Genomic DNA, 57,671 nt, shown 5'->3' with positions numbered 1-57,671 from the left:
CCAGTCGAGTTTGTGAAGATGCTTGAACTCGCTGAACAGCTTTGTTTTAAGTATGGTTATAGTCGGATAGATTTTTTATTAACGAAAGATACTGTATATTTTAGTGAAATTACCTTAACACCGAATGCGGGTCGTATGGTGATTGAACCAAAACAGTGGGATGAAACGTTAGGGCTACTTTGGTAAATAAGTAGCAATTTGATTTATTTATATCAGCACCTTAAGTTCGATTGAGCTTAAAGTGCTTGAAATATAATTAACCCTGATAGAAATCGCGATACCAGTCAACAAATTGTTTTACGCCATCTTCAACAGAAACAGAAGGTTTATAACCTACACTTTGTTCTAGTGCTGAGCTATCCGCGAAAGTATCTGGTACATCACCGGGTTGTAGTGGCAGTAAGTCCAGAATGGCTTCTTTGCCGACTGCTTTTTCAATGGCATGGATATATTCAATCAGTTTGACTGGCGAATTATTGCCGATGTTAAAGATCCGGAACGGGGCATTGCTGGTGGATGGATCAGGATTGTTGCTATCCCAGTCTGGATTTGGTGCAGCAATCTGGTCACTGGAACGGATCACGCCTTCAGCAATATCTGCAACAAAGGTGAAATCACGGGTATGGTTGCCGTGGTTAAAAACCGGAATAGATTTGCCTTCAATAATGTTCTTGGTGAACTTAAAGAGAGCCATATCCGGACGCCCCCAAGGACCATAGACAGTAAAGAAGCGCAAGCCTGTGGTTGGCAGTTTGAAGAGGTGGCTATAGCTATGTGCCATCAATTCATTGGCACGCTTTGTTGCTGCATAGAACTGGATCGGATGGTCGACACCATGCTTTTCACTAAAAGGCATGGTAGTGTTGGCACCATACACGCTACTGGTACTGGCATAAGTCAGATGTGGTGTTTTGGCATAGCGACAGGCTTCAATGATATTGGTAAAACCGACAATATTGCTTTCCACATAACTCATCGGATTTTCAAGCGAATAACGTACGCCTGCCTGTGCAGCAAGATGAATCACGCGATCAAATTGATGTTCCTGAAAACACTTGTCAACTGCGGCTTTATCTGCAAGGTTGGCATGATAAAAGTCGAACTGCCCCGACTGCTGTTCCGCTGTTTGAGTTAGCAGATCTACACGTGCCTGTTTTAAAGCTGGATCGTAGTAGTCATTCATGTTGTCAAAACCGACCACATCATCACCACGTTCTAAAAGCTTTTTGGAAACATGGAATCCAATAAAACCTGCTGCACCTGTTACCAGAATTTTCATTCATCGCCTCCAAAAATATCACGGGTATACACTTTATCTTTAACGTCACTCAGATCTTTGGATTGACGATTGGTGATAATCACATCTGCCCGCTGTTTAAAGGCTTCTAAATCAGTAATCACTTCAGATTTAAAGAACTCGGTTTCTTTTAATGCCGGTTCATAAACAATGACTTCAACTCCCTTGGCTTTAAGGCGTTTCATTACCCCCTGAATGGCAGAGGCACGGAAATTATCTGAGCCACTTTTCATAACCAGTCGATAAATCCCGACCACCGACGGATTCCTTGCCAAAATAGAATCGGCAATAAAGTCTTTACGGGTACGGTTAGAATCCACAATAGCTTGAATCAGATTGCTAGGTACCTGACTATAGTTCGCCAATAGCTGCTTGGTATCTTTTGGCAGGCAGTAACCGCCATAACCAAAGGAAGGGTTGTTATAGTGATTGCCAATTCGTTGGTCCAGACAGACACCTTCAATAATTTGCTGAGTATCTAAACCAAACGTTTGTGCATAGGTATCCAGTTCATTGAAGAAAGCTACGCGCATAGCCAGATAGGTATTGGCAAATAACTTGATTGCTTCTGCTTCGGTTGAGTCAGTGAACAGAACAGGACTGTCTTTTTTTATTGCACCTTCAATCAGCATATCTGCGAATTGTTGAGCACGCGCTGACTTCTCTCCAACAATAATACGTGATGGATAAAGGTTGTCATGTAAAGCTTTACCTTCACGCAAGAATTCTGGAGAGAAAATAATATTTTCTGTATGAAATTTCTCTTTAACTGTTTTGGTGAAGCCTACCGGAACTGTAGATTTAATAATCATGACCGCTTGAGGGTTAATCTCGGTCACATCACGAATAACGCTTTCGACGCTTTGGGTATTAAAATAATTGGTTTTGGTATCATAATCCGTCGGTGTCGCAATAATGACAAAATCAGCATTCTGATAAGCTTCATATTTGTCAGTTGTTGCACGGAAGTTTAGTGGCTTTTCACTTAAAAAAGTTGAAATGTCAGGATCCTGAATCGGAGAAATCTTCTGATTTAACATTTCAACTTTATTGTCAATAATATCTAATGCCACGACTTCATGATGTTGTGAGAAGATCATGGCATTGGAAAGGCCGACGTAACCGGTGCCTGCAACTGCTATTTTCATATCAACCTGATTATGTATTTTTAATAGGGGAGCCAGAGCCCAAGCCAATAGTGGTGTTCTCAAGGCGGTTTCATATCATACCATAAAGTATTTTGAGTATTATGAAGGTGTTGAAAAGCGGGGGAGTAACTTTGCTTTAGAGATGGTATGATATGGCGCAGAATGCTGGTGGAAGATGAATACATGCAGGAAAACGTAAACGACTCACTGTCAGGTCAGGCTCATACACAGTCTGAACAGAATATTGTGCTATGCATGAAGTGGGGCACCAAATATGGGGCAGAGTACGTCAATCGTTTATACAACATGGTCAAGCGTCATACTACGGTTGACTTTAAAATGGTGTGTCTGACAGACCGTACCGAGGGCATTGATCCTGCTGTTGAATGTTTTCCTATTCCGCCGTTGGCCTTGCCAGCAGGTAGTCCTGAACGTGGCTGGAATAAGTTATCGACCTTTGAACCTGATTTATATGGTTTAAAAGGAAATGCACTTTTCCTCGATTTAGATGTTGTGATTGTCGATAATATCGACAGTTTCTTTACCCATCCAGGTGATTTCCTGATTATTCATGACTGGAAACGTCCATGGCGTATTACTGGAAATAGCTCGGTTTATCGTTTCAAGCTGGGAGCTTTTCCTGGTTTGATGCCATATTTCCGTGAACATTTTGATGAAATCCGTCAGAAGTTTCGTAATGAGCAGGCTTATTTATCCTGGTATGTTGATCAGGAAAAGAAACTGAGTTACTGGCCAGATTCCTGGTGCAAGAGCTATAAATATCACTGCCTGCAAAAAATTCCAATGGCTTATTTCAAGCCGCCTGTGAAGCCGGAAGGCGTCAAAATTATTATTTTCCATGGTGAAATTAATCCACCTGACGCAATTAACGGCGGCGGTGGTAAATGGTACCGTTATGTTCTGCCATCGCAATGGATCAAGGATGCGTGGCAATAATTATTAAGTGTAGTAATTAAGCAATTCGGTACCTATTTTAAAGTGATGAAGTAAATGCAGCAGCAAATTGATATTGTAATTGCCTGGGTGGATGGCAATGATCTGGAATTAAAAAAGAAACGGCATACATATCTGACTGGTGAAGATGCATCAGATGCAGTCAGTGATACCCGCTTCGCCAGTAATAATGAAATCTACTACAACATTGCTTCAATCCTGAAATATGTACCTTTTTGCCGCAATATTTTTGTAGTGACCGATAACCAGCGCCCAGAATTTATTGATGAATTTGCTGCACAAGGCCTGTGTACTGCCGATAAAATTCGTGTAGTGGATCATCGGGAAATTTTTAGAGGTTATGAGCAGCATTTGCCCACTTTTAATACCCGATCCATTGAAAGTATGCTCTGGAACATTGAAGGATTATCAGACTACTTTATTTATTTGAATGATGACTTTTTCTTTAATTCAACTGCGCAGCCAGAAGATTTTCTAAACGGTAATCATTTGGTGATCTATGGCCACTGGCAAAGCAGTTTTGCGTTGAAAACAAAGTTAAAATATCGCCAATTTTTGCAGCGTCAATTTGGTACGCCGATTCAGCCGAAGCACATGATTGCACAAATGTTAGGGGCGGATATTCTGGGTTTCAAAAAGTTCTTTGAAATTCATCATTATCCGCATATTGTCGATCGTCATGCTTTGAAAGATTATTTGCTGGCACATCCACAGTTGCTGGAAACCCAGATTAAATACAAGTTCCGCAGTGTAGAGCAGCTTAATCCCATTTCACTGATGAATCATATCAAGATTCAAAAGCAGCAAGCTGGGCTGAAGCCGGATATTGAACTGGCTTATCTAAAAAATGAAGATAGCCTCGACAGTTTCGTTTCAGCTTTAGATAATCCCGCAATAAAATATGGTTGTATCCAGAGTCTGGATCAATTGAAGCCAGCAGATGCAAAGCAGATCGGTAATGCTATGCAGCAAAAACTGGCTGACTATTTGCCAAATTCAATTTTAGCTTAGAGGTTCATGATGAAAGTAATTACTTATCTGATTAATCTGGATGGTAGTCATGAACGACTTGAACGGGCGACTCAGCAATTAGATGCAGTGCACTGGCCTTTTGAGCGTTTCTCCGCAGTCGATGGCCGCGGCAAGGCTTTAACTGAATTTGCCAACTATGATGATCAAGGTGCGCAACAGATTTTAGGTCGTAGCCTGATGAACTCCGAACTTGGTTGTTATCTAAGTCATTATGGTTGCGTAGAGAAGTTTCTGAATACTGATGCAGATTATCTGGTTGTGCTTGAAGATGATATGAAAATTAATCCAGACTTTAAAACAAAGCTGGATGGTGTATTAAAATATCTAGACCAGCATAAAGATTTAGATTGGTACTTAATCAATATTGCAGCCAAAAAGAAAAAGCTGGCGAAAGATATTACCCAGATTGAAGATATGAGCATATGGCATGCTTTTTATTTTCCAATTCGCGGGTTAGGTTTGATCTGGTCACGCCAAGGTGCTCAAGCATTTTTAGAAGCAGCTAAGCACATAAATATGCCTGTCGATATTTTCTTCCAGACATGGTTGAGTAAAAATGGAAAGGGGTTAGGTGTGTGGCCAGCCTTGGTTCGACCTGCAGGTTTAGATAGTGATATTTTAGGGACAGTCGCTTCTCAGGGTGTATCACGTAAACAAAAAGAAAATCGTGGGTTGTCCCATGGTTTGAAGAAGCAGAAGCGGATGTGGCGTGATCGCTATTATGCGCTTAAGCACTTGATGGTTTCAAAGTAAGTAAATCTGTATGAAAAATATTGTAATTAGCCTTAAAACAGCAGATGCCCGTCGTGAGCATATTCAGAAAGAATTTGGTAAACAGAATATCGGTTTTGAATTCTTTGATGCATTGACACCGGATTTAGCAAAACCGCTTGCTGAAAAAATGGTACTAAAAGTGCACGAAGATTTTCTGACTTCTGGCGAGTTAGCCTGTTTTATGAGTCATGTATCGATCTGGCAAAAAATAGTTGATGAGCAGATACCATATTTGGCTGTATTTGAAGATGATGTGTATTTGGGAGAGAATGCTGCTGATTTATTAAATGATTCAGATTGGATTCATGCAAGTTGGGACATCATTAAAACAGAAGCCTTTGCTGATAAAGTTTTTTTAAGTGGTAATAAGGCTGATATTGCTCATGGAGCACGTCAGATTGTCCGTTTAAAAGGAAAAAATTTGGGTACAGCAGGCTATATTTTAAGTCTGAAGGGTGCACAAAAATATTTGGACTATGTGCATCAGATTCAGTTAATTCCTCTGGATCAAGTCATGTTTGATGAATTTATCCGAGATGAAGTTCATCCTGTTTACCAGATGACACCAGCATTATGTATTCAGGAAATGATGCTTTTTCCTGAAAAGAAAACTGTTCTCTCTAGTGATTTGCTTGCTGAACGTAAAGCACGTATGCGTAAGCAAAAGAAAAAAGGCTGGGCGAAAATTCAGTTGGAAATTATGCGTGTGCTGAAGCAAGTGAAATATGCTTTGGTTGGACAGAATGTTGGTTTTAAATAAAGTATATGGATGAAAATGAAGAAAGTTATTACATTTGGTACTTTTGATTTATTTCATATAGGTCATTTGAATATCTTAAAAAGAGCGGCTGAATTAGGTGATTATCTTATCGTTGGAGTTTCAACAGATAAGTTGAATTATAGTAAAAAAGGGCGTAATCCTATTTATTGTCAGAAATCTAGAGCTGAAATTATTAGTTCTATGGCTTGCGTCGATGCAGTTTTTTTTGAGGAATCATTAGAGAAAAAGCGTGAATATATACTTTTTCATAATGCAGATATTTTAGTAATGGGTGATGACTGGGTTGGAAAATTTGATGAATTTAACGACATTTGTGAAGTTGTCTACTTAGAGAGGACTCCTTCTATTTCTACGACTGAAATTATCGAAATTATTAAAGAGTAAAACTCCGTGTTAGATAAATTGTTTAAGCAAGCAATATTTTTTTTCTCAGGCTGGATAAAACGGGATAAAAAAAAATGGGTTTTTGCTAGTCATACAAATTTTGGTGATAACGCACGTTATTTTTTTGAAGATGCATATAATCCAAATAACATTAGAAAAATATGGATTGCTAAAAATAAAGATGAATTTAATTTGGTCAAATCCTTCGGGTATGAGTGTTATTTAAAGGGTAGTTGTCAAGCTAAGTATCATGCATTAACTGCAAAAAACTATATATATACTTGCTATGTTTCAGATATTGGTTATCAATATAGTCGTGGCGCAAATTGTATTAATCTTTGGCATGGTCTTCCATTGAAAAAAATTGAGTTTGATATACATTCAGGACCACTTGCAAAAAAATTTAATGGAACGATAAAAAGTCGAATTAAACATCCAGAAATATATCGTAGACATGATTATGTTTTATGCCCATCAGAATATGTTTATAAATATGCTTTTAAAACGGCTTTTAGATTAAATGATAATCAAATTTTAGAATTTGCTTATCCACGGTCCATTTTTTTAAAGCACATGCAGAAAAAAATGGAAAAATTTGAATTTTTATATGTTCCTACTTGGCGAGATCATTTGCCTAATTTTATTACAAATGATGTTCTAAACTTAGAAGAAATTAATAGATTTTGTATAAATAATGATTGTATTTTTAAGATTAAACTTCATCCTAATACAAAAATTAATCTTGATCTATCGGCATATGCTTATATTAAGATTGTAAATCCTAAAGATGATCCTAATATGCATTTAGTTAATGCAGATTGTTTGATTACTGATTATTCCTCTATATTTTTTGATTATTTAGTTTTTGATAAACCAATATTATTTTATGTTTTTGATGAGAGTGATTACAAATCAAAAAGTCGAGATATGTATCCTGAGGCTGAAAAAATTAATTGTGGTAAAAAAATTAATATTCAAAAGGATCTATTATTGGCTATGCAAGGAGTTTTAGAGGGATATGATGATTATGCCATGCAGCGGTCTAAGGTAATTCAAGATTTTGGTTTGGATATTAAAGATCAAGATAATAGAAAATTGTATAATAAACTGACGATGATTTAGCGATATATTTATGAATAGTTATAAAGTCTCAATTTTTGCTATTAAAATTCTATCATTTTTTGTTCTTGGGAAAAAGTATAGAAAGACTTTTAGGAATGCATTAAATAAAAAATTTAAAATTGAATATAGAAAGAACCTTAAGCTTCAAGAATACTTGAAAAAATATACAGTTATTCAGTACCAGGAACAAACTCATGAATTTATACAGGTAAATGAGCTACCAATCTGGCAATTATGGTTGCAGGGAGAAAATCAAGCCCCAGAAATTGTAAAACGTTGTCTTGAGAGTGTTAAGAAATATGCAGGGGGGAGAAAAGTATTTGTATTAACACAAGACAATATTTCTGATTATATTGATATTCCAGAATTTATTTGGGAAAAGAAAAAGCAAGGGATTATTTCTAATACACATTTTTCTGATATTCTGCGAATATGCTTATTGGAAAAATATGGTGGTACTTGGATAGATGCAACAGTTTATTTAACTGATGAAATTTCTCATGACATTCTAGAGCAGGATTTTTTTGCATTTTCAGTACCTGAAAATCATATTAATTATGGGGTTCATTTATTTTCAAGTTGGTTCATTCATGCGCAGCCAGGGCATATTTTTTCTAAATGTATAAAAAAATCAATTTTTTCTTATTGGGAAAATGAGAATCAGTTGGTAGACTATTTTACTTTTCATTTGTTAGCATATAATGTAATAAAGTTTAATTCTAAATTGAACTGTATATGGGATAAGGGGTTAGATGTTGAAAATATTTTACCTCATAAATTACAATTTATTCTAAAAGATAATTATAGTGTCGAAAGACTTATTGAAATTAAGAAAGAGATGTCAGTACATAAGTTAACTTATAAAATTAAAAATGATGTTCCTGGTACTTTTTTAGATGTTTTTTTGAAAAAAGGGTTTTAAATAAAGAGCCATTTTAATGGCTCTTTTTTATCTTGTGTAAAATGATAAAGATAATACTGCGAACAATTTTTTTTGAAAAAATCTTTCCAAACTTTCTTTTTGGTAGCTCTATTGGGGGATTTATTAATTTAAAATAATGCATCCAAAGCTTATAAAATTTAATCTTTTCTCTTGGGTAGTATAAAAAGGCAAAGTAATAAGTCCAAGGTTTGAATTTAGTTGTATAGTGAATAATATGAGGTGATTTTTCCGCTAAATTTAATTCCTCTTGAGTATAAGTGCCATTTTTGATACTAGTGTTGGTTGAAAAAGTATAATTATAAGATACTGGGAAGAATGTGCATTTACCTAAGAAGACACGATTCAAAGCATCTTGATCTCCCCAGTAAGCTGATTTTTGATTTATTTGATTATGATGAAAATATTCAGAAGCATTTATAAGTTGATCATATCCATTTTTTTCTCTTAATATTTTTAAATTGAATAAAATAAAGCCAGAGTTAAATTGTTTTCCTACATAGTCTTGTGGATTTTCATATAGCCATTTTCGATTTGGATCAAGTACGCTTGTTTGAGCATTACGGACTACTCCAGCATAGTTATCTCCTAAATCTATTTGCAGGATATTGCTTAAATCAGTAAGACAAATAATATCTCCATCAAGATATAAACATTGATCATATTCTAGAAGTAACGGTATAATTTCATAAATAAGAAAAACAGCGGGATCCCAACCACATTTATATTTAGCATATTTAGTTTTATCAACTTCTATAAATTTAACAGAGCATGCATTATTTGAATTGATAATGCTTTCAAGTTTTTTCTTATTTTCATTATTTAAGTTATTTGAGAGAATGATAAATTGGTAAGTAGTATGAGTGTCTTTATTATGGAGGATTGAGGTGATACAGGTTGCCGTTGGAATAAAATAATTATCATCTAATATCAGGACAATCGGTGTGTTCATGATTCTGAATTACACAAAAAATAATTATTAAAATAATATCATTTTTTTTTTTAAACAGCATTGATTTTTAAATGGAATCATTCCTTTTCCGGATTCCCCTTCAACACCATATAGATTAATCCTACAAAAATCAGGAAAGCACCGATAATGCTGCTCAAGCAGAAATAAACAATACGGTCATTCGTATCCAACGAGAACAGGTTATTCGCAAGAATATAGCGCATAAACAACCATTGAACGACTGAAAACACAATCAACATGATGGCACGGTTACGAACAGCAGGACGCATAGCCATGGGAGATAATCCACATCTTAAAAGAACATTAAGATTATGCCATTTTTAGGGCGGAATCTCAATTTAATCTATTTTCCAGAATTAAGAGTTAGCTAGCAAATGCTTATGAAATTTAATCTAAGCTTTATAGGGATTACAATTGCCAAAACAGTTTCTAAAGCGTTTGTATGACCAAATATACTGTGCTGGTACTACTGCAATCATCTGTTCCATATGTTCATTCAGGCAGAGTACGCTAGTTTGTATATCTTTAGACATAATATCCCTCGGTACAGAACTGCAGTGAATATCAAAATGGCCAGCACGCTTGGTTCGAAGGCAGCTTACACCTACCACATTGCATTGTGTTTTTTGAGCTAGCTTAGGAACAATTGTTCCTGAGAGAACATTTTGCTCAAAAAAATCTGCATAGATGCCACCCGAAGGCTTCGGAAGGTGATCTGGCAAAATAACAGTAAGGCCACCTTGTTTTAAATGTTTAAATATTGCTCTTATACCAGTTTCATCTGCAGGGACTAAAATAGCATTCGTTTTCTGGCGAGCCTGCAAAATATAGCGATTGATGTCTTTATTTCTATTCGGCTTATACATAATCATAGGTTGTGTTTGTGAGCAAAGCCACGCATTTAGTAATTCCCAGCTTCCCATATGCGGAACTACGACAATCACACCTTTTTTCTTATTAATGACATGGTTGAAATGTTCAATGCCATAAATTTGATTGACACGTGAAAGGTTGTAATCAGCAGACATTCCCCAAAATTTGATACATTCCAAATAACTTAAACATTGGCTTTGAATACTTTTTCTAATGATATTTTTTTGTTGTTTATCATTTAGTTCAGGATAAGCTAGTTGAATATTAATCTGCGTGATACGGTGAATAGATGAATTGGTTCGATATAAAAACCAAGCAATGATGTACCCGAACAATTGTAAAATGCGTAAAGGCAATATAGCTAAAAAAGTTAGTAGAAAATACATATTTTAAAAAAGACTCTTTAATAGGCGGGTTTAATCTTGAAAATTATATAAGTGCCTAAAAATCTAAGAGATTATCAAAAATAGCAAAGCAACTTATTAGTTAATATAAAATATTGTGAAAAATAGCTTAAAAAAGTTTATCTATATTTTCATGCTGAAAGATAAGATTTTTTATACTCAAAGCCCTAGTTAAAAATATAAAAAATGAGTCGCTAACATTGTGATAAAAAAGCCCTGCACAGAGCAGGGCTTTATTTACTTAAATCTTCAAGAATTATTCTTGAGATTCAGCTTTTGGTTTTTCACGTAAGCGAATACCTAAGTCACGTAGCTGAGTTGATTCAACTGGTGCTGGAGCTTGTGTCAATGGACATTCAGCTGTCTTGGTTTTCGGGAATGCAATCACGTCACGAATAGATGATGCACCTGTCATAAGCATCACTAAACGGTCAAGACCAAATGCCAAACCACCGTGAGGAGGCGCACCGAATTTTAACGCGTTTAACAAGAAGCTGAATTTCTCTTCTGCTTCTTCTTCAGAAATACCAAGCGCTTCAAAGATCGCTTTTTGCATTTCTAGGTTGTAAATACGTAGTGAACCACCACCGATTTCAGTACCGTTCAATACCATATCGTACGCAACTGAAAGTGCAGCACCCGGGTTGTTCTTCACTTCTTCTACGCTAGATTTTGGCAGCGTGAATGGGTGGTGCACAGACGTCCATTTACCATCATCAGTTTCTTCGAACATTGGGAAATCAACCACCCAAAGTGGCGCCCACTCACAAGTTGAAAGTTTCATGTCATGACCAATTTTCACACGAAGTGCACCCATGGCATCGTTTACAACTTTCGCTTTATCTGCACCGAAGAATACGATGTCGCCATTTTCAGCGCCAACACGTTTCAATAGATCCAGCACGATTGGCTCGATGAATTTCACGATTGGAGATTGAAGACCTTCGATGCCTTTTTCAAGTTCGTTGACTTTGATATACGCCAAACCTTTCGCGCCATAGATGCCGACAAATTTAGTGTATTCATCAATTGCACTACGTGGTAATGAACCTGCACCCGGTACGCGAAGCGCAACGATACGGCCTTTAGGATCTTTAGCAGGACCTGCGAATACTTTGAACTCAACGTCTTGCATGAGGTCTGCAACGTCAACCAGTTTCAAAGGAATACGTAAGTCTGGCTTATCAGATGCATAGTCACGCATTGCATCTGCGTAGGTCATACGTGGGAATTTTTCGAATTGAACGTCTAGAAGTTCTTTGAACATCTTGATCGTCAATGTTTCCATCAAATCCATAATGTCATCGTCACTCATGAACGATGTTTCAACGTCGATTTGGGTGAATTCAGGCTGACGGTCAGCACGCAAGTCTTCATCACGGAAACATTTTGCGATTTGGTAATAACGATCGATACCGCCCACCATCAACAACTGTTTGAACAGCTGTGGAGATTGTGGAAGCGCATAGAAGCTACCGTTAGAAACACGACTTGGTACTAGATAGTCACGTGCACCTTCAGGCGTAGCACGGGTGAGAATCGGAGTTTCAACGTCAAGAAAACCATTGTCTTCGAAGTAGTTACGAATCAGGTTGGTCAACTTAGAACGGAAACGTAGGCGATCCAGCATTTCTGGACGACGGATGTCCAAGAAACGGTACTTTAAACGTACTTCTTCAGAAATGTTGGTATTTTCGTCATTCAATGGGAATGGCGGAGTTTCTGACGCAGCAAGAACTTCAATTTCTTTACCAAGAACTTCGATTTGACCGCTGGTGATATTTGCGTTTTCAGTCCCTGCATAACGACGACGTACGCGGCCTGTAATTTTTAATACAAATTCTGAACGTGATTTGTCGGCAGTTGCGAATGCTTCAGGAGTATCTGGGTCAATAACCACTTGAACAAGACCGTCACGGTCACGCATGTCAAGGAAGATTACACCACCGTGGTCACGGCGACGGTGAACCCAACCGCATAATGTTACGGTTTGGTCAATTTGAGCTTCGGTTAATGAACCGCAGTAATGAGTTCGCATCATAGCGTTAAAAATCCAACTATATGGTTTGAGGTCAGCGAATACGTAAACAGCGTACCGCTTTTAAGTAAAGGTAGGATTATGCCTCTTTGGGCATGTAGTCACAAGAACCTGGGTCAAAAACAATATCATTTTAAAGTGAATGAGATAAAAGCTAGCTGTTTGATTAACCCATGCGACGGTCGCGATCTAAAAATAAAAACAGTACACATCCCAGACTAAAGGTGATGAGAAAGCCCTGACTAAATTCATTAATAGATCGTCCAGTAAAATAGTACAGATCGGATTGCCAGACCTCTATAGAGATATAACGTGCATAATCCCAAACAGAAAACAGGCCGGTCAATACAGAAAACAGGACTAAGTTCCACGCAAACACTTTGATTTTTCGGCTGACTGCCAGATATTGCTGATGCTTTTTATAGTAGTGCACACTCATCCACAGCATAAACGGCAAAACAATCACGGACGTGCCAATCTGTAAAATCCGGTGCAGCGGATAACTTTGTCCAAACAACTGAAACTGTTGTGCTAAAACTTCATGGAAGGCAAAAGTCCGAAAATCGACGTGGGTCAGACCATCCCAGATTAAATGAGTGGCTGTGCCGATGATCAGTGCCAGACACATCGCCAAGATAAATCTTATAACTGAAAGTATATTGTGAATCTTTAAATCATGCTGAATGCCGATGAAACGGTAAATTACTGGCCGGTAAACCAGATACCAGATGCTACAGAAAGCCAGCCCAATCCAGAGGTCTGGATGAATCAGCGAAGACCATAAATGCGTGATATTTGAATTGCTCGAAGTAAAGAGTCGATGTAAATCGGGCACCATACAGCCAATCGCTAACGCAGCAACAGGTAGCCTATTACCGCTTAAACGTGAAATAGGTGGAGCAAGCACAGCATGCGATAAGGTAAAGGGCATAAAGATAATGTTTTAATGTAATAAAAAAATATTCAAAGAGCATTCTAATAAAATATATCACTGGTTATCGTAAACGATTGCAAAAATAATGAAATGTTATATTATAACATTATTCTATTTTAGTCATTTTGAGCTTGGGTCATGTCTTTTCATAAGAATTTAATAACACTCTCTATTTTTGCGGTTATTACACCATCAGCATTCGCACAACAAGAAGAAGCGACAGTAGCTGTACAAACGCTGGAAACCATCCAGGTTCAGGCCCATCCATTGATACAAACCGCAGCAGATTTTGCGGTTGCGGATCATGTGGTGGATCAAAAAGCATTATCTGAGCGTGCGACGACTATTGGTGATGCACTGGCAGATGAATTGGGTGTCTATTCAAATCAGTTTGGTACAGGTGCAAGTCGTCCGGTCATTCGAGGTCAGGATGGCCCACGTGTGAAAGTGTTGCAGCATGCTTCAGAAACTGCTGATGTTTCGACCTTGTCTCCGGATCATGCTGTCACCGTTGATCCGATTCTGGCGAAACAGGTCGAAGTGATTCGCGGTCCATCTACATTACTTTACGGTGCCGGTACAGTCGGTGGGTTGGTGAATGTCACCGATCAAAAAATTCCGACCCAGATGCCTGAAGATGGTCTGGAAGGTACAGTCGGCCTGCGTTATAACTCAGGTAGTGACGAAAAACTGGCAAGTGCTGGTGTGACAGCAGGTATTGGTGAAAACTTTGCTCTACGTGTAGAAGGTTCAAAACGTAAAGCCAATGATTATATTGCGCCGGATTATGTGGTCGAAGAGCCGCATGGAGATCACTCCCACTTTCATAAAGAACGCCGTGTAGATAATACTTTTGCAGAAGGACAAACAGTCAATATTGGCGGATCATGGATTCATGATCGTGGTTTTGTTGGTCTATCTTATAGTAACCGTCAGGATCAGTATGGCTTGCCCGGTCATAGTCATGAATATCATGACTGTCATCCACATGGTAATGAATTGCATTGTGGCGGACATGGCCCAGCACCACAACCGGATCCAAATGCAGTTGAAGAAGAACACGCACATGGTGGTCCATGGGTTGATCTGGAATCACATCGTTATGATATGCGCACTGAGTTAAATAACCCATTTGCCGGTTTTGACAAGTTGCGTGCCCATGCCAGCTTCACTGATTATGAACATGATGAACTGGAAGAAAATGAAGTCATCAGTAATTTTAAAAGTAAAGGCTATGATGCACGTTTAGAACTGGTACACGTTCCAGTTGCGGGTTGGGAAGGGGTCATTGGTACTCAATATAGCCAGCAAAAAATTAATCTTGCCGGAGGTGCAGATGAACATGAGGGGCATTCCCATAGCAGTGTTCTGATGGCAGATACCAAAACTGAAAAATATAGTTTATTTGGTCTTGAGCACAAACAGATCGGGGATGTGCATGTTGAACTCGGTGCACGAGTAGAACATCAAAAAATTGATGTGGATTCAACTCAAAAAAATTACTCAGATACCGGTGTTTCGGGTTCAGCAGCAGCCAATTGGGAATTTGCGCCAAACTATAAGCTTTCTGTGGTTGGCTCGCATCAGCAACGTTTGCCTTTGGCGCAAGAACTTTATGCAGATGGGGTTCACTTTGCCACCAATACCTATGAGCGTGGGAATCAGGATTTAGATGTTGAGAAATCAAATAATCTTGAATTAGGTCTGCATTATGAAGGCGATAAGCTGGACTATCATGTGCATGTCTATCACAACTGGTTTGATAACTATATTTACGGTGCAACCACTGATGATGATGGTGCTTTCCGCTTAATCGACTATACACAAGATAAAGCTCGATTTTATGGGACTGAGGCACAAGCTGGTTATCAGATCAATGACATGTATAAGCTCAGTGTCTTTGGTGACTATGTGCGCGGTAAAATCGAAGGTAAAAATGCACCACGTGTACCTGCAGGTCGCTTAGGGACCAAAGTCGAAGCAGACTTTGCCGATGGCTGGTCAGGTCTGGCTGAGTATTATCATGTCTTTAATCAGGACAAGATAGCCAGCTATGAAGATGAAACCCAAGGCTACAATATGGTGAATGTTGGCCTGAGCTATGCCAATAGCCTTGCAGATAATAATGCGTATCGCGTGTATTTCAAAGCCAATAACCTGCTGGATGATCAGGTGTATTCCCATACCTCATTCCTGTCCAATATCCCGCAGGTTGGGCGTAACTTCACTGTTGGCGTACAGTATGATTTCTAATAAGTTAGATGAAGTAATTGACGAAATCAAATAGATGTCACTGAAATCTACTTGAAAAATCATAAGATTAAACCTAGCCTGAGCCTATTGGGTTAGGTTTTTTCTTATGCGTATCTTTCAACGAATTCACAATAAATTGAACTGGTCGAATCGCCGTTATGCGGCTTTGATCATTAGTATGCTGGCCGTGGGTTATCTGGCTTCAGCGATCTACCACACGTATAAGCCGTTGCCGGAAGGTCTGAATTACACAGGCAAAATGCGTCATGCCGAAGTCAAATTTCTGGCTGATCAGACTTATCTGGATGCCGAAGGAAAACAGCATCTAGATCATCGCATTTTTAATGAAATGCTGCATATGATTGAAGAAGCCAAATCGCTGATCGTGCTGGATATGTTTTTATTTAATCAGCAAACCGGTGCATCTACGCAGGAACATCAGGCATTAAGTCAACAACTGACGGATGCTTTAATCAGTAAACGTCTGTTGCAACCTGAAGTCGAAATCAAGTTTATTACCGATCCGATTAATTCGGTCTATGGCGGAATTCGATCCGAGCAGTATCGAGCCCTACGTCAGCACGGTGTTGATGTGATTGAAACCAATCTGACGCCATTGCGGGCTTCCAATCCAAGCTGGTCCGGCTTCTGGTATATCTGTTGCCAAGGCATTGGCAATAATCCGGAAAAGGGCTGGTTGCCGAATCCATTTGGAACAGAAAAAATTACCCTGCGCAGTTATTTTGAGCTGTTTAACTTTAAAGCCAATCATCGTAAAACCATGGTGGTAGATACCGATCAGGGCTGGAAAGCACTGGTCACGTCCATGAATCCGCATGATGGCAGTTCGCGGCATTCCAATATTGGTTTATTGGTCTGGGGTAGCACCGCTGTGGATATCCTGAAAACCGAGCAATCTGTCGGCATGATGTCACAAGCCAATATGCCTGCCATTGTCGCCGGGGATTTTCAGGCAGACAGCAGCCGGCCACAAGTTCAGGTGCTGACTGAAAAAGCTATTTATGATGCGATTCTGAATCTCATTCAGACAGCCAAAGCCAATGAGCAGATTGATCTGGCGATGTTTTATCTGTCTGAACGCAAAATTATTAAAAGCCTGATCGCGGCACATGAACGTGGTGTCAAAGTCCGGGTTTTACTCGATCCGAATAAAGATGCTTTTGGCCGTGAGAAAAACGGGATTCCAAACCGGCAAGTGGCTTGGGAGCTGCATAAAGCAGGTATTGATGTGCGCTGGTGCCGTACTCAGGGTGAGCAATGTCATAGCAAAATACTGATGAAGCGCAATGCTCAGCAAGCTGAAATGATTTTAGGCTCGGCTAATTTTACCGTACGGAATCTGAAAAACTATAATCTGGAAACCAATATGCGCGTGCTGGGGCAGCCTCAGGCCGAAGTGTTCAAGGATGCCCAGCAATATTTTGACGGTGCATGGTCAAATCTGAATGGTCGTTCCATGAGCGTGGACTATACGCAATATGCAGAAGATTCGTTCTTTAAATACTGGCTATACCGTTTTATGGAATGGAGTGGCTGGTCGACGTTCTAGATGAGAAATCAAAAGGAAGTCGAGATGACATCCTTTTTTATCGCATAACAATGGATTAGCTAAACTCACCAGTTGAGCGTTCTTTGGCCCATTCACGCAGGACAAATTTTTGCAACTTGCCAGTCGAAGTTTTTGGAATCTCAGTAATCACCACATCTTTTGGCACTTTGAAACGCGCCAAATGTTCACGGCAGAATTCAATAATTTCTTCTGGTGTAACTTCGAAGCCCTGTTTGAGTTCAATAAAGGCACACGGCACTTCCTGCCAGCGTGGATCTGGTTTGGCGACTACCGCTGCAGTCAGAATCGCAGGGTGCTGATACAGCACTTCCTCTACTTCTAGCGAAGAAATATTTTCACCACCTGAAATGATGACATCTTTGGAGCGGTCAGTGATTTTGGCATAACCGTCTGGCTGGCAAACAGCGAGGTCACCGGTATGGAACCAGCCACCGGCAAAGGCTTCTGCCGTAGCTTCCGGATTTTTCAGATAACCCTTCATGACGATGTTACCGCGGAACATGATCTCGCCCAGCGTTTTACCATCATGTGGCACTTCCTGCATGGTTTCAGGATCAAGTACTTTCATACCATCCTGCAATGGATATGGTACACCTTGACGTGAGTGTAACTGGGCCTGTTCCTGGATGGTGAGATCGGACCAGCCAGCTTGAGATGCACATAGGGCAGAAGGACCATACGTCTCGGTTAAACCATAAACGTGCGTTACATTGATACCAATATTGCGCATACCTTCAATGATGGCTGCTGGAGGCGCAGCACCTGCCACCATGACTTCTACACGGTGATCAAATTTGGTTCTTTTCTCTTCCGGGGTATTGATGAGCATCGACAGGACAATTGGTGCACCACAGAAATAATCGACTTTATGTGTGGCAATCAGCTGAAAGATCAGTTCAGGATCAACTTTGCGTAAGCAGACATTGGTTCCGCCGTTGGCCGCCATGGTCCAGGCAAAACACCAGCCATTACAGTGGAATAATGGCAGGGTCCAGAGATAGGTTGCACGTGGCATCATGCCACAGGCAATGATGTTACTGGCTGCGTTGATATACGCGCCGCGATGATGATAAACCACGCCTTTCGGGTTGCCAGTTGTACCTGAAGTATAGTTCAGGCTGATTGCGTCCCATTCATCTTGTGGCAGGTGCCATTCAAAATTGGCATCGCCTTGAGCCAGCCAGCTTTCATATTCAATCTGACCAATACGATCAGCAGCTTCTTCATAGTTCTCATCTGCTACATCGATGATATAAATATCCTGCTTGATCAGTGCCAGCGCTTCCTGCGCCACAGCAGTAAATTCAGGATCGACGAGCAGAACTTTAGTTTCCGCGTGTTCTAGCATAAAAGCCAAAGTCTTGGCATCTAAACGGGTATTTAAGGTATTCAGTACAGCACCTGCCATCGGAACAGCGAAGTGCGCCTCGATCATGGCTGGGACGTTAGGTAAAAGGACAGATATGGTATCATTTTTGCCTACACCAAGCTGTTGCAACTGGTGAGCGAACCGACGACAGCGCTGATAAGTGTCACGCCAGGTAATTTCACGCTGGCCATGAATAATGGCATTCTGGTTGGGATAGATATAGGCCGCACGTTCTAGATAGCGTAAAGGTGAAAGCGCTACAAAGTTTGCTGGTGTGCGTGGTAATTCATCATATGCACTGACCATTATTCTACTCCATGAATAAATAATTATTGTGTAATTACTCTAAATCTAGCAATTTTTAGTGATTGTGACATTTATGCTTTAGTCGAGCGTGAATGAAAGATCGAGCTTTTAATATCTAAATTTTTGTTTTTACTAAACTTTAATGGATAAAATGAACTGTTACTTTCCATGTCTGTCACCATAATAAACAGAATAAAGTTGGCTCAAATAGAATCCGGTGTGCAATTTAGCTTCAAAGACCAGTGCAAATAGATAAAATGACTGGCTTTTATTTTTGTGGATTAGTGACTGATAAAATCAAATTATTTTGCAAGTATTTATAAAAAAACGAGTTTTACAAATTTACATAGACTTTAAAATTGACTTGTTTCTCTAAATGGCTGCATGATGATTTCTAAATAAAAAGATATTCATAACAACAAAAATAAGAGCAATTATGTCCGGGTTTTATTGACTTAAAACCGGGTAAAAGGAAGCCGCTATGGAGATAGCACGTGCAGAGATGTGGGCCAACTGGTCAGGTTCCCAGCGATCCAGTCCCAGTATTTTTCATCCTTACAGCATTGAGATGCTGCAGGGGCTTTTGCGTGTCTATCCAAAATTACGTGTTGTGGGTGCAGGCCATTCCTTTAGTGCCTTGGCAAAAACCAGCGACGTGCTGGTTTGCCTAGATCAGCTTAAAGGGATGTGTGACTATGATCGAGAACAGTGTCGCAGTACTTTTTGGGCGGGGACCCGTTTGTATGATGTGGGCGAGAAGTTGGCCACCATTGATCAGGCATTGGCAAATCAGGGGGATATTGACCGGCAAAGTCTGGCAGGCGCTATTGCTACAGGTACGCATGGAACAGGGGTGGAATTACCTTGTCTTTCTGCTCTGGTTTCTGAATTTGAATTGCTGACTGCGGACGGTAATTTGCTACGCTGTAACTCTGAGCAGAATGCAGATATCTTTGCTGCAGGACGGGTTGCATGTGGCAGTATGGGTATTATGACCCGTATCCAGCTACAAAACCGGCCTATGTACCGGTTGCAGGAGCAGATTCGACTTTGCTCACTCACAGACCTATATGCAAACATCGACAAATGGAAGCATCAGCACCGGCATATAGAGTTTTGGGCCTTTACCCATAGCGATAATGTCATTCTAAAAAGTCTGGATGAAACTCAGGAAGAAGCACAGGCAAGACCGGATGGGTGGCTGGATGAAGACTTCATGTTGAACATGTGCTGTGAGCTGAATCGAATTTGGCCAGGACTGAATCCCTGGTTACAGCGTCTGTTAAATATAGCGATCCGACCATCGAAAGCAGTGGACTGGTCTAGCCGTATTTTTCCTAGTGTACGTAATACCCGTTTTAATGAAATGGAATACCAGCTGCCGGTGAAACAGGGACTGGCCTGTTTTGAGGAAGTCATGGAAGTACTACAGCAACAGAAAGCGCCGGTATTTTTTCCAATTGAATTTCGTTATGTACGTGGGGACGATATCTGGCTAAGTCCATTTTATCAGCAAGATTCAGTTTCGATCTCGGTACATCAATTTTACAAACAGGATTATCAGGTGATTTTTGATCTGGTAGAACCGATTTTCAGAAAATACGGAGGACGCCCGCACTGGGGCAAGCTGCATTCGCTGGAAGCCCGACAGCTTTGTGAACTCTATCCGAAATGGGATGAGTTTATGCAGTTACGAAAATCCCTTGATCCACAGGATAAATGGCTCAATCCTTATCTGGAGCGCCTGTTCATTCCATCTTGAATGAGCTGAGGAGGAATACAGTATGCTATATCTTGACTACTTTCAGGAACTCCAGAAAACTCTGCATGAGCAAGGAAATGGACAACCTCAATTGATTCTGGATCTGTCTAAGCTAGAACAGAATGTTGACTGGTTGCAGTATAAGATGCCGATCCATCTGAAACCGCGTCTGGTGGTGAAATCATTAGCGAATTCAATGTTGCTAAAACGAATTGCTAAAGCCTTTAATACCCAGTCTTTTATGGTGTTCCATCTTCCGCATGCGGTCCATATCCTGCAAGCCTATACACAGGCAGATATTCTGATGGGTAAGCCAGTGCCTTTGCAATGCCTGAAAAGCTTTACCGAAGATCAGGCTGAGCATCTGCCGAAAGTGCAGTGGCTGATTGATTCAGCTGATCGTCTGAAAAATTATCTGGCATATGCAAAGGAGCGAAATTTACAGCTGCGGATCAATCTGGAAATTGATATTGGCCTGCATCGCGGTGGGCTGTCAGATCTAGAGCAGTTTATGCACTGTCTGGCGATTATCAAAAGCCATTCGGAATATCTGAGTTTAAGTGGTCTGATGGGTTACGATGCTCATGTTTCTAAGTTGCCTAGTGCATTATTTCCTCCCATCCAGAGCTATCAGAAATCTCAACAGTGTTATATGAACTTCATTAATGTCATGTGCCAGATGCTGCCTGAGCTGGATCTGTCTGCTCTTTGTCTGAATGGAGCGGGAAGTGGCACCTTGCATCACCACTTTATCCAGACGGTCTGTAATGATGTGTCCTTCGGTTCGATGCTGCTCAAGCCAACTGATTTTGATCTGGAAGGCCTAGAGCCCATGCAACCGGCTTTATGGATTGCTGCACCAGTATTGAAAGTGCTGGAGCAAATTCAGTTACCTGGATTAGAGCGATTAAAGCGATTTCAACCACGGCAACGGGCGGTATGTATCTATGGTGGCTACTGGCGCGGGAAATGCATCTATCCACCAGGTACGAAACCGCATTTACTGTATGGGCGTAGTAGTAATCAGGAATTGTTGCAGATTCCATCTAGTTGCCAGATTCAGGTCGATGATTATGTATTTTTCCGACCAGCCCAAAGTGAATCGATTCTGCCACAATTTGCTTCGCTGTATGCTTATGAGCAGGGACAATATCAAAAGTGGGAGAATTTTAGGGAATAACAGGATAGATCATGGTGGTTATCTCCCAAGTCATCCTGAACATACTGCAAAGGATTGGCAGCAAAGCATGTTTTCAGCCGAGAAAAAAGGATTAACGGTTTATTAAATGGCCCGAGACGTGTAAAATTCTAGGCGATTTTTTATTTATCCACCGTTTTTATCTTTTGAGGTTCTCCTCGATCATAATCTCGCGGTGACATGCTCCATTGTACGGGGCATCACTCCTTAAGGATTTCATATGCCAATTATCACTTTGCCAAATGGCGATCAAAAACAGTTTGATCAAGCCGTATCTGTGATGGAAGTTGCTCAAAGCATCGGTCCTGGTCTAGCAAAAAATACTGTTGCAGGTCGTGTGAACGATCGTTTAGTAGACGCTTGTGATCTTATTACTGAAGATGCAACCTTACAGATCATTACGCCTAAAGACGAAGATGGTGTTCATATCATTCGTCACTCTTGCGCACACCTAGTGGGTCATGCTGTTAAGCAATTGTTCCCAGAAGCAAAAATGGTAATTGGTCCAGTCATTGAAGAAGGTTTCTACTATGACATCTGGATGCCACGTCCATTTACTCTAGACGACATGGCAGCGATTGAAGAGCGTATGAAAAAGCTCATCGACCAAGACTACGATGTCATCAAAAAAATGACACCACGTGATGAAGTGATCAAAGAATTTACTGCACGTGGCGAAGAATACAAACTCCGTCTGATCGAAGACATGCCTGAAGAAACGCAAATGGGCCTGTACTACCATCAAGACTATCTGGATATGTGCCGTGGTCCGCACGTTCCAAATACTAAATTCTTAAAATCGTTCAAGCTGACTAAAATCTCGGGTGCTTACTGGCGCGGTGATGCTAAAAATGAACAGCTGCAACGTATTTACGGTACAGCCTGGGCAGACAAGAAGCAGTTAGCGGCTTATATCAAACGTATTGAAGAAGCAGAAAAACGTGATCACCGTAAAATCGGTAAAGCGCTAGACTTGTTCCATATGCAGGAAGAAGCACCGGGTATGGTGTTCTGGCATCCGAATGGCTGGACCATTTACCAGGTTCTTGAACAGTACATGCGTAAAGTTCAGCAGGACAATGGCTACGAAGAAATCCGCACACCACAGGTGGTTGATTTCACGTTATGGGAAAAATCAGGCCATGCTGCCAACTATGCAGACAACATGTTCACGACGCATTCTGAAAACCGTAACTATGCGGTGAAGCCAATGAACTGTCCTTGTCACGTACAAGTGTTCAACCAGGGCTTGAAGTCATATCGTGATCTTCCGGTACGTCTGGCAGAATTCGGTTCATGTCATCGTAATGAACCATCAGGTTCTTTACATGGGATTATGCGTGTTCGCGGCTTTACTCAGGATGATGCGCATATTTTCTGTACCAAAGAACAAATTGGTACTGAAGTTGCAGACTTTATCAAATTGACACTCGATGTATACAAAGACTTTGGCTTCGAAGAAGTACAAATGAAGTTGTCAACTCGTCCTGAAAAACGTGTTGGTGATGATACACTTTGGGATATGGCAGAAAAATCTTTGGCGGATGCCTTAGATGCTGCTGGTCTGGAGTGGGAATTGCAGCCAGGTGAGGGTGCGTTCTACGGTCCGAAGATTGAATTCTCATTGAAAGACTGCTTGGGCCGTGTATGGCAATGCGGTACCATTCAATGTGACTTCAACCTTCCAGAACGTCTAGATGCATCTTACGTGACCGAAGACAACGATCGTGATCAGCCAGTAATGTTGCACCGTGCAATTCTTGGCAGTTTCGAGCGTTTTATTGGTATACTTATTGAACACTACGCAGGCTTTATGCCACCTTGGTTATCACCAATTCAGGCGTGTGTCATGAATATTACCGATTCTCAAGCTGAGGCTTGTGAGTCAGTCGTCGCAAAACTTAAAGAAAGCGGTATCCGCGCGATTTCCGACTTGAGAAATGAGAAAATCGGCTTTAAGATTCGTGAACGTACTTTAGAGCGTATTCCTTACTTACTGGTACTTGGGGGCCGTGAAGTAGAGGAAGGTACGGTAAATGTCCGTACCCGCTCAGGAACAAATTTGGGTACCATGTCAATCGATGCTTTCGTTGATCTGGTAAAAACAGCCGTTGCCGAACGCGGCCGGTACATTGTGGAGTAACAGCGATTAAACAGCCTGACCGTAATCAACAGGGCGGTAACAAATCAAACCGTCCTGCGTTGAATGATGAAATTCGTGCAAAAGAAGTCCGTCTTGTAGACGAAAATGGTGAGCAAAAAGGTATCGTAAGCTTAACTGAAGCTTTACGTGCAGCAGAAAGCGTAGAGCTTGATCTTGTAGAGATCGTAGCAAATGCTGAGCCACCTGTTTGTAAAATCATGGACTTTAACAAGCATTTGTTTGATCTTAAACAAAAGCAGAAAGAAGCGAAGAAAAAACAACATCAAGTACAGGTGAAAGAAATCAAGCTACGCCCTGGTACTGATGTAGGTGATTACAACGTAAAACTGCGTGCAATTATCAAGTTCCTTGAAGAAGGCAACAAGGTAAAAATCACGCTTCGTTTCCGTGGTCGTGAGATGGCTCACCAACAGTTGGGTCTGGCTCAATTACAAAAAATTGAAGCTGATGTAGCGGAAATTGGTGTAGTTGAACAGTCTCCAAAAATGGAAGGCCGTCAAATGGGTATGCTGCTTGGTCCTAAAAAGAAAAAGTAAGCACTCATTGAGCGAAAAAAGCCCTGCACTTGCAGGGCTTTTTTATTTTATAGCCATAAAATAGACAATCTAGTTTCTGCTATCAGTTTAAAGCTTAAAAAATAACTCAACTATGATGCACATTAGTTGTGCCGAAATAATTTTGATCAGGATTACAGTGATAAACATCACAAATATGAGTGAATACGAGTGGAGAAGAGATATATTTTTTAAACTTGGTATAAATTGCTGGATAACTGGCTTATGGCTTTTTTAAATAATCGCGTTGTACCGTATCAACTGGTCATTTTTGATATAGATGGTACTCTGGTTGATTCCTTTGAACAGTTTATCGAATTGCTGAATTGCTTTGCCGGTAAATATCGCTATGCATTGATGCATAAAGATCAGGTCGAGCATTTAAGAGCCTTACCACCACGACAGATCCATCAGGCACTCAACCTGTCAATATTTCAGACCTTTCGCTTAATGTATGACTGTAAACGGGAAATGCGTCGTAGTGGCAAGACTCCAGAATTATTTGAAGGCATTGCGGATCTACTTCACCATCTCAAACAGCAGGGAGTTCGCCTGGCAATTGTCACCTCCAATACTCCGAATAATTGCCGAAAGTATCTAGGTGCGGAACTGTTTCAGCTATTTGAGTGGGTCGAAAGCAATGCTTCAATTTATAGCAAAGCCAAACAGATTAGAAAAATTGTGCAGCAATCCAAATCGCATCCAGAACAGGTCATCTATATTGGTGACCAGATCATTGATATAGAATCAGCTCATCAGAATGGAATTGCTGTCGCTACGGTGACTTGGGGTTTTAATAGTGAATCTGCATTGGTGGCTCATCAGCCACATTACCTGATTCATAGCGTTCAGCAGTTAAAAAGTCTGTTATTAACCCCGCAATCCAGACTGGCCTAAAAATAAAAAAAGGCCCCGAAGGGCCTTTTTAGAACATTTTATATATGCTTATTCCGCATTGACGGTTTTTTCAGTGACTTCTTCCGGATTTTCCAGCAACAACTTTTTGCCAATCGGAATTTGTCTTGGCAGTTTTTCTTCCGGAATTACACGCTGCAGGTCAATCACGAGTAGACCGTTAGCATAATCTGCCTGCTGTACTTCAATGTGTTCGTCTAAACGCAGTGATAGTTTGAAGGCACGACGGGCTATACCTTTGTGTAGATACTCAGTACCTTCAACCTGAACAGCTTCAGGTTTTCCAGAAATTGTCAGCAAGCGATTTTCAAGAGAAATACTCAACTCTTCCTGGTTAAAACCGGCGGTGGCTACGACAATTCGGTAACGGTTTTCACCATGTTTTTCGATATTGTATGGCGGATAATTTGGCGCATCGCTTTGCATGGCATAATCAATGAAATCATTGAGGCGATCAAAGCCAATGCTGCGGCGGAATAATGGATGAAGATTGATATTACTCATTATTAGAACCTCCTGAGGTCAGCAAAGTTTTAAAAATAAGAAAACACCGCTGTCATGATGATCATCGACAGGGCAAAAGATGCATGGACCATCCTTATGCAGAAATAAATATGTGTTCAGGCCAGGAATTTTCAAGAAAATTCAGTGAAATTTTTTTAAAAAATTAATTAATTTATTGAAATTACATTAAAAAATTATTTTATTAAGCATTGCTTGTTGTTTTTGACCAGATCCATTATTTTGTTGGAACACCATAATAAAGGTGTATGGAGTATAGGCACGAATGATTGATTTATATTACTGGGGTACACCCAACGGTCATAAGATTACAATCGCATTAGAAGAAATGGGGCTATCTTATCAGATCCTTCCAGTCAATATTCTGGAAAATGACCAGTTTCAGCCAGACTTTCTGGCAATCTCACCGAACAATAAAATTCCAGCTATTGTCGATCAGGATGGACCAGATCATCGGTCGATTTCAATCTTTGAATCGGGTGCCATCTTGCAGTATTTGGGACGTAAAACCGGACTGTTTTATCCGACCGATGAAATTAAGCGGATTCAGGTGGAACAATGGCTGATGTGGCAAATGGGTGGACTAGGCCCGATGCTGGGACAGAACCATCATTTTAGTCGTTTTGCGCCAGAACGGATTCCTTATGCGACCGAACGCTATGTGAATGAGACCAAGCGCTTATATGGTGTACTGGATAAACAGCTGGTTGGTCAGGACTATGTCACTGGCGAATATTCAATTGCCGATATGGCGATTTTCCCCTGGTTACTTCGTTATGAATGGCAAGGTATTGATCTGGCGGATTATCCTGAAATCAGTCGTTATATTGAGCGTATGCAGGCACGTCCTGCTGTGCAAAAAGCATTAGCGATTCAGGTCAGTTAATCTGCGATTGTTATGTTAAGATGTACAAAAGTTATTAAAACCACCGATTCAGGTGGTTTTTTATTGGATATGAGCATGAAAGCATTTTTCCTAAACTTCACTCGAATTGTGGAAACTAATCCACGAATTTACTGGAGCATTATCTTTGGTCTAGCTGCCTGTTTAGCCTTGTTTGTGGCTGAGATTGTGCATATTCAGTTGGTTATTAATGAGCTGAATACCAAGGATCAAAATGTATTGGCTGAGGCAATTTTGCCCTTGGCAACCAAATATAAATGGTCTCGTATTTTTGCAATCATACTCGCTCTTTTCTGGTCAAATATGGAATATCTGAAAGCTAAAAGACAATTAAGACTGACACGCTAAACAGTCGGATCACTTAGATGGCATTACTGATTCTGTTTCTGTCTGCCTTTGGCGCGGCAACTTTATTGCCTTTGCAGTCAGAAGCGGTATTGTTAGGATTACTGGTCAATAGTAGCTATTCAGCATTTACTTTGATCGCTGTTGCCAGTGTAGGGAACATTCTCGGCTCTTGCGTGAATTGGTATTTAGGTCTAAGAATTGAGCAGTATAAAGACCGGAAGTGGTTTCCAGTCTCTGAACAGCAGATGCAAAAAGCACAAAGGAGCTACCAGAAATACGGTTATTGGTCCTTGTTGCTGAGTTGGGTGCCCATGATTGGTGATCCAATTACCTTAATTGCAGGATTGCTTAAGGAAAACTTTGCTCGATTCTTACTGATCGTGAGTATTGCGAAAATCGGACGTTATCTGTTTATTTACATGGCTTATAGCATGATTTAAAAAAGAGGCTTGAAGCCTCTTTGGGTTTATTTGCATTCATTCAGTTTAAACTGAATTTCATCCTTAAAGCTGGATGGTTTATACAACCATAGGGTACTTGCGCGGCGTTTAGTACTGATTTGTGTACCTTTTAATGCACTTGTTACTTGCTGATCTAATTGATAAATGCCTGAACCTTTTTTGATATTGACCTTTTTAATCCCGCCTTTGCGATTGGCTTTAATTTGGAATTCTACTTTACGGTCATGTTCATTCAGTAAATCTGTATCAACGTTTAGCTCAGGTTGGTTTAGATACTGGAATTTAGTTTTTTGCTGCTGCTGTTGTGCTTGCCAATTTTTAGAGTTGAAACTGTATTCACAAAATTCCTGATCCTGGTCAGTCAGTTTCAGGTTAAACACCTGATAGCCAATGATCGGTAGTGCTGTTTTATTTTCAATATGTGGTCTAACTTCAGCAGATTTCACGGCATTAAGTAGTAGCTGATCCAGCTGCTGGTAACCGGTACTGTCCTGAATGGCAGCCTGTTTGATGTGTCCCTGCTCATTGGCATAGATACGTACCACAGCAGAACGGTCCTGACCTTTTAAATCTTCATTGCTATATTTTGGTTTGGGAAACTTGGTCCACTCAATGCGTGTCGTCAAATGTGTTGGCTGCACATCAATGGTCTGTGTGGGCAATTGCGGTGCTTTTTTTGTTGATGCGCTATAGCTTGCTGTAAAAGGGAAGCTCAACAACAGGGTCATACACAGAATACGTTTCATAAGTTTCGGTCTTGAATCAAGCAAAGAGGATGTTCAATTTTGAAGCGCAGTATTTCCTGAATTGGCAATACTGGCAAGTATCTCATTCAAAATAATTTATTTTTCTGCCTTGTGAGTCTTGAAGGTGATAATTAAAAAATCATAATGAAGCCAAGCTATACATGTATTGCTGCAGGAGTCAGAAGTTTTTTTGTGAGAAAGATTCGTGGATTATAAAAACTTGGATTAGTCAGCTTGATATTTCATCGCGCAATATTTATGGGAAATAGGATTAAGTGCCTGTCATCTATCTTTTACTTTTAATACTGCTTTTGTTTTAAACAAAGATGCTTTAGAATATCGGCTCCCTTACCTGCAGGGCGTCTTTGCAATGGTGCAGACGTGCCGAACAGGTGTTCAAAAGAGGTTGTTATGCCTAAGATGAAAACTCGCCGTGGTGCAGCTAAACGCTTCAAAGCGACTGCTAACGGTTTTAAGCGTAAACAAGCGTTCAAACGCCACATTTTGACCAAAAAATCTGCTAAGCGTATTCGTCAATTGCGCGGCTGTGTAATGGTTCACGTAAGTGACGTTGCTTCAGTTCGTCGTATGTGCCCGTACATCTAAGGAGATTATAAATGGCTCGTGTAAAACGTGGTGTACAGGCTCATCGCCGTCACAAAAAAATTCTTGCTCGCGCTAAAGGTTACTATGGTGCTCGTTCACGCGTTTACCGCGTAGCGTTCCAGGCGGTAATCAAAGCTGGTCAATATGCTTACCGTGACCGTCGTCAGAAGAAACGTCAATTCCGTGCTCTATGGATTGCGCGTATCAACGCTGGTGCTCGTCAAAATGGTTTGTCGTACAGCCGTATGATCGCTGGCTTGAAAAAAGCTCAAGTGATTATCGACCGTCGCGTACTTGCTGACATCGCTATGCATGACGCAGTTGCGTTCACAGCTCTAGCTTCTAAAGCTAAAGATGCATTGGCCGCATAAGTCTTTATGACTTAGAAAAAAGATCGCTTTTAGCGGTCTTTTTTTTGTCTGATGAAAAAGTATAAGCTATCTAAAATATGACAAATGACTTAGTGCTGATGAATGAGAAAGGTAAAGTACGAGATTTTCGTAGAATAAATGTGGTCGGCACCTCTGCCTCGGGAAAATCTACTTTTGCTCGCGCTTTAGCGACAAAATTGGGCCTCAGTGATATCGAGCTGGATAATTTATTCTGGCTGGATAACTGGCAGGAAACTGTGGATCGAGAGTTCTTTGATAAAATTCAAGCGGCCATCGATCAGGCCAAAGATGGCTATGTGATTGATGGTAATTATACCCGTAGTATTCCCGTCAAATGGGCTGAGATCGACAGTGTGATCTGGATTGATTTACCGTTCCATCTCAATCTATATCGTTCCATAAAAAGAGCCATACAGCGGGTAATTAGCAAACAACCGCTTTGGCCAAACTCGAATAATACAGAAAGTTTCAGCCAGATGTTGAGTCGTGATTCCATCATCTGGTGGATGATTAAAACCCACCAGAAAAATCGTCAGCATTATTTAAAGTTGATGCATGCGCCTGAATATCAGCATATCCACTGGATCAGATTAAGATCGCCCCGAGAAATTGACGCTTTTCTGGCACAGCATTAAAGTCCAAAATAATAACCAATCAAACAGATAATTACCGTAATAATAATCAGGGTAATAACGTTACCTGAATTGGATTTGGCAGCATCGTGAGGCTTATGTGCTTTAGATGGTTTGGTCACATGCTCGTCGGTAGTCATTCCTGCAAATGGATCAGCGCTGATTTTCGGACTCAGTTTTGCAGTCTTGTAGTGATTCGCGATTTTGACAATAAACTTCGCTTTCAGATCGTCAATTTTCTGCACAAAATGGCGTAGGTCAAGCTGTTGGTCCGGTGTCAGCACTTCACCGTTTTCATGATAAGGATGCTGGATTTTAGCTTCGATTAGTTCTTCCAGCGCATCCAGACGGTACAGCATGTCATGGGCAAAGTCAGCTGTATAATCGGTTGGCAATAATGCCAGTCTATTACCGATAGCTGTATCCGCAGTAGAAGACACCCCATAATAAGGTTGTCCAAGCTGGGCAGGTTGAACAAAACCTTGCGCAAATCTGGTATCAAATAATTCATGATCCATAAAGACTTGAATGTCGTCCCAGTTTGGCTGATCCAGATCTGCCAGTACACGTCTGGCCAGTTTGTTGTTGAGTTCGTATTGCCAGAAGGTTTCATGACGTAGAGAAGATCGCTGTGTAACAGGTGCTTCATAATCATTGTCTGCGGTATACCATTCTGGTAATTCTTTGCCAATAATCCAGGCATTTTTTTTCTGGGCTTCATGACTGACAATGAAATATTCAAATGGTAGCAGCTCAACATTTACATTGGGATTTTGCTCATCTTCAAGCAGGGTGGAGCGGTGCAGACTCAGACGTTGTACGCCCTGTTTTTTCAAACCTTCCAGCCATACCTGAAAATGCTGCGCTAAAAGATGCTGTGAAATCAGATCACGAAAGGCAAATTGATGCTGATTAAAGATGGAATGCTGAAGCCAGCGATTGAAACTTAAGTCCTGAGACAGGTACTCATTTCCATAAGTTACTAAAGTAAGTTGCTGTTTCCAAATTTGATCGATTGCCATAATGATTTGATCTAATTGATATCATGTTTATTTTATACTTTTTATTTTTACATCTGCCAATCTAATTTTCATTACATGCCATCTTCATCAACGTGCCTAAAAACTGTTAGAATACGGGGTTTTTTAAAAATATTTCTAACCTGTTGCTTTGAGAGTTACTATGTCACTGGAAGCCCTGACCACTGAAGCGCTCGCTGCGATTGCAGCAGCTCAAGACCTTGCTGCACTTGATCAAGTACGAGTGCAATTTACGGGGAAAAAAAGCCAGCTCGCGGAACAATCTAAGTCGCTGGGTAAAATGGATCCGGAACAACGTAAAGAATTCGGTGCAAAAATCCATGCTGTGCGTGAAGCGATTACAGCTGCACTGACAGCACGTCAGGCAGAACTGCATAAAGCTGCGCTGGAGCAGAAGCTTGCCAGCGAAACTATTGATATTACATTACCCGGTCGTGGCCAGCAGGTGGGCAGTATCCACCCAGTGACCCAAGTACAGGAACGTATCTGCCAGTTCTTTACCAAAGCAGGTTTTACAGTGGCAACTGGCCCGGAAGTTGAAGATGACTATCACAACTTTGAAGCCTTAAATATTCCAGGCCATCACCCTGCACGTGCCATGCACGACACGTTCTATTTTGATGTAAACCATTTGCTGCGTACGCATACCTCTGGTGTGCAGATCCGTACTATGGAAACGCAACAACCACCAATCCGTATCGTGTGTCCAGGCCGTGTATACCGTTGTGATTCGGATCAAACCCACTCACCAATGTTCCACCAGATTGAAGGTTTATACGTTGCTGAAAATACCAGCTTCGCTGAACTGAAAGGTTTGTTGGTCAACTTGCTGAATGAATTCTTTGAAAAAGACTTAAAAGTACGTTTCCGTCCATCTTATTTCCCATTCACAGAGCCAAGTGCAGAAGTGGATATTATGGATGAGCGTGGCAAATGGTTGGAAGTTCTGGGTTGCGGTATGGTGCATCCGAATGTATTACGTTCTGCTGGTATTGATCCTGACAAATACAAAGGCTTTGCATTTGGTCTAGGGGTAGAACGTTTTGCAATGTTGCGTTATGGCATTAACGACTTGCGTATGTTCTACCAAAACGATGTGCGTTTCTTACGCCAGTTTGCTTAAAACTTTTTATTAAATCCTCTCCTAACCTCTCCTTTAAAAAAGGAGAGGGACTCCACGAAATCAGTTGGGGTTCTCCGCCTTTCTTAAAGGGGGAGTTAGAGGGGGATTCTAGAGATTTGAATTACAGGTTTTATATCAATGAAAATTAGCGAAAATTGGCTACGCACATGGGTTAACCCAGCCATCGACAGCGAGAAACTTTCTGATCAACTGACCATGCTTGGTCTAGAAGTTGATGACTTATCTCCAGCAGCAAAACCATTTACAGGTGTTGTTGTAGGTGAAGTTCTGACTGTTGAACAGCACCCGGATGCAGACCGTTTACGTGTAACTACCGTGAATATCGGTTCAGGTGAACCACTCCAAATCGTGTGTGGTGCGCCAAACGTACGTGCAGGTATGAAAGCGCCAGTTGCTACCATTGGCGCGGTTTTGCCGGGCGATTTCAAAATCAAGAAGGGCAAACTTCGTGGGATCGAATCCCAAGGTATGCTGTGTGGTGCGTCTGAAATTGATTTAGAAGACAAAATTGATGGTCTTTTAGAATTACCAAACGATGCACCTGTAGGCGTGAATATTCGTGAATATTTAGACTTAGATGACAACGTGATTGACATCAGCATCACACCAAACCGTGGTGACTGTTTCAGCATTCGTGGTATTGCACGTGAAATTGGTGTGATTAACCAATTGCCAGTGACTGCGCCAGAAATTCAAGAAGTGGCTGCAACTATTGCTGATGAAAAGAAAGTGGTGGTGTCGACTGAAGGCTGTCCACGTTACTTGGGTCGTGTGATCAAAAACGTCAATACCAAAGCGCCAACCCCGGAATGGATGGAGCGTGCGCTTGCTCGTTCGGGTATCCGTCAACACAGCATTTTGGTCGACATTACCAACTATGTATTGATCGAGCTAGGTCAACCGTTGCATGCATTTGATGGTGGCAAGGTTCAAGGTGCAGTTCACGTTCGTCAAGCAACAGCCGGTGAAAAGCTGGTGCTATTAAATGAACAGGAAGTTGAACTGAACGAAAAAGTGATGGTGATTGCTGATGATGAAAAAGCATTGGCAATTGCAGGCATCATGGGTGGTCTGTCTTCATCTGTAACGGATGCAACCACTGAGATCTTCCTGGAGTCTGCATTCTTTGCACCTTTACACATTGCAGGTCGTGCGCGTAGCTTCGGTTTACATACGGATGCTTCTCAGCGTTATGAGCGTGGTGTGGACTTTGAATTGCCAGTGATGGCAATGCACCGTGCGTCTCAGCTGATTGCTGAACTTGCAGGCGGTGAGTTTGGTCCAATTACAGTTGCAGAAAATCCAGCAGTATTGCCTAGACGTGAAGCAATTGAACTTGAACAGGCACAAGTAGATCAACTTCTGGGTTATAAAGTTGAATCAGACTTCATTACCGATGCGTTAACGCGTTTGGACTGTGAAGTGACTGTGAAAGCAGAAGGTCAATGGTCTGTGGTACCACCGTCACACCGTTATGATATGGCAATCTACCAGGACTTGATCGAAGAAGTTGCACGTATTCATGGTTATGACAATATTCAAATCAGTTTGCCTGTGATTGATGTCAAACTTGCAAAATACCAGGATCAGTTCGAAGTGGCTCAGCTTCGTCAGACTGCGGTGACTTTGGGTTATCAAGAAGCGATCAGTTTTAGCTTTGCTGACTTGAAACTGGAAAAACAGCTCAACCCTGCAGTAAATCCATTAGCATTGGCAAACCCGATTTCAAGTGATTTAGCGGTAATGCGTTCAACCCTGTTATCAAGTTTGATTCCATGTGTGCAATATAACGTCAATCGTCAGCAAAACCGCGTACGTTTCTTTGAGCTAGGTCTGCGTTTCGATTATCAGGATGCTGCATCGATTCATGACCTGAAACAGATTCCAACTTTTGCCCTGATTGCGACTGGTTCACGTACCAATGAATCATGGCATGGTAAGCCACAGCCAATGGACTTCTTTGACTTTAAAGGTGATGTGGAAGAAATTCTGGCAGCAGCTCGTCTGAATGTTGAATATGTTCGTTCAGAGCGTGCATGGTTGCATTCTGGTCAATCTGCTGAAATTATGGTTAATGGTCAGTCGATTGGTTATTTAGGTCGTTTACATCCATCACTTGAAGATGAGCTGGATTTGGCAACCATTTGGGTCGCTGAACTCGATCAAAAAGCCGTTTTGCAAACTTATGTATCTAATTTTACAGAATTATCACGTTTTCCGTCGGTTCGACGTGATATTGCGCTTTTAATTAGTGATAAGATTAATGTTAGCGAAATTCAGAGACTTATCGAAAAGACTGGTGGTGAGCTCCTGGAGTCAACCTGGTTGTTCGATGTGTACACTGGACAAGGGGTAGAAGAAGGCAAGCGTTCTCTAGCATTTGCTCTTCTCTGGCAGCATCCAACCCGCACCCTGGAAGATGCTGAAATTAAATCAGGCATGGATAATATCCTGCAAGTGTTAGAAAACACTTATCAAGCGACATTGAGGGCTTCATGACAGCACTAACTAAAGCAGAGATGGCTGATCATTTAAGTGAGCTCACGAGTTTAAACCGTCGTGAAGCAAAACAAATGGTCGAATTGTTCTTTGATGAGATTAGCCAAGCGCTAATTTCAGGTGAGCAAGTCAAACTATCAGGTTTCGGTAATTTTGAGTTGCGTGACAAGCGTCAACGTCCAGGCCGTAATCCGAAGACTGGTGAAGAAATTCCGATTTCTGCACGCCGGGTCGTAACCTTCCGTGCGGGACAGAAGTTCCGTCAACGTGTGGGAACTGAGCAGGTCAATTGATCTGCTTTTTTTCTTGATAGAGATTGTCTGTAGAAATTTCGATTTTTATAGGCATAAAAAAAGAGAGCCATTGGCTCTCTTTTTCGTACTGAATAATCGTTAGATTATTGAGCAGCAGCTTCAGAAGCAGCAGTAGCGTCAGCAGCAGCGTCAGTAGCAACTGCAGCAGCAGCGTTAGCTTCAGCAACAGCAGCAGCATCAGAAGCAGCAACTTCAGAAGTAGCTTCTACAGCAGCAGCGTCAGCAGCAGCTTCAGCTTCAGAAGCAGCTTCTACAGCTTCAGAAGCAGCTTGGTTAGCGTCAGCAGCAGCATCTTCAGTTTTTTTAGCACAACCAACGAAAGCTAAAGTAGTAGCAACTGCAGCAGCAATAGCGATTTTTTTGAATAACATGGCATCACTCTCTAAAAATTGAGATTAAAAAAAACCGACGTTAGCCTGTTATGTGCTTTTATTATTCCTAATTTTGTTAGGTACTAACAACGCAGGAGCAGTCTAACTGGTCTGCAAATATGCTATCACTGCGCATTTTTAATTGCTACAGGGCAAGTTCAAAAAAGTGCAAAAAACGCATGAAATTCATGGTTTTTTTAACAGAAAATAACAATTAAAGGAAAGACTTATATGGGGTAAAGGCGATTTAAGCCCCTAAAACTTATACAATTTTTCTTACCATTATTTTATTAATCATGAACTTGCAAATAAGTTTACAAATTATCGTGGACTTTGTTTCTTTGTGTAATCAATGTCAACCCGAATAAAAAAGGTCATCGTTTTAGATGACCTTTCTATAATTTTTGAGGACTTAGTTAGATGCCTTGCGCTTCATCTGATCGAAGAAGTCATCATTGGTCTTGGTTTCTTTCATGCGATCAAGCAAGAATTCCATTGCCGCCAGTTCGTCCTGGGTATGTAAAAGCTTACGCAGAATCCAGACTTTACGCAGATTATCTTCTGACATCAGACGTTCTTCACGACGAGTGCCTGATTTCTTGATGTTCATTGCAGGGAATACGCGTTTCTCAGCAATGCGACGGTCAAGCGTGATTTCCTGGTTACCTGTACCTTTGAATTCTTCGTAGATCACTTCATCCATTTTACTGCCGGTTTCAATCAATGCAGTAGAAATAATGGTCAGTGAGCCGCCTTCTTCGATATTACGAGCCGCACCGAAGAAACGTTTTGGACGTTCAAGTGCATGTGCATCCACACCACCTGTCAATACCTTACCAGATGAAGGAATTACAGTGTTGTAAGCACGTGCCAGACGGGTAATTGAGTCAAGCAGAATCACCACGTCTTTTTTATGTTCAACCAGACGTTTGGCTTTTTCAATTACCATTTCAGCCACTTGTACGTGACGCGCCGGAGATTCATCAAAGGTTGAAGCGATAACTTCACCACGAACCGTACGTTCCATTTCCGTTACTTCTTCAGGACGTTCGTCAATCAGCAGTACAATCAGGAAACATTCAGGGTTGTTACGAACAATCGACTGTGCAATGTTTTGCAGCAACATGGTTTTACCCGCTTTCGGTGGTGCAACGATAATAGAACGCTGACCTTTACCGATTGGGGCAACCAGATCGACTACACGCGCTGTCAAATCTTCAGTGGTACCATTACCCAATTCCATGACCAATTGCTCAGTTGGGAATAACGGGGTTAAGTTTTCAAACAGAATCTTGTTGCGAGAGTTCTCAGGCGTGTCGTAGTTAATCTGGTTCACTTTTAAAAGTGCAAAATAACGTTCACCTTCTTTCGGTGGGCGAATGGTACCAGTAATAGTATCGCCTGTACGAAGGTTAAAACGACGGATCTGGGAAGGGCTGACATAGATGTCATCAGGACCTGCCAGATAAGAGCCTGCCGCAGAGCGTAAGAAGCCAAAACCATCTGACAGAATTTCCAAAACGCCATCACCAAAAATCTCTTCACCATTCATCGCATGGCGCTTTAAGATGGCAAAAATAATGTCTTGCTTGCGGTTACGGGCCATGCCTTCTAGGCCCATAAACTCGGCAATCTTGATGAGTTCGCCAATCGGTTTTTTCTTGAGTTCGGTTAAATTCATAGGTGGTCGGATAGAATCAAAGTTCTGAGGTACAGGTTAGAAAGGGAGTAACATTCGGCCGCATACAAGCATTCAAACGACAGCAATTGAATTTGTACAAGAACAATTCAGAGGTTTGTTTGATTGTTTCAAAGAGAAATGTGAAAAAACAATTTCTATTGCCGAGCGGCATCTTATGTATTGTGTCTTGTAAGAAATTGACAGGATTTAGTATTCCTGATCTCTTGAATGAGCAATATAAGAGAGAAACAGGCGTTTGTCAATTTATTCTAGGCGAAAAAAATACGCGATATCTGATCACGTATTTTTATCTTTAAAACAGCGTTGATTAAATATTTTCTTCAATGAACGCTGTTAATTTAGATTTAGGTGCTGCACCAACTTGAGTCGCAACCACTTCACCATTTTTGAACATCAATAAAGCTGGGATATTACGAATGCTATAGTTCACTGCAGTGGCTTCGCAAGAAGTCACATCAACTTTTACGATTTTTACTTTACCTTGGTATTCGTCAGCAAGTACTTCCAGTACAGGAGCAATTGCTTTACATGGCGCACACCAGCCAGCCCAGAAGTCAACCAATACAGGAACGTCTGATTGAAGAACGTCTGCTTCGAAGTTTGCGTCAGTAGTATTTACGATGTTGCCAGACATGGAATGCTCCAGAAAATAATTTTTTAAAGATGGCTATAATTCTTAGTATTACATAGCCTTCTTCAACAATGTAGGGGAATATGCAAATTTTCAACCTATATTGTCAATTTGTCTAATGGATGATCACGATAGAGATAATCGTGTAACACAATTGTCACATAGAAAGAAAAAATTAAAAGGGAGTAAATTGTCGATACAAATGGCTTTTAAATTGCATGGTTGTGAATTACTCTAAGCACAATTCGTTAAAGGTTTATTTCTGGAATGTCTGACTTTTTGATTGATGAAGAATTACTTGCCGCCATCGATATGGGATCAAACAGCTTTCATTTGGCCATTGCTCGAGTGGACCACGGCGAAGTCAAAAAAGTGGCATCAATGTCAGAAAAAGTTCAGCTTGCAGCAGGTCTGGACGAAAATAAGAATTTGACTGAAGCTGCGCAGCAACGTGGTCTAGCCTGTCTGGCGCGTTTTGTGGGGCGGTTGGGTTCGGTTCAGCCCAACCGTTTACGTATCGTGGCGACCAATGCCTTGCGTCAGGCAAAAAATGGCCATGAATTTATTCAAAAGGCAGCAGAAATTTTACCGAAACCCATCGAAATTATTGCCGGTCGAGAAGAAGCCCGTCTGATTTATCTGGGGGTGTCGCATACCATGGCCAATAGTGGCCGTCGTCTGGTGGTAGACATCGGTGGGGGCTCGACCGAGCTGATTATTGGTGAGGAATTTGAACCGATTCATACCGAATCCGTGCAGATGGGTTGTGTTGCCTTTACCAAAGCTTATTTTGAAGATGGCGATATTAATCAAAAGGCCTTTGATAAAGCTGTCACGGCGGCACGTAAAGAAATTTCCGGTATTGCCAATACCTATAAAGCAGCAGGTTGGGATGCTGTGGTTGGTTCGAGTGGCACCATCAAAGCCTGTCGCCAGATCTGTGTCAATATGGGCTGGAGTAACGAGCGCGAGGAGTTGACGCGTGAAGGCCTGGAAAAAATCAAAGATAAATTGCTCAAATATAAACATGTCACGGACATGGAGTTTGAAGGCCTTAAAGAAGACCGCCGTGCGGTGTTGCCAGCAGGAATTGCCATTCTGTATGCCGTCTTTGATGTTCTGAATATTGATTACCTGACCTATTCTGACGGGGCATTACGTGAAGGCGTGATGTATGACCTGCTCGGGCGTTTCCAGCACGAGGATATTCGTGACCGTTCTGTGCATGCCTTGATGGGGCGTTATAATGCCGACACCAAACAGGCAGAACGTGTGGTAAAAACCGCGCAAAAACTGTTTGATGATGTGAAACAACCTTTAGCTTTAAATAGCGAAGACAGTGATCTGTTACGTCGTGCAGCTTATCTGCATGAAATTGGTCTGGCGATCAGTCATAGTGGTTATCATCGTCATGGGGCTTATTTGTTACAGCACTCGGACATTGCCGGTTTCTCGCAAGTCGACCAAAATCATCTGTCACATTTGGTCGCACATCATCGTCGTAAATTGCGCGCTGATGCCAGGATAGATGTCAACAAAGTCGGTGGTTCTCGACTTTTGTACCTGTGTTTACTGCTTCGTCTGGCGGTTTTGGTCAATCACAGTCGTAGCGATGAGATGCTTCCTGCCATTGAACTGAAGGTGAAGAATGCGCAACAATGGCAACTCAGCGTAGCCGGTGATGCCCGACAATGGCCTTTACTGGTGGCTGAACTGCATGATGAACAGGTGCAGTTTAGGAATTGGGAAATTGATCTCGAAATTCAGTCTGAACAATTTGTTGATTAACACCTTTATAGGGATGAAAACGGTTAACCTATGAAAAATAAAGCGACTCCATCAAAAGCATGGAAGACCGTGCAAATTGCACGTCATCCTGAACGTCCACAATTCCTGGACTACGTGGGTGAAATATTCACTGAATTTGATGCTTTACATGGTGACCGTCTCTATGGTGATGATGGTGCTATGATTGGTGGTCTGGCGCGTTTTGACGGTCAGCCTGTGATGATTGTTGGCCAGCACCGTGGCCGTAGTACCCGTGAAAAATTACAGCATAACTTCGGGATGGCGAATCCTGAAGGTTACCGTAAGGCACAACGCCTGCTCGATATGGCAGAGCGTTTTAATCTGCCTGTATTTACCTTTATTGACACGATGGGCGCTTATCCAGGCGTAGGTGCAGAAGAGCGTGGTCAGGCTGAAGCGATTGCTACAAGTCTGGCACAGTTGTCTAACCTGAAAGTACCGGTAATTGCGACTGTACTGGGTGAAGGTGGTTCTGGTGGTGCACTGGGTATTGGGGTGGCAGACCGTGTAGTGATGCTATCTCATAGTATCTATTCTGTGATTTCACCAGAAGGCTGTGCATCGATCCTGTGGAAAACTGCGGACAAAGCTGAACAAGCCAGTGAAGCATTGGCACTGACTGCAGAAAAATTGCAGCATATGGGCATTGTGGAATATGTAGTAGATGAAGGTGAAGGCGCTCATTTAAATCCTGATCAGGTAATGCAAGACCTGAAAGCAGTACTGAAAGAAGCGCTGAATGAACTGCAACCGATGGAAGCCGAGGCACGATGCGAAGCACGTTACCAGCGTTTAATGAAGTTTGGCAGCGACAATTTAGGTCTGGTTTCTTAAAACAGCTGCAGGACTTTCCTGCAGAGACAAAATTTCTCATCGGATGCAGTGGCGGCGTGGATTCCATGCTGTTACTGCATCTGATGTTTTTTTTGTGCCCGGAAAAAATCCGTGCGATTTATGTCGATCATCAGCTGCAAAGTGGTAGCGCTGAATGGGGTAGATTTGTTCAGCATGAATGCCAAAAGCTGAGTATCCCCTGTATTGTCCAGCCAGTTATTGTGGCACAAGGTAATCTGGAAAATCAGGCACGGGAAGCACGTTATCAGGCCTATCTGAAGCATCTACAGTCCAATGAAATTCTAGTTCTTGCGCATCATCAGCAGGATCAGGCAGAAACACTGATGCTGCGTTTGCTATTTGGGGCAGGAGTCGATGGTCTGTCTGCCATGAAGCGGGTAGATATACGAGAAGATTTAACCATCTGGCGTCCACTTTTGGATATTTCCCGTGAGCAGATTTGCCAATGGGCCGCTGACCTGAATATTCAGAATATTGAAGATCCGAGCAATCAGAATAATGATTATGATCGTGCCTGGGCACGTCAGATTTTGTGGCCGCTATTAAGTGAGCGCTTTCCAAAAATGCAGGCAGCTTTAGCTCGGACCACGGATCTGATGCAGGATGCTCAGGAAATCTTGCAGGATGTATTGCGACAGGATACAGCTGTTTGTATTCAAGATAATATTTTAGACTTATCTAAATTTTCTGAACTGTCTTTGGCACGCCAGCGCCAGCTGCTATCTAATTGGATGAAAGGGGAAGGACAGTACCGGCCTGCACTGGATATGGTGCAGCGCTTACAACGTGAAGTCATTCATGCCCGTGCAGATGCCCAGGCGGCATTGCATTGGCAAGGTTTTTATTATGTGCGTTATCAGCAGCTGGTCTATAAGCTCAGTAAAGAAATTTATCTGGCAGGTCAACAGCCATTTTCTGGCGAACAGCAGATGATTTTCAGACTTCAGGATCGTATTGATCTGCCTTCAGGACAGTTTCAGATTCAGTCTGCAGCAATCGGTCTATCATTGGATTTATTGAATCAGCACTTGAAACTGACACAGCGCCAAGGTGGCGAAAAGATTCATTTATATGGACGAGTCGGTTCTTGGCCACTCAAAAAAGCCATTCAGGATGCGCAAATATTTCCATGGATGCGGCATACAATTCAAATATTAAGCATAGATGATGTTATGCTAGGCGTGTTTACGCCCAAAGGATTTTGGTTGGCTGAATCTGCCTATTGTGAGGTGGAGGGGTGGCAGCCAGTTTCAGTCTCTTCAATTTCAGAACACAAAGACGAGCATTAAAAATGAGTGCAGCTTTAAATTGTAATATCAGTTTCATTGGTGGTGGTAACATGGCTCAAGCCTTAATTGGTGGCTTGATTGCACGTGGTTTACCAGCGACCCGTATTACAGTTTCTGATCCAGTCGAAAAAGTACGTTTACTGCTTGCTGAAAAAGAAGTGAATGTTACTGATGATAATATTGCTGCAATCAAACATGCCGATATTGTGCTATTTGCGGTGAAGCCACAGGTGCTAGCGGATGTGCTTAAACCGCTGCAAGGTTTGTTGGACGGTAAATTGGTTATTTCCATTGTAGCAGGTGCTGAAATTGCGACTTTGTCTAGCTTACTTGGTACCGATCGTATTGTTCGTGTGATGCCAAATACACCAGCATTAGTACAGACTGGCGCGCATGGTTTATTCGCCAATGCAGACATGAGTACAGCAGACCGTGAGCTGGCGAGTCAGGTTTTAGCTTCAACCGGCCTGACAATTTGGGTAAACTCTGAAACGCAAATTGATGCTGTAACGGCGGTTTCTGGCTCAGGTCCGGCTTATTTCTTCTATATGATGGAAAGCATGATCCGCGCAGGTGTGAATCTGGGACTAGATGAGAAAGTGGCGACTGCATTGACCTTGCAAACTGCATTAGGTGCAGCGCAAATGGCAATTACCAGTGCAAATACACCAGCTGAATTACGTAAAAATGTGACTTCACCGAATGGTACGACTCAGGCTGCACTTGAAGTCTTTGATCAGGCCCAGATTTCTCAAAACATTCAGGCAGCTCTGGCTGCTGCTGCAAAACGCAGTCAGGAGCTCGCTCAAGAGCTTAGCGACAGCAGTAAGTAAATTTTCAAATTTAATATTTAGGAACCTTCAGGTATGGGTGCAAATTCTGCGCTAATTTTTGGCATTATCATTAACGTCGCAATTTTGCTCGTATTTTTCCGCTTCTTAATACAGCTGGCTTCGGTAACTCCTTATAATCCAGTGGTACTTTCGACTGTAAAGGCTACCAAGATTGTAGATGTATTTAGTCGTATTCTGCCAACCTTGGCAAAGGGGCGGGTAAATACTGCCGCGCTGGCATTATTGATGGTGCTGTATTTGCTGAAAATATTTGGCATGATGTACCTGTCTGGTGGTATGCCAAATGGTCCAATTCATTTGTTAATACTGACTTTTGTGACCATGATTCAGGACCTGATCCGTTTCTGTCGTTATCTGATTTTCGCGACCATCATCTTGAGCTGGGTGGTGATGTTTACTCAATCCCGTTCACCTTATATTGAAGTGGTTCAGGAACTGGCAGAGCCATTATTGGCACCATTCCGTCGTATCATGCCGAATATCGGGATGATTGACCTGTCTCCAATTCTGGCGATTCTGGCACTGATGGTGGTTGATCTGATCATGCGTGAAGTGGCCATGGTGTTGTTGACTGGTTTCTAAGATTTAAGAATATAAAAAAGGACGCGTAAGCGTCCTTTTTTATTTGTTATGAATTTCAAAAGAGGTTTTACCTCTTCCTACCTCTCCTGAGAGGAGAGGTAACTTCCTGGAAATTTTATCTCTGAGAAGTAATAGTCTTCTTTATCTTAAAAAGAGAAGAAGGAATTGGTAAGACTATTCATGGTAATTAATTAGGTGTAACTTCCTCTCCCTTGGGGAGAGGGCTAATATAAATCTCCTGAAACTCCTCTGAAAGAGGGGTTCAAAGCACTTTAGTGCGCTTCATCCCAATTCTTGCCTTTGCCTACCTCTACCAGTAAAGGCACAGAGATCTGCACTACAGACTGCATTACTTCAGCCAGCTTAGGTGCCAGTTCGTCAGCAATCGCTTCATCAACTTCAAATACCAATTCATCGTGGACTTGCAGCAGCATTTTGGCCTGGTCTTTTGGCAACATCTTGTCGACTTCAATCATCGCCATCTTGATGATATCGGCAGCTGAACCTTGCAGTGGGGCATTGATTGCAGCACGTTCAGCAGCTTTACGTATCATCATATTGCGCGCATCAATATCCGGAGTATACAAACGGCGGCCAAGAATAGTTTCCACGAAGCCCTGTTCCAGCGCAACCTGACGGGTACGCAGCATATATTCATAAATACCCGGATAACGGTGGAAATATTGCTTGATGTATTCCTGTGATTCCTGGCGGGTGAAACCAAGCTGACGAGTCAAGCCAAACTCGGACATCCCGTAAAGCAGACCGAAGTTTACTGCTTTGGCTTGGCGACGTTGATCATTGGTCACATCTTCCAGGGCAATACCGAGGACTTCTGCCGCGGTACGACGATGGACGTCCTGACCGTGAATAAAAGCATCCACCAGTGCATCATCCTGAGACAAATGTGCCATCAGACGTAATTCAATTTGGGAATAATCGGCTGCAAGTAAAATACGACCCTCTGGCGCGACGAAGGCTTTACGGATCTGACGGCCAATTTCTTCACGAATTGGAATATTCTGCAGGTTTGGGTCGGTTGAGGATAAACGACCGGTTGCAGTTAGTGCCTGATGATAGCTGGTATGTACACGATGAGTATTATTATTGGCCTGTTTACAGAGCCCATCAGTATAAGTACTTTTCAGCTTGGACAGACCACGGTAGTTCAGAATTAGCTCGGCAATTGGATGCTCAAGCTTTTCCAGAATGCTTTCGCTGGTGCTGTACTGACCTGTTGTGGTTTTCTTGCCACCTTTTAGCCCCAGCTTATCAAACAGGATTTCACCAACCTGTTTCGGTGAGCTGACATTAAAGGATTCACCCGCCATTTCTTCAATCTGCTGTTCCAGATTTTTCATGGTCTCCGCAAAGTCACAGCCCAACTGATCCAGGAAAGCCAGATCTAGCTGAATGCCATTTTCTTCCATGCTGGTCAGCACACGGGCTACCGGCATTTCAATATTTAGCAGGATGTTGAGCAGTTCAGGATGTACTTTGAGTTTTTCATGCAGCACTTCATACAGACGATAAGTGACATGGGCGTCTTCTGCAGCATAGTGTGCTGCAGTTTCGATCTCAATCTGGTTAAAGGTTTTCTGTTTCGCACCTTTACCGGCAATCTGTTCAAAGGTCGTGGTCAGGTGGCTTAAATAAAGCCGTGCTACGTCATCCATACCGTGACGGGTTGCCACTGAGTTCAGCACATAAGACGCCAGCATGGTATCGAAGTACCAGCCTGCCAGCTGGATTCCATGATTTTCTAGGACATGTGCATCATATTTCAGGTGATGGCCAATTTTCTGAATATTGTCGTCTTCCAGAATGGGTTTGATTTGCGCAAGGATGGTTTCACGATTTAACTGTTCAGGCGCATTCTCATAGTCATGTGCCAGCGGTACGTAATAGGCATCCTCTGCATCAAAAGCCACCGAGAAGCCCACGATTTGAGCAATACGATAATCCAGACTGGTGGTTTCAGTATCAAAAGCAAAACGTTTGGCAGTATTTAAACGATTAAATAAAGCATCCCAATCTGCCTGATTCAGCACGGTGTGATAAGTCGCCTGTCCCAGTTGATCATCGCTGCTGGTCAATGACGCATGATCTTCTTCTATTAGCGCTACAGGTTTGGTTGTAATCGACTGAACTACTTGCTTGTAATTGCTATTGTTCGGATTGTTTGGATGATCCAGAGATTGCAGTTGGTTACGGAATTCAAGCTCGGTATAGAGTTCGCGTAGTTTGGCAACATTTGGCTCAGCAAGTTTTAAATCATCATAACCAAAGCTCAAATCCAAATCGATTACAATACTGGCCAGCTGATGATCCAGCGTAATGCCTTCAACATTGTCTTTGATATTTTGTCCAACTTTGCCTTTGATCTTGTCAACATTTTCCAGAATGCCGCCAATTGAACCATATTCATTCAGTAATTTGGCTGCGGTTTTGGCACCGACGCCAGGTACACCCATAATGCCATCTGAGGCATCGCCCATGAGAGTCAGGTAATCGATAATCTGATTTGGCCAGACCCCAAACTTTTCAAATACACCATTTACATCAAGTGGCTTTTCTTTAAAGCTGTCTTCCAGGGTTACTTTTTCTGTCACCAGCTGAGCCATATCTTTATCACCCGTAGAGATCAGTACTTGATGTCCCATGGCTTCAGCACGTTTTGCCAGTGTGCCGATAATATCATCGGCTTCTGCGCCTGGCAGGGCGTGTAGTGGAATTCCTAAGGCTTTGATCAATGCGTGCAGATAGGGAATTTGCTCGGCAAGCTCGCTCGGCATGCTTGGGCGGTCACCCTTATAGATGGGTGACAGTTCATGACGAAAAGTGGGTTCAGGGGTATCGAAAATCACCGCCATATGTGTAGGCTGGACACGGCGCATCAGTTTTTGAATGGCAGAAATTGCACCACGAATTGCATTGGTGTGTAAACCGGTTGACGTGGTTAACGGTGGCAGTGCGTGAAAGGCACGAAATAAAAAGTAAGAGCCATCGACCAAGACAAATGGTGGCATGTATTCAATTCCTTATTCAAATAATAGCGTTATTGTACGTGATTTTTAGCGTGCCCGCTGAGCAAGTCTGTGGCAACAGCTTAGCGAATAATGACCGAAGATGAAATAACCGGCAGCGGCATGTTGTATGATGGAGTGGTATGGGACTGGAAAATATAAGAATGACAACAGGGCAAAATGAATTACGCATGATGTGGCTGATCAGCCTGGTGATTGTAGGCTTGAGTGCCTGGTATCTGGATTACGAGATTGTCAGCTATTTATGTGGGCTCGGTTTTCTGATAAGTGTAATGCAGTATGTCAATGCAGTGCAGCAGTCACTTGAAGAGATCACTGCTGAACATCAGTTGTCTATTTCTGGTTATTCTAAAGTTCCATTATATATTTCTTCCCTGATTGCCATTGTGGGAGGTGTCATCGACCTGAAATGGTTGATGGGGCTGGGCGTCACGGCCTGGATTTTCTTCCTGTTTCGATGGTTGAAACGAATAGAGCTGTCATTGCAACAGTTGCAGCATCGTATTCACTCGGTGCCAAGTCAGGACACTTCAAATTCTCAGCCAGTTCCACTGCCAGCCTTTCAGCAGCCGGCTCAAGTTGATCATGCTTCACCGGATTTAATTGATCAGATCCAGCGCTGGATTTTTCAAGGCAATCCGGTGCTTAAAGCTGCAATCGGGATTCTGGTTGTCGGAATTATCCTGTTACTACGTTTTGCAACGGAGCATTGGCAAATCAGTCTGGCAATGAAATTGGGCCTGATTGCTTTGGCAAGTATGGCTGTTGCTGGGCTGGGCTATTGGTTGATCGAGAAAAACCGCAGTTTTGCGCTGGCACTTGAGGGTCTGGGATTAAGTGCGCTGTTTCTGACCTTATTCTTTGCCTATTACAATCTGGTCATTCCTGGTCTGTTGATGGCATCAGTGCTATTTGTGCTGATTATGGCCATGACGCTATATCTCAGTTTTAAGCAGAATAGTTTTGAATTGACGGTGATGGCGCTGTTAATTGCCTATATTGCACCATTTACTTTGCCTGTACGGGATGCCACAGCTGTAGAGCTGATTGCTTATTATCTGGTCATTAATATCGGAGTAGCAACGCTGACCAGCTTAAAACCCTGGAAGACGCTGAATCAGATTGCCTTTTTGGTCACTGCGATTTTTGGGGGAATCTATGCGCTGATTCATGGCTACACTTCTGAACGCTATAGCATGACTGGCTTGATTCTGGCACATAGTGCTGTGTTTATCTGGCTGGGATTTCGTTTTAGTCAGTTACTCGCTAAAGATGACCTGGGCAGGTTCCAACTCAAACCGATTCTGGACATTGCCCTGATTTTTGCCGCGCCAATTACAGCCTATATTTTCCTGTATCTGATTCATTTTAATGAACGTACATGGCAGGCAGGACTGAGCCTGATTTATGCCGTAGTATTCGCAGTTTGCTGGTTAGGATCGCGGCGCAGTCATACCCTGAATATCATTGCCAATAGCTATCTCAGTCTGATGCTGATTTTTATTGCCCTGATTCCACCAATTTTGCTGGAAAGTGAATGGAGCGTAGTGGGCTGGGCCGTAGAAGGTGTATTAATTTATTTCTGGGCTTTGGAAAAGAATCTCAAAGTTGGGCAATATTTGAGTATGGGCTTACTGATCATGGCTGGGCTGAGCAGTCTGTATTATCTGGTTGAGTTGAATCCAACACCACGACACATCTTCTGGATACTGAGTGGCTGTTATCTGGCGGTGCTCCTGATTAGCCAGTTCAAAGAGCGTTATATCCAGCAACTAGATGGGCTGAGTACTGGCTTCTTGAGCTTACTCAGTTTCTCCGCCAGCCTGATGCTGTTTGCCTTATTGGAAGACGAGTTCACTTCGCCAGATGCCTATATTTATAGTCTGGCTACAGTTGCACTGATTTTTGCTGTTCTTAATGAAATTATCTTCAGAAAAAATCAGGACTGGAGCTGGCTGGTGCCAAAATGGTGTGGCTTAACGCCATTGGTTTTTGCTGGTGTGGTTCTGGCAATTGATCATAGTGAAAATGGTATACTGATTTGGGAGAGTCAATTTGCCCGGAGTATCTTTGGATTATCCACCTTATTGTTAGCCTGGCAATGGCTGCGACCAGCCTCAGGCTTGCTGCTTTCAAAAGAATGGGTGAGTTTGGGAGCTCTAGTGAGTCTGACTCTGGCAAGCCTATGTCTGATTCCGAGTATGCCCTATATCAGTATGGTGATTTTGCCATTAGGTCTGTGTTTCTGGTCTTATAAACAATCTGCGGACTCTGCTTGGCCGATGCTGTGGCAAAGCAACAGTACCTTGATTCTGATGGCAGCCTGGTTGTTGTGTTCACAGCTGCTCAGTCAGCAGGCCTTTAAGTTCTATTTGCTTCCTATTTTAAATCCTTTTGATCTGGTGAGTATTGCCATGTTGGTCAGCTTCATCTGGATGCTGCTGCAACAAATTAGGGCAGGGCGAGATAAAGGAATGATGGCAGTACTCATGGTACTGAGTTTACTTTGGCTATCCAGCTATACTGTATTGCGTGCCTTGCATATGTATTTAGGAACGCCGTTGAACAGTTTGGAAGTGTGGAGTAATGCCACAGTCCAGTTGAGCTTGACCATTTTATGGGTGTTATTGGCTTTTGCAACGATGTGGATTGCGGCATTGAAAGCCCTGAAACCGATGTGGATTCTGGGTGGTAGTATTCTGGTGATTGTAACCTTAAAACTGGTGCTGTTTGATCTGTCTCATATCGGGACCTTAACTCGAGTATTATCCTTCTTGCTGGCAGGAGGGGTGATGTTGTTGATTGCTTATGTTGCACCAATGCCGGATGGGGAGAAGAGGGTTTGAATCTAAATTAACTACATTTGAGCGTTAACTTAATCTCCCCCAAACCCTGAACAAGCTTTAAGCAATGTGCAAGGAAAAGAGCGGCTTTTTATGACAATTCCTCTCTTTGTAAAGCGAGGTTAGGAGGGATTTAAAAAAGTTATTTTAAATCCGGCTCCCTCTTCAATTCCTTCTCATTGGCATATTGATCAACATCTTCATTTTCTAGCGGACGCGCAAGCGGATGATCTACAAAGCCCATTTTTGGTACAGGAATCTCAATATGATTTTCCAGGAAACCATTACGAATGCGTTCCTGCATTTCATCACGAACTTTTAAAAAGTTTTCACCTTGGCACCAGATTGCAAACAGTAATTCAATGGATGATTCCCGGAAAGCAGTTACTGTCACAGCTGGTTTTGGATCGGCAAGCACCATTGGATATTTGTTTGCTACATCTAGCAGCACTTCACGAACCTTGATAATGTCTTCATGGAAATTAATCGCCAATGTGATCGGAATTCGCCGGATCGGAAATTTGGACAGGTTGTGTACCGGGGCACGGATCAGTTGCTCATTCGGCAACCGGACATAGATGTTATCCTGGGTTAATAATTTGACTGAGAGCAGGTCAATCGAAATCACTTCACCTTCAATGGTATGCCCACGAATCAGGGTAATCTGAATGGTATCACCAACTTCAAAAGAACCTTCACCAATCAGGAACATACCGCTGATCAGGTTAGATGCTGAGGTCTGAGATGCGAAACCCAGTGCAACTGTCAAAATACCTGCTGCACCTAAGAAGACACTGAGCTTAAAGCCAGCTTCCTTTAAGCTGGCCATGACAAACAGCAGGAAAATGAAGTAAAAAATCCCACGACGCCAGACCATTTGCTGATGGGCGTTAAAGCGTAGACCAATCGTCCGGATAAAGGCATTCGAGAAAAAACGTGCAATTAAAAAGCCAATAAAACACAGTACGATTGCGACAGCAATTTCTGTCAGCCGATCAGTATTGATACTGGTAAATACGCCTTTCAGGCTATTGGTGACTTCAGCAGAAATACTTGAGTTTGCCATTAGCCGTCCTTAAAAGAATGAATCAAACATATTGAACAGATTGCCTGCAGGGTCACGTGGCGGATGCAGATAGTCCACTTCACCGGCATGTGGTGGGGTACGGTTTTCAATCCGAATTCGAGGTGGGCGATCCAGACCTTCATGCAGGACTTTAATTTGCGAGGTCCAAAGACGTCCCGTGCTGGCACTGAAAAACAGTGGTAGGGCGGGCACGGGTACATTCATACGGTCAAAGCGCAGTTGCTGATTACTGGTATTGTGGAATTCAATTGGGGTTACAGCACGAAATGCACGCGGCGTCAGCTGTTTTAGCTCAGTACGACCATCGACTGCTGTGGCATAACAAATTTCTCCAGAACGATGATTCGGGCCAAACCAGGTATCTTTGGGTAGAATTACCGGAACATCAAAAATTGGATCTCGCTGTCCATCGACAAAGCCGGCAATCCACAGTGGCGTACTGATATATAGGGTTCCGCGTTGCCCGGCAGGAATATAAATGGGATCGACGGGTTTGATTACTACAGAACGATCTGCCAGACGAGGCATGAGTCGCAGTTTACTTTTGGTGGACTTGAACATATAGCGTTCAATTTTCACTGGCTGGGGAAAGGCAAAATGGGGATCTTCGATCTGGTACCATTTCTGCTCATAGTCAAACTGTACCACAGGGCGGTAATACTCCAGACGCCATTCCTGCAAGCCACGTGTCAGACGGAACAGCAGCGAACCAAATTGCCAGGCTTTGGACTCATTTATTTCAAAATTCTGTTCCCCCCACCAATGAATAGAGGGCTGAGCAGAGGAAAAATCAACTTGATCGTGTGGCAATGCGGCTGTCCTTTCGTACTAAATCTTTCTAAACATACTTCACGCTGTCATGTGCTTAGAGTACACTCAATTTAAATTTTTTCACTATTATTATAATTCTACGATGCAAGTACTGAAACAATTACAAATCCCTTATAGTTTTGCCAAACGCCATGGGGTGTTGTTGCGTTATGAAGGGGATCAGGTCTTTATCGTCCGTCGTGATAATACCTCGATGCTTGCATTGCAGGAAGCACGCCGTTTTTTGGGCCATCCTGCCAAGTATCAGCTCTGCAATGATCACGAATTTAGCCAATTACTCAGTAGTAGTTTCGCTGGAGACAGTGGCGAATCACAACAAGTCGCAGCTGGTCTGGAAGATCATCCAGATTTGCTTAGTCTGGCCGATTCTGTCCCTGAAGCTGAAGATTTAATGGATCAGGAAGATGATGCGCCGATTGTCCGCCTGATCAATGCCTTACTTTCAGAAGCAATCCGTGTGGGTGCTTCCGATATTCATATCGAATCCTTTGAGAAGAAACTTTCAGTCCGCTTGCGGGTTGATGGTCAGTTACGCGAAATTGTACAGCCACGCCGTGAACTGGCACCGCTGTTAGTCTCGCGGATTAAAGTCATGGCCAAGCTGGATATTGCGGAAAAGCGTATTCCCCAAGACGGTCGTATTTCGTTGCGCCTAGCAGGGCGTGAAGTCGATGTCCGTGTTTCTACCTTGCCATCTTCGTATGGTGAGCGCGTGGTAATGCGTCTATTGGACAAACAGGCCGGTCGCCTGAACATGACCCATTTGGGTCTAATGAATAATGATTACGATCGCCTCAAGACTTTGGTACATCGTCCACATGGGATTATTCTAGTCACTGGCCCAACTGGTTCGGGTAAAACGACGACACTGTATGCAGCACTTTCCGATCTGAATGATGGTTCCAAGAATATCCTGACCGCGGAAGATCCGGTCGAGTATCAATTGGAAGGTATTGGGCAGACGCAGGTAAATACCAAAGTGGATATGACCTTTGCCCGTGCTTTAAAAGCGATGCTGCGTCAGGATCCCGATGTCGTCATGGTGGGTGAGATTCGTGACCTGGAGACAGCAGAAATAGCAGTACAGGCTTCTTTAACAGGTCACCTGGTTTTATCAACCCTGCATACCAATACTGCAATTGGTGCAGTAACCCGTCTTAAAGATATGGGGATTGAACCTTTCTTATTATCCAGTTCGCTGATTGGGGTGGTTGCTCAGCGTTTGGTACGTACTCTCTGTTCACATTGTGCGACCTGGCATGTAGCGGATGAATTTGAACAAGGTCTATTTGCCCATGTCCATAATGGGACACAATTAGAATTACCACAGCCAAAAGGTTGTGAACGCTGCTCACATACTGGCTTTGCTGGTCGAACTGCGATCTATGAAATTGTCCCGGTAGATGATCATATGCGCCGTCTGATTCATGGTAATGCACCAGAATACGAGTTAGAAAGCTACGCACGTCAACAATCTGGTTCTATTCGTGATGATGGCTTACGTAAAGTGCTGGCAGGTAAGACGACGGTGGAGGAAGTACTGCGGGTCACCAATGAAGCAGCAGAATTAGCTTAATGATAGAACTATTAAAAGTAGCCAGTTGGGCTGCTTTTAATAGCTTACCACAAGCTGATAATTTTCTTCATGAGTTGGGCGCGCAATGGAGCGGTCGGATTGCCGGCATTGCGTTGAGTCTCATTTTTATAAAAATTTTGCCAGGTTTTCGCTATTTCTACAGTTAAACCCGCCTGTTTCATCTTTTCAACATCAGCTTTACTCACATGATTCAAACGTGTTTCTGCATCTTGAGGACCTGTGCCCCAGCCAATTACACCTTGACCAAACTCAGGTAGGCTCACGTTATGCGGTGTAGGAGGGATAGCGAGTCGATTAATATCTGGATTCACCAAGGATTTAACTTGAGGGTGAATTTTTTCAGAAACTTGCACATCTGCAAAAGAGGAGATCGGGATACTTAAAAACAATGTGCTGAGGAGAAGAGGTTTTAACATTTAAATAAAGCCAGCAATAAATGCAAATAAGAATCATTATATATAACTATATGTCTAATTGTTATCTTTCTGAAAGAGGAAAATACAAACTGGTGTTTAAAAAGTAGAAGATTAGCTGGCTAAGAATTGAATTTTTATACTGGATCAAGACTATCCTGAAAAACAGATTTTTCAGGATAGCGTCTACTGAGCCTTAAGTAATCACATTTAGCGTGACATCAATATTATTACGGGTGGCATTAGAATATGGGCAGACAATGTGCGCAGCATCCACCAGTTTTTGAGCTTCGTCCTGATCCATACCTTCCAGATGAACATTTAGGGTAACTTCAATACCAAAGCCAGTTGGGATCGGACCAATCCCTACCTCACCTTCAATATAAGCCTCTTTACTCATATTCAGTTTGTCTCGATTAGCCACAAATTTCATCGCCCCTAAAAAGCAGGCTGAATAGCCAGCAGCAAAGAGCTGTTCAGGATTGGTACCACCGCCTGGACCACCCATTTCCTTTGGTACTGCGAGTTGTATATCCAGCAGTTGATCATCCGTAGTAACCCGACCATCGCGGCCACCTGTTGCTTTGGCATGGGCGGTATAGACAGTTTTTTCTAACGACATGATATGAATCCCTGTTATTTTTTCATGGAGTTTCTATGCTCGATGATTTTTAAACAGGAATAAGCAGGGATTTTGTTATTTTATGCAGGAAAATCGCAAACTTTAAAACTGGATCAATTTTCGATGTTGCATCAATGGCATGGACTCACGGACTTTATGCTGTTCATTTAAATCAAAATCTACCGTGATCAGCTGAGCACCTTCCGTATGTACCATATTCAGTACCTGACCGCGGCTATTGGTGGCTGCAGTATGTCCCCAAGTCTGACGTTTTTCTCCATGCCAGCCCTGTTGTGCAGCGCCAAGCACAGCACACTGAGTATCCATGGCACGTGCTTGTAGAAGTAACTGCCAATGCATTTGACCCGTGGTATAGGTAAAAGCAGAAGGGGCAGTCAGAATATTGGCGCCTTGTTGACGTAAAGTCAGTGCCAATTCAGGGAAACGCAGGTCATAACACACCATCAAGCCAATATTGCCAAATGGGGTTTTCGCAACCACGACATCTATACCTGGTTCAAAGAATTTGGACTCCTGATAGCCACCGACAGCATCACCCACTTGCACATCGAATAAATGAATCTTGTCATAACGTGCTTCAGTACGTTCCGGGCTAATGCACAGGCTTACCGTACGGACACGACCATCTTCAATGACTGAACCATCCGGGCGATACGGACAAGGCAGGGTGCCAGCAATAATCCAGATCTGATATTGATGTGCCAGTTTTTCGAGGCGTTGCTGAATGTCTTCAAACTGCGCCGCAGTTTCGCGTTGTTTTCCGGCAGCAAAGCAGACAAAATTTTCAGGAAAGACGATCAGTTCAGCACCATTGGTTTTACTCTGCTGAATCAAGGATTCTATCGTTCTGAAATTGTCTTCAATTTCATTCTGAGAATTCATTTGTACAACAGAGAGTAAAGTCATCGTTTCCTTCCTGGAAAATTAAGATTAAATATTGGGTTCGGACACCTTATCGAGATTGTCCTGTTCTTTTTGCAGCTGTTTAACCAAAGGTTCGAACATATTTTTGTTGCTTTCATTGAGTTTCATCAATGTCTTATGCGCATCCAAGACCGTAGTGAGCATATTACGATGCGTTACATGCTCTTCGATCAGGGCACGGGTGCAGACATGCGAATCTCCACAATAGTTCAGGATTACAAATACCTGTCCCAGACCCATACTATTGGCCAGAGTGGTAATATCTGAATTGGTAGAGAGCATGACAGCCTGGATATGATGCACTTGTTTCAGCTTCAAACCCAGTTTCGCAAGAACACCGAGTACAGTACTGTCAATAAAACTGGTTTCAGTTAAATCAACGATCGCACCAACGACATTATCTTGCTGTTCAATTTTGTTCAGTAACTTGTCTAGACTTATACAAGATTGTGCACGCACTTCGCCAATAAGCTTAAAAATATGCGTTCCATTCAAACTTGCATATTCAACATGACCTGTTGACATATAAATGCCATTTGCAGAGAAGGATATTAAATTATCCCATAGGGTAGTTTGATACTCAAGTAGCTGAAGGTCTGAGTTAATTTAAGTATCTATTAAAGCAATAATTATATTACTAATTCATACGTATGAAGCTAAGGAAGGCAATATCGTCTGCCACATGCTCCGGCGCTTGAAAAGATTGATTTTGCAAGTGATAGACCAGCTGTGCAAACTGTTCATTCAAACCGCCATCAAAGGGTTCCAGGGCACCATCCGAACATAAAATGAATCGGGCATGACGTTTCAGGACGAATTCCTGTTCATCTACTTCCAGTTCTTCGGTCAGCCCGAGTGGAAAACTACTGGTCGATAAAATTTTGGGTGCCTGATTGGGTTCAAAAATAATAGGCGGTGGATAATGCCCGGCACTGGACCAGCGCACCACATGAGTTTCAAGGTTTAAAACCCCAGCAATCATGGTGATATGCTTTTCAATATTTTCCTGAACCAGCATGCCATTCAGCTTTTTGATCAGTTCACGTGGCGATTTGGAGCGACCATGAAAAGCTGCCATCCATGATGTAAGTAAACTACTGGTGACACCATGTCCAGACACATCAGCCAGATAGAACATCACTTCTTTGTCGCTAATTTTCCAGTAATCGTACCAATCACCAGAAAGATAAGCGGAAGGCTGAAAATATGTTTCTACCTGATAGTTGAAAAGCTCAATCGGGTTGGGAAGCAATCTTTGTTGTAACTCTGCTGCGGAAGGTAAGTCGCGACTATCCTGGTTTCTTTTATATTGTGCATCAATTTTTTGTAAAGCGAGGAGAGGCTGAGCTGGGAGTCTGTTCCATATCCACCCGGCAAGAGCGCCTTGTTCCCAGGCTTGAGATAGTTCAGCTCCTTCATTTTCCAAAGCCAGGACAATGGTAGGAAAATTCCATTGGTATTTCAAATAGTCATGCACATCAGAAATTGCAAGAATAGTCTGATCATACAACTCATGATCTTCAAGACCAATCATCTGCACATCTGGAAGCGTGTCAAGGACTTGATCAAGATAAGGAACATCACGAGTCGGCTGAATAAAATACATAAGGAAATGAACTAATCCCAAATTTGTTTATTAGATGTACTATAACAAGCTATTGATTACCGGCGAATCTTTTTCACCGATAATCTTGCTGAAATTATTTACTTAAAAGGTTGGTTCTGTCGAATCGCTCTGATCTTCATCAAACTCATCTTCAAATTCATCATCTATATCAGTGAATAGACTCTCAGATTCCACGCCTTTCTTTTCAGCAATTGCATAACTGGTACGTTGCAGATAAATGTCACGAATCTGTGCATAACGATCACCAGTCAATACCCCTTCGACGTCCAGTATTTCAGAACGAGTGTCGATAACACGCAAAGACTGGTCACTCCAGTAAAGTCCGTCATTATCATCAAGAATATATTTTTGTGGACGAGCCTGGCTATCTACAGCGCTACCAATTACCCCGCGGACAGAGCTTGGACCTAAAAGTGGCAGCATGATATAAGGGCCAGAAGGCACTCCATAATAACCTAAAGTAATTCCCAGCCTTTCATCTTCATGACTCAAGCCCAGGCGACGGGCAGGATCTGCCAAACCTAGAGTCGTTAGAGTATTAATGGTAAAGCGGCCTAGGGACTTGGCAGCCCGTGCAGGACGACCTTGAATTAACTGGTTGACTACATTCCAGGGTTCACCCAGGTTATTACGGAACTGAGTATAGCTGCCGCGAACATCTTTCGGAACCTTTTCCACATATTGTACGGCTACAGGTCGTAACACGTTGCGGTCAATGACATCGTTAAATTGATAGATCTTTCTATTTAGTGGCTGAAAGGGATCTTTAACTTCTTCAGCCTGTGCTGCTCTGGCATCGACCTTCAATTGTGTCTGTAATTGTTGCGCCTTATTGGAAATTTTTGTTCTAAGGGGCGTTTTTTCAGGCTCATTTTCTAGATTTTCCACATCGGTAGTCACCTCAGCAAAAACCTGTGCAGTTGAAGCTAAAGAAAATAAACATAGAGTTAAGTAAATAGAACGATGCATAAGGTAACCTGAGGCCTTTTCCGGGTAAGTAGCACTACTTATTAATATGAAAATAATAAACGTTATATTCAGGAATAAACATCATTTAAGCAAATTTGTATAAAAAATGAAGGAAAACACACGAAAAGATTAAAAAATACACATGTGGAGAGATTTTTTTAAAAAAGGTGTTGCAAGCCCTCTGAAATGCTGTAGAATGCAC

54 protein-coding genes (1 of these 54 running past the window's edge) are annotated in these 57,671 nt (G+C 42.2%); 31 read left to right on the top strand and 23 right to left on the bottom strand.

Features of this window, described 5'->3' with window-relative positions:
- Positions 1-186, top strand: partial view of an ATP-grasp fold amidoligase family protein gene (locus BK820_RS06235; protein ID WP_071320433.1) — the end only. Its footprint begins 684 nt before the window's first position; only the last 186 of its 870 coding nucleotides appear in the window; the start codon falls outside the window, past its left edge; the stop codon is at positions 184-186.
- A gap of 70 nt (positions 187-256) precedes the next feature.
- On the opposite strand, the gene BK820_RS06230 is transcribed toward BK820_RS06235, so the two are convergent.
- Both BK820_RS06230 and BK820_RS06225 read right to left on the bottom strand, forming a co-directional pair.
- Complete coding sequence (locus BK820_RS06230) at positions 257-1,279, bottom strand: NAD-dependent epimerase (protein ID WP_071320432.1); 1,023 nt, start codon at positions 1,277-1,279, stop codon at positions 257-259.
- Positions 1,276-2,445, bottom strand: a complete 1,170-nt coding sequence (locus BK820_RS06225) for a nucleotide sugar dehydrogenase (protein WP_071320431.1) — start codon at positions 2,443-2,445, stop codon at positions 1,276-1,278. Before BK820_RS06225 ends, BK820_RS06230 begins: the two co-directional genes overlap by 4 nt.
- Before the next feature lie 183 nt (positions 2,446-2,628).
- Between BK820_RS06225 and BK820_RS06220 the strand changes: the two genes are divergently transcribed.
- The 7 genes from BK820_RS06220 to BK820_RS06190 are packed head-to-tail and all read left to right on the top strand — an operon-like array spanning position 2,629 to position 8,435.
- Positions 2,629-3,402: a glycosyltransferase gene (locus BK820_RS06220; protein ID WP_071320474.1), complete on the top strand. Its 774-nt coding sequence runs from the start codon at positions 2,629-2,631 to the stop codon at positions 3,400-3,402.
- A 54-nt stretch (positions 3,403-3,456) separates the two neighbouring features.
- Positions 3,457-4,431: a stealth family protein gene (locus BK820_RS06215; RefSeq protein ID WP_071320430.1), complete on the top strand. Its 975-nt coding sequence runs from the start codon at positions 3,457-3,459 to the stop codon at positions 4,429-4,431.
- 9 nt (positions 4,432-4,440) lie between these two features.
- Positions 4,441-5,205, top strand: a complete 765-nt coding sequence (locus BK820_RS06210; RefSeq protein WP_071320429.1) for a glycosyltransferase family 25 protein — start codon at positions 4,441-4,443, stop codon at positions 5,203-5,205.
- A gap of 10 nt (positions 5,206-5,215) precedes the next feature.
- Positions 5,216-5,986 (top strand): glycosyltransferase family 25 protein, encoded by a 771-nt coding sequence (locus tag BK820_RS06205; RefSeq protein ID WP_071320428.1) that lies wholly within the window; start codon positions 5,216-5,218, stop codon positions 5,984-5,986.
- 15 nt (positions 5,987-6,001) lie between these two features.
- Positions 6,002-6,391 carry an FAD synthase family protein gene (locus tag BK820_RS06200; protein ID WP_071320427.1) on the top strand — a complete coding sequence of 130 codons (390 nt, stop codon included), beginning with the start codon at positions 6,002-6,004 and terminating at the stop codon, positions 6,389-6,391.
- 6 nt (positions 6,392-6,397) lie between these two features.
- Entirely contained in the window at positions 6,398-7,513 is a 1,116-nt protein-coding gene (locus BK820_RS06195) for a CDP-glycerol glycerophosphotransferase family protein (RefSeq protein WP_081409049.1), read from the top strand.
- Between the two features lie 10 nt (positions 7,514-7,523).
- Entirely contained in the window at positions 7,524-8,435 is a 912-nt protein-coding gene (locus BK820_RS06190) for a capsular polysaccharide synthesis protein (RefSeq protein WP_071320426.1), read from the top strand.
- Positions 8,436-8,448: 13 nt separating this feature from the next.
- On the opposite strand, the gene BK820_RS06185 is transcribed toward BK820_RS06190, so the two are convergent.
- From BK820_RS06185 to BK820_RS06165, 5 genes are all read right to left on the bottom strand, one after another.
- On the bottom strand, positions 8,449-9,405 hold the full coding sequence (locus BK820_RS06185; protein ID WP_071320425.1) for a glycosyltransferase family 8 protein: 957 nt from the start codon (positions 9,403-9,405) through the stop codon (positions 8,449-8,451).
- Positions 9,406-9,482: 77 nt separating this feature from the next.
- Positions 9,483-9,701 carry a hypothetical protein gene (locus BK820_RS06180; protein WP_071320424.1) on the bottom strand — a complete coding sequence of 73 codons (219 nt, stop codon included), beginning with the start codon at positions 9,699-9,701 and terminating at the stop codon, positions 9,483-9,485.
- A 117-nt stretch (positions 9,702-9,818) separates the two neighbouring features.
- Positions 9,819-10,685 (bottom strand): lysophospholipid acyltransferase family protein, encoded by an 867-nt coding sequence (locus BK820_RS06175; protein WP_071320423.1) that lies wholly within the window; start codon positions 10,683-10,685, stop codon positions 9,819-9,821.
- Positions 10,686-10,959: 274 nt separating this feature from the next.
- A complete protein-coding gene (gene aspS / locus BK820_RS06170; RefSeq protein WP_071320422.1) occupies positions 10,960-12,744 on the bottom strand; it encodes an aspartate--tRNA ligase in 1,785 nt (594 codons plus the stop codon).
- A gap of 163 nt (positions 12,745-12,907) precedes the next feature.
- Entirely contained in the window at positions 12,908-13,672 is a 765-nt protein-coding gene (locus tag BK820_RS06165; protein WP_071320421.1) for a DUF4184 family protein, read from the bottom strand.
- A 141-nt stretch (positions 13,673-13,813) separates the two neighbouring features.
- Here BK820_RS06165 and znuD point away from each other — a divergent pair, with 141 nt between their 5' ends.
- Together znuD and BK820_RS06155 are read left to right on the top strand one after the other, a co-directional pair.
- Positions 13,814-15,928, top strand: coding sequence for a zinc piracy TonB-dependent receptor ZnuD (znuD, locus tag BK820_RS06160; protein WP_071320420.1), 2,115 nt, complete (start codon positions 13,814-13,816; stop codon positions 15,926-15,928).
- A gap of 106 nt (positions 15,929-16,034) precedes the next feature.
- A complete protein-coding gene (locus tag BK820_RS06155) occupies positions 16,035-17,498 on the top strand; it encodes a phospholipase D-like domain-containing protein (RefSeq protein WP_071320419.1) in 1,464 nt (487 codons plus the stop codon).
- A gap of 55 nt (positions 17,499-17,553) precedes the next feature.
- Here BK820_RS06155 and BK820_RS06150 read toward each other — a convergent pair whose 3' ends face one another.
- Positions 17,554-19,194, bottom strand: a complete 1,641-nt coding sequence (locus BK820_RS06150) for an acyl-CoA synthetase (protein ID WP_008303469.1) — start codon at positions 19,192-19,194, stop codon at positions 17,554-17,556.
- Positions 19,195-19,675: 481 nt separating this feature from the next.
- On the opposite strand from BK820_RS06150, the gene BK820_RS06145 reads away from it, so the two are divergent.
- From BK820_RS06145 to BK820_RS06125, 5 genes are all read left to right on the top strand, one after another.
- A complete protein-coding gene (locus BK820_RS06145; protein WP_071320418.1) occupies positions 19,676-20,956 on the top strand; it encodes a D-arabinono-1,4-lactone oxidase in 1,281 nt (426 codons plus the stop codon).
- 22 nt (positions 20,957-20,978) lie between these two features.
- Positions 20,979-22,136: an alanine racemase gene (locus tag BK820_RS06140; RefSeq protein ID WP_071320417.1), complete on the top strand. Its 1,158-nt coding sequence runs from the start codon at positions 20,979-20,981 to the stop codon at positions 22,134-22,136.
- 238 nt (positions 22,137-22,374) lie between these two features.
- A complete protein-coding gene (gene thrS, locus BK820_RS06135; protein WP_071320416.1) occupies positions 22,375-24,297 on the top strand; it encodes a threonine--tRNA ligase in 1,923 nt (640 codons plus the stop codon).
- A 5-nt stretch (positions 24,298-24,302) separates the two neighbouring features.
- Complete coding sequence (gene infC, locus BK820_RS06130; RefSeq protein WP_076753101.1) at positions 24,303-24,854, top strand: translation initiation factor IF-3; 552 nt, start codon at positions 24,303-24,305, stop codon at positions 24,852-24,854.
- Between the two features lie 243 nt (positions 24,855-25,097).
- The gene (locus tag BK820_RS06125) at positions 25,098-25,769 is read left to right on the top strand and encodes an HAD hydrolase-like protein (RefSeq protein ID WP_071320415.1); all 672 of its coding nucleotides are present in this window, start codon (positions 25,098-25,100) and stop codon (positions 25,767-25,769) included.
- 48 nt (positions 25,770-25,817) lie between these two features.
- Here BK820_RS06125 and BK820_RS06120 read toward each other — a convergent pair whose 3' ends face one another.
- Entirely contained in the window at positions 25,818-26,291 is a 474-nt protein-coding gene (locus BK820_RS06120; protein WP_004813021.1) for an Hsp20 family protein, read from the bottom strand.
- A gap of 283 nt (positions 26,292-26,574) precedes the next feature.
- On the opposite strand from BK820_RS06120, the gene BK820_RS06115 reads away from it, so the two are divergent.
- The 3 genes from BK820_RS06115 (at position 26,575) to BK820_RS06105 (ending at position 28,001) form a co-directional block, all read left to right on the top strand.
- Positions 26,575-27,195 (top strand): glutathione S-transferase family protein, encoded by a 621-nt coding sequence (locus BK820_RS06115; RefSeq protein ID WP_004813020.1) that lies wholly within the window; start codon positions 26,575-26,577, stop codon positions 27,193-27,195.
- 75 nt (positions 27,196-27,270) lie between these two features.
- A complete protein-coding gene (locus BK820_RS06110) occupies positions 27,271-27,561 on the top strand; it encodes a hypothetical protein (protein ID WP_048881470.1) in 291 nt (96 codons plus the stop codon).
- Between the two features lie 17 nt (positions 27,562-27,578).
- Positions 27,579-28,001, top strand: coding sequence for a YqaA family protein (locus BK820_RS06105; RefSeq protein WP_071320414.1), 423 nt, complete (start codon positions 27,579-27,581; stop codon positions 27,999-28,001).
- 26 nt (positions 28,002-28,027) lie between these two features.
- On the opposite strand, the gene BK820_RS06100 is transcribed toward BK820_RS06105, so the two are convergent.
- Positions 28,028-28,768 carry a TonB family protein gene (locus tag BK820_RS06100; protein WP_071320413.1) on the bottom strand — a complete coding sequence of 247 codons (741 nt, stop codon included), beginning with the start codon at positions 28,766-28,768 and terminating at the stop codon, positions 28,028-28,030.
- A 411-nt stretch (positions 28,769-29,179) separates the two neighbouring features.
- Between BK820_RS06100 and rpmI the strand changes: the two genes are divergently transcribed.
- The 3 genes from rpmI to BK820_RS06085 all read left to right on the top strand — a co-directional run bounded on the left by rpmI (position 29,180) and on the right by BK820_RS06085 (position 30,401).
- Positions 29,180-29,374 (top strand): 50S ribosomal protein L35, encoded by a 195-nt coding sequence (gene rpmI / locus BK820_RS06095; RefSeq protein WP_004278281.1) that lies wholly within the window; start codon positions 29,180-29,182, stop codon positions 29,372-29,374.
- Between the two features lie 11 nt (positions 29,375-29,385).
- Positions 29,386-29,745: a 50S ribosomal protein L20 gene (rplT, locus tag BK820_RS06090; protein ID WP_071320412.1), complete on the top strand. Its 360-nt coding sequence runs from the start codon at positions 29,386-29,388 to the stop codon at positions 29,743-29,745.
- A gap of 77 nt (positions 29,746-29,822) precedes the next feature.
- Positions 29,823-30,401, top strand: coding sequence for an AAA family ATPase (locus tag BK820_RS06085; RefSeq protein ID WP_071320411.1), 579 nt, complete (start codon positions 29,823-29,825; stop codon positions 30,399-30,401).
- Here BK820_RS06085 and BK820_RS06080 read toward each other — a convergent pair.
- Positions 30,398-31,420 carry a hypothetical protein gene (locus BK820_RS06080; protein ID WP_071320410.1) on the bottom strand — a complete coding sequence of 341 codons (1,023 nt, stop codon included), beginning with the start codon at positions 31,418-31,420 and terminating at the stop codon, positions 30,398-30,400. The two genes, BK820_RS06085 and BK820_RS06080, sit on opposite strands and share 4 nt — an antisense overlap.
- Before the next feature lie 160 nt (positions 31,421-31,580).
- Here BK820_RS06080 and pheS point away from each other — a divergent pair, with 160 nt between their 5' ends.
- The 3 genes from pheS to BK820_RS06065 all read left to right on the top strand — a co-directional run bounded on the left by pheS (position 31,581) and on the right by BK820_RS06065 (position 35,374).
- Positions 31,581-32,561, top strand: coding sequence for a phenylalanine--tRNA ligase subunit alpha (gene pheS / locus BK820_RS06075; protein ID WP_004813006.1), 981 nt, complete (start codon positions 31,581-31,583; stop codon positions 32,559-32,561).
- A 138-nt stretch (positions 32,562-32,699) separates the two neighbouring features.
- Positions 32,700-35,081 carry a phenylalanine--tRNA ligase subunit beta gene (gene pheT / locus BK820_RS06070; RefSeq protein ID WP_071320409.1) on the top strand — a complete coding sequence of 794 codons (2,382 nt, stop codon included), beginning with the start codon at positions 32,700-32,702 and terminating at the stop codon, positions 35,079-35,081.
- A complete protein-coding gene (locus BK820_RS06065; protein ID WP_004813003.1) occupies positions 35,078-35,374 on the top strand; it encodes an integration host factor subunit alpha in 297 nt (98 codons plus the stop codon). Before pheT ends, BK820_RS06065 begins: the two co-directional genes overlap by 4 nt.
- A 104-nt stretch (positions 35,375-35,478) precedes the next feature.
- On the opposite strand, the gene BK820_RS06060 is transcribed toward BK820_RS06065, so the two are convergent.
- From BK820_RS06060 to trxA, 3 genes are all read right to left on the bottom strand, one after another.
- Positions 35,479-35,766, bottom strand: coding sequence for a hypothetical protein (locus BK820_RS06060; RefSeq protein ID WP_071320408.1), 288 nt, complete (start codon positions 35,764-35,766; stop codon positions 35,479-35,481).
- A 412-nt stretch (positions 35,767-36,178) separates the two neighbouring features.
- Entirely contained in the window at positions 36,179-37,447 is a 1,269-nt protein-coding gene (gene rho, locus BK820_RS06055) for a transcription termination factor Rho (RefSeq protein ID WP_004812998.1), read from the bottom strand.
- 328 nt (positions 37,448-37,775) lie between these two features.
- Positions 37,776-38,102, bottom strand: coding sequence for a thioredoxin (trxA, locus tag BK820_RS06050; RefSeq protein ID WP_004812997.1), 327 nt, complete (start codon positions 38,100-38,102; stop codon positions 37,776-37,778).
- 264 nt (positions 38,103-38,366) lie between these two features.
- Between trxA and ppx the strand changes: the two genes are divergently transcribed.
- The 5 genes from ppx to BK820_RS06025 are packed head-to-tail and all read left to right on the top strand — an operon-like array spanning position 38,367 to position 43,488.
- The gene (gene ppx / locus BK820_RS06045) at positions 38,367-39,887 is read left to right on the top strand and encodes an exopolyphosphatase (RefSeq protein ID WP_048881476.1); all 1,521 of its coding nucleotides are present in this window, start codon (positions 38,367-38,369) and stop codon (positions 39,885-39,887) included.
- 30 nt (positions 39,888-39,917) lie between these two features.
- Positions 39,918-40,742 (top strand): acetyl-CoA carboxylase carboxyltransferase subunit alpha, encoded by an 825-nt coding sequence (locus BK820_RS06040; protein ID WP_004812992.1) that lies wholly within the window; start codon positions 39,918-39,920, stop codon positions 40,740-40,742.
- The gene (gene tilS, locus BK820_RS06035) at positions 40,679-42,052 is read left to right on the top strand and encodes a tRNA lysidine(34) synthetase TilS (protein ID WP_081409048.1); all 1,374 of its coding nucleotides are present in this window, start codon (positions 40,679-40,681) and stop codon (positions 42,050-42,052) included. The genes BK820_RS06040 and tilS overlap by 64 nt, the downstream gene beginning before the upstream one ends.
- A gap of 2 nt (positions 42,053-42,054) precedes the next feature.
- Positions 42,055-42,885 (top strand): pyrroline-5-carboxylate reductase, encoded by an 831-nt coding sequence (gene proC, locus BK820_RS06030; RefSeq protein WP_071320406.1) that lies wholly within the window; start codon positions 42,055-42,057, stop codon positions 42,883-42,885.
- A 33-nt stretch (positions 42,886-42,918) separates the two neighbouring features.
- Entirely contained in the window at positions 42,919-43,488 is a 570-nt protein-coding gene (locus tag BK820_RS06025) for a YggT family protein (RefSeq protein WP_071320405.1), read from the top strand.
- A 272-nt stretch (positions 43,489-43,760) separates the two neighbouring features.
- On the opposite strand, the gene polA is transcribed toward BK820_RS06025, so the two are convergent.
- The gene (polA, locus tag BK820_RS06020; RefSeq protein WP_071320404.1) at positions 43,761-46,517 is read right to left on the bottom strand and encodes a DNA polymerase I; all 2,757 of its coding nucleotides are present in this window, start codon (positions 46,515-46,517) and stop codon (positions 43,761-43,763) included.
- 161 nt (positions 46,518-46,678) lie between these two features.
- Here polA and BK820_RS06015 point away from each other — a divergent pair, with 161 nt between their 5' ends.
- Positions 46,679-49,381 (top strand): DUF2339 domain-containing protein, encoded by a 2,703-nt coding sequence (locus BK820_RS06015; protein WP_071320403.1) that lies wholly within the window; start codon positions 46,679-46,681, stop codon positions 49,379-49,381.
- A gap of 139 nt (positions 49,382-49,520) precedes the next feature.
- On the opposite strand, the gene BK820_RS06010 is transcribed toward BK820_RS06015, so the two are convergent.
- Together BK820_RS06010 and BK820_RS06005 are read right to left on the bottom strand one after the other, a co-directional pair.
- Positions 49,521-50,444 (bottom strand): mechanosensitive ion channel family protein, encoded by a 924-nt coding sequence (locus BK820_RS06010; RefSeq protein WP_071320402.1) that lies wholly within the window; start codon positions 50,442-50,444, stop codon positions 49,521-49,523.
- 9 nt (positions 50,445-50,453) lie between these two features.
- Positions 50,454-51,275 carry a DUF432 domain-containing protein gene (locus BK820_RS06005; RefSeq protein WP_071320401.1) on the bottom strand — a complete coding sequence of 274 codons (822 nt, stop codon included), beginning with the start codon at positions 51,273-51,275 and terminating at the stop codon, positions 50,454-50,456.
- A gap of 103 nt (positions 51,276-51,378) precedes the next feature.
- On the opposite strand from BK820_RS06005, the gene gspE reads away from it, so the two are divergent.
- Positions 51,379-52,872 (top strand): type II secretion system ATPase GspE, encoded by a 1,494-nt coding sequence (gspE, locus tag BK820_RS06000; protein ID WP_071320400.1) that lies wholly within the window; start codon positions 51,379-51,381, stop codon positions 52,870-52,872.
- A gap of 44 nt (positions 52,873-52,916) precedes the next feature.
- Here gspE and BK820_RS05995 read toward each other — a convergent pair whose 3' ends face one another.
- From BK820_RS05995 to BK820_RS05970, 6 genes are all read right to left on the bottom strand, one after another.
- Complete coding sequence (locus BK820_RS05995) at positions 52,917-53,309, bottom strand: DUF4951 domain-containing protein (protein WP_071320399.1); 393 nt, start codon at positions 53,307-53,309, stop codon at positions 52,917-52,919.
- 193 nt (positions 53,310-53,502) lie between these two features.
- A complete protein-coding gene (locus BK820_RS05990) occupies positions 53,503-53,928 on the bottom strand; it encodes an organic hydroperoxide resistance protein (RefSeq protein WP_004889864.1) in 426 nt (141 codons plus the stop codon).
- Between the two features lie 102 nt (positions 53,929-54,030).
- Entirely contained in the window at positions 54,031-54,855 is an 825-nt protein-coding gene (locus BK820_RS05985) for a carbon-nitrogen hydrolase family protein (protein ID WP_071320398.1), read from the bottom strand.
- A 24-nt stretch (positions 54,856-54,879) separates the two neighbouring features.
- Positions 54,880-55,398, bottom strand: a complete 519-nt coding sequence (gigB, locus tag BK820_RS05980) for an anti-anti-sigma factor GigB (RefSeq protein ID WP_004812973.1) — start codon at positions 55,396-55,398, stop codon at positions 54,880-54,882.
- Positions 55,399-55,510: 112 nt separating this feature from the next.
- Positions 55,511-56,479 (bottom strand): RsbU family protein phosphatase GigA, encoded by a 969-nt coding sequence (gigA, locus tag BK820_RS05975; protein ID WP_071320397.1) that lies wholly within the window; start codon positions 56,477-56,479, stop codon positions 55,511-55,513.
- A 102-nt stretch (positions 56,480-56,581) separates the two neighbouring features.
- Entirely contained in the window at positions 56,582-57,469 is an 888-nt protein-coding gene (locus tag BK820_RS05970) for an MlaA family lipoprotein (RefSeq protein WP_071320396.1), read from the bottom strand.
- Positions 57,470-57,671: the final 202 nt, after the last annotated feature.

It is taken from the genome of Acinetobacter sp. LCT-H3, assembly GCF_001866125.1.
Lineage (GTDB): Bacteria > Pseudomonadota > Gammaproteobacteria > Pseudomonadales > Moraxellaceae > Acinetobacter > Acinetobacter schindleri.
The sequence above is the reverse complement of the archived record's forward strand: the minus strand, read 5'-3'. Positions and strand labels throughout refer to the sequence as shown.

Coding starts and splice junctions, on each gene's coding strand:
- trxA (WP_004812997.1), bottom strand. CDS start 38,102: ATGTCTGGCAACATCGTAAATACTACTGACGCAAACTTCGAAGCAGAC.
- pheS (WP_004813006.1), top strand. CDS start 31,581: ATGTCACTGGAAGCCCTGACCACTGAAGCGCTCGCTGCGATTGCAGCA.
- BK820_RS06115 (WP_004813020.1), top strand. CDS start 26,575: ATGATTGATTTATATTACTGGGGTACACCCAACGGTCATAAGATTACA.
- BK820_RS06145 (WP_071320418.1), top strand. CDS start 19,676: ATGGAGATAGCACGTGCAGAGATGTGGGCCAACTGGTCAGGTTCCCAG.
- BK820_RS06190 (WP_071320426.1), top strand. CDS start 7,524: ATGAATAGTTATAAAGTCTCAATTTTTGCTATTAAAATTCTATCATTT.
- BK820_RS06175 (WP_071320423.1), bottom strand. CDS start 10,685: ATGTATTTTCTACTAACTTTTTTAGCTATATTGCCTTTACGCATTTTA.
- BK820_RS06180 (WP_071320424.1), bottom strand. CDS start 9,701: ATGGCTATGCGTCCTGCTGTTCGTAACCGTGCCATCATGTTGATTGTG.
- BK820_RS06085 (WP_071320411.1), top strand. CDS start 29,823: ATGACAAATGACTTAGTGCTGATGAATGAGAAAGGTAAAGTACGAGAT.
- pheT (WP_071320409.1), top strand. CDS start 32,700: ATGAAAATTAGCGAAAATTGGCTACGCACATGGGTTAACCCAGCCATC.
- BK820_RS06140 (WP_071320417.1), top strand. CDS start 20,979: ATGCTATATCTTGACTACTTTCAGGAACTCCAGAAAACTCTGCATGAG.
- BK820_RS06210 (WP_071320429.1), top strand. CDS start 4,441: ATGAAAGTAATTACTTATCTGATTAATCTGGATGGTAGTCATGAACGA.
- BK820_RS06065 (WP_004813003.1), top strand. CDS start 35,078: ATGACAGCACTAACTAAAGCAGAGATGGCTGATCATTTAAGTGAGCTC.
- BK820_RS06080 (WP_071320410.1), bottom strand. CDS start 31,420: ATGGCAATCGATCAAATTTGGAAACAGCAACTTACTTTAGTAACTTAT.
- BK820_RS06185 (WP_071320425.1), bottom strand. CDS start 9,405: ATGAACACACCGATTGTCCTGATATTAGATGATAATTATTTTATTCCA.
- BK820_RS06060 (WP_071320408.1), bottom strand. CDS start 35,766: ATGTTATTCAAAAAAATCGCTATTGCTGCTGCAGTTGCTACTACTTTA.
- BK820_RS06165 (WP_071320421.1), bottom strand. CDS start 13,672: ATGCCCTTTACCTTATCGCATGCTGTGCTTGCTCCACCTATTTCACGT.
- BK820_RS05995 (WP_071320399.1), bottom strand. CDS start 53,309: ATGTTAAAACCTCTTCTCCTCAGCACATTGTTTTTAAGTATCCCGATC.
- BK820_RS06215 (WP_071320430.1), top strand. CDS start 3,457: ATGCAGCAGCAAATTGATATTGTAATTGCCTGGGTGGATGGCAATGAT.
- BK820_RS06100 (WP_071320413.1), bottom strand. CDS start 28,768: ATGAAACGTATTCTGTGTATGACCCTGTTGTTGAGCTTCCCTTTTACA.
- znuD (WP_071320420.1), top strand. CDS start 13,814: ATGTCTTTTCATAAGAATTTAATAACACTCTCTATTTTTGCGGTTATT.
- polA (WP_071320404.1), bottom strand. CDS start 46,517: ATGCCACCATTTGTCTTGGTCGATGGCTCTTACTTTTTATTTCGTGCC.
- rplT (WP_071320412.1), top strand. CDS start 29,386: ATGGCTCGTGTAAAACGTGGTGTACAGGCTCATCGCCGTCACAAAAAA.
- BK820_RS06120 (WP_004813021.1), bottom strand. CDS start 26,291: ATGAGTAATATCAATCTTCATCCATTATTCCGCCGCAGCATTGGCTTT.
- ppx (WP_048881476.1), top strand. CDS start 38,367: ATGTCTGACTTTTTGATTGATGAAGAATTACTTGCCGCCATCGATATG.
- BK820_RS06225 (WP_071320431.1), bottom strand. CDS start 2,445: ATGAAAATAGCAGTTGCAGGCACCGGTTACGTCGGCCTTTCCAATGCC.
- BK820_RS05985 (WP_071320398.1), bottom strand. CDS start 54,855: ATGACTTTACTCTCTGTTGTACAAATGAATTCTCAGAATGAAATTGAA.
- BK820_RS06200 (WP_071320427.1), top strand. CDS start 6,002: ATGAAGAAAGTTATTACATTTGGTACTTTTGATTTATTTCATATAGGT.
- BK820_RS06230 (WP_071320432.1), bottom strand. CDS start 1,279: ATGAAAATTCTGGTAACAGGTGCAGCAGGTTTTATTGGATTCCATGTT.
- BK820_RS06105 (WP_071320414.1), top strand. CDS start 27,579: ATGGCATTACTGATTCTGTTTCTGTCTGCCTTTGGCGCGGCAACTTTA.
- proC (WP_071320406.1), top strand. CDS start 42,055: ATGAGTGCAGCTTTAAATTGTAATATCAGTTTCATTGGTGGTGGTAAC.
- BK820_RS05970 (WP_071320396.1), bottom strand. CDS start 57,469: ATGCATCGTTCTATTTACTTAACTCTATGTTTATTTTCTTTAGCTTCA.
- BK820_RS06150 (WP_008303469.1), bottom strand. CDS start 19,194: ATGGTCAGTGCATATGATGAATTACCACGCACACCAGCAAACTTTGTA.
- tilS (WP_081409048.1), top strand. CDS start 40,679: ATGCGAAGCACGTTACCAGCGTTTAATGAAGTTTGGCAGCGACAATTT.
- gigB (WP_004812973.1), bottom strand. CDS start 55,398: ATGTCAACAGGTCATGTTGAATATGCAAGTTTGAATGGAACGCATATT.
- BK820_RS06220 (WP_071320474.1), top strand. CDS start 2,629: ATGCAGGAAAACGTAAACGACTCACTGTCAGGTCAGGCTCATACACAG.
- BK820_RS06015 (WP_071320403.1), top strand. CDS start 46,679: ATGACAACAGGGCAAAATGAATTACGCATGATGTGGCTGATCAGCCTG.
- BK820_RS06010 (WP_071320402.1), bottom strand. CDS start 50,444: ATGGCAAACTCAAGTATTTCTGCTGAAGTCACCAATAGCCTGAAAGGC.
- BK820_RS05990 (WP_004889864.1), bottom strand. CDS start 53,928: ATGTCGTTAGAAAAAACTGTCTATACCGCCCATGCCAAAGCAACAGGT.
- rpmI (WP_004278281.1), top strand. CDS start 29,180: ATGCCTAAGATGAAAACTCGCCGTGGTGCAGCTAAACGCTTCAAAGCG.
- BK820_RS06025 (WP_071320405.1), top strand. CDS start 42,919: ATGGGTGCAAATTCTGCGCTAATTTTTGGCATTATCATTAACGTCGCA.
- BK820_RS06205 (WP_071320428.1), top strand. CDS start 5,216: ATGAAAAATATTGTAATTAGCCTTAAAACAGCAGATGCCCGTCGTGAG.
- BK820_RS06040 (WP_004812992.1), top strand. CDS start 39,918: ATGAAAAATAAAGCGACTCCATCAAAAGCATGGAAGACCGTGCAAATT.
- BK820_RS06110 (WP_048881470.1), top strand. CDS start 27,271: ATGAAAGCATTTTTCCTAAACTTCACTCGAATTGTGGAAACTAATCCA.
- thrS (WP_071320416.1), top strand. CDS start 22,375: ATGCCAATTATCACTTTGCCAAATGGCGATCAAAAACAGTTTGATCAA.
- gigA (WP_071320397.1), bottom strand. CDS start 56,479: ATGTATTTTATTCAGCCGACTCGTGATGTTCCTTATCTTGATCAAGTC.
- BK820_RS06155 (WP_071320419.1), top strand. CDS start 16,035: ATGCGTATCTTTCAACGAATTCACAATAAATTGAACTGGTCGAATCGC.
- BK820_RS06125 (WP_071320415.1), top strand. CDS start 25,098: ATGGCTTTTTTAAATAATCGCGTTGTACCGTATCAACTGGTCATTTTT.
- gspE (WP_071320400.1), top strand. CDS start 51,379: ATGCAAGTACTGAAACAATTACAAATCCCTTATAGTTTTGCCAAACGC.
- aspS (WP_071320422.1), bottom strand. CDS start 12,744: ATGATGCGAACTCATTACTGCGGTTCATTAACCGAAGCTCAAATTGAC.
- rho (WP_004812998.1), bottom strand. CDS start 37,447: ATGAATTTAACCGAACTCAAGAAAAAACCGATTGGCGAACTCATCAAG.